This is a genomic window from Plantactinospora endophytica (genome assembly GCF_016862915.1).
Lineage (GTDB): Bacteria > Actinomycetota > Actinomycetes > Mycobacteriales > Micromonosporaceae > Plantactinospora > Plantactinospora endophytica.
In genome coordinates this window covers 344,723-401,244 of the sequence record NZ_BONW01000001.1, presented here as the reverse complement: position 1 = coordinate 401,244, position 56,522 = coordinate 344,723, and the positions used below count along the sequence as shown (strand labels likewise).

The 56,522-nt window shown below is 72.3% G+C and carries 52 protein-coding genes, 1 pseudogene and 2 riboswitches (2 of these 55 running past the window's edge); of the genes and pseudogenes, 27 read left to right on the top strand and 26 right to left on the bottom strand.

The genetic code is table 11. The features are described from left to right. Both Pen02_RS01745 and Pen02_RS01740 read left to right on the top strand, forming a co-directional pair. Nucleotides 1–64: the 3' end of a hypothetical protein gene (locus Pen02_RS01745; protein ID WP_203864084.1), read on the top strand. 857 nt of this gene lie to the left of the window's left edge; only the last 64 of its 921 coding nucleotides appear in the window; its start codon lies beyond the left edge, outside the window; its stop codon occupies nt 62–64. Between the two features lie 163 nt (nt 65–227). Next, nucleotides 228–614 carry a RidA family protein gene (locus tag Pen02_RS01740; RefSeq protein WP_203864083.1) on the top strand — a complete coding sequence of 129 codons (387 nt, stop codon included), beginning with the start codon at nt 228–230 and terminating at the stop codon, nt 612–614. 68 nt (nt 615–682) lie between these two features. On the opposite strand, the gene Pen02_RS01735 is transcribed toward Pen02_RS01740, so the two are convergent. After that, nucleotides 683–922: a winged helix-turn-helix domain-containing protein gene (locus Pen02_RS01735; protein ID WP_203864082.1), complete on the bottom strand. Its 240-nt coding sequence runs from the start codon at nt 920–922 to the stop codon at nt 683–685. Nucleotides 923–1,152: 230 nt separating this feature from the next. Between Pen02_RS01735 and Pen02_RS01730 the strand changes: the two genes are divergently transcribed. Both Pen02_RS01730 and Pen02_RS01725 read left to right on the top strand, forming a co-directional pair. Beyond that, complete coding sequence (locus Pen02_RS01730; protein ID WP_203864081.1) at nt 1,153–1,470, top strand: DivIVA domain-containing protein; 318 nt, start codon at nt 1,153–1,155, stop codon at nt 1,468–1,470. Further along, the gene (locus Pen02_RS01725; RefSeq protein WP_203864080.1) at nt 1,467–1,778 is read left to right on the top strand and encodes a hypothetical protein; all 312 of its coding nucleotides are present in this window, start codon (nt 1,467–1,469) and stop codon (nt 1,776–1,778) included. The genes Pen02_RS01730 and Pen02_RS01725 overlap by 4 nt, the downstream gene beginning before the upstream one ends. A gap of 28 nt (nt 1,779–1,806) precedes the next feature. Here Pen02_RS01725 and Pen02_RS01720 read toward each other — a convergent pair whose 3' ends face one another. Continuing rightward, nucleotides 1,807–2,628: an SDR family NAD(P)-dependent oxidoreductase gene (locus tag Pen02_RS01720; protein WP_203864079.1), complete on the bottom strand. Its 822-nt coding sequence runs from the start codon at nt 2,626–2,628 to the stop codon at nt 1,807–1,809. A gap of 115 nt (nt 2,629–2,743) precedes the next feature. Between Pen02_RS01720 and Pen02_RS01715 the strand changes: the two genes are divergently transcribed. Then, the gene (locus Pen02_RS01715; RefSeq protein WP_203864078.1) at nt 2,744–3,349 is read left to right on the top strand and encodes a TetR/AcrR family transcriptional regulator; all 606 of its coding nucleotides are present in this window, start codon (nt 2,744–2,746) and stop codon (nt 3,347–3,349) included. Here the strand turns inward: Pen02_RS01715 and Pen02_RS01710 are convergent. Beyond that, nucleotides 3,346–5,082, bottom strand: coding sequence for an alpha-keto acid decarboxylase family protein (locus Pen02_RS01710; RefSeq protein ID WP_275413543.1), 1,737 nt, complete (start codon nt 5,080–5,082; stop codon nt 3,346–3,348). The genes Pen02_RS01715 and Pen02_RS01710 overlap by 4 nt on opposite strands. A gap of 301 nt (nt 5,083–5,383) precedes the next feature. Here Pen02_RS01710 and Pen02_RS01705 point away from each other — a divergent pair, with 301 nt between their 5' ends. Next, the gene (locus tag Pen02_RS01705; protein WP_203864077.1) at nt 5,384–6,319 is read left to right on the top strand and encodes an SDR family NAD(P)-dependent oxidoreductase; all 936 of its coding nucleotides are present in this window, start codon (nt 5,384–5,386) and stop codon (nt 6,317–6,319) included. 84 nt (nt 6,320–6,403) lie between these two features. Here the strand turns inward: Pen02_RS01705 and Pen02_RS01700 are convergent, their stop codons facing one another. The 6 genes from Pen02_RS01700 to Pen02_RS01680 form a co-directional block, all read right to left on the bottom strand. Next, nucleotides 6,404–7,522, bottom strand: coding sequence for a right-handed parallel beta-helix repeat-containing protein (locus Pen02_RS01700; RefSeq protein WP_203864076.1), 1,119 nt, complete (start codon nt 7,520–7,522; stop codon nt 6,404–6,406). Nucleotides 7,523–7,863: 341 nt separating this feature from the next. Next, on the bottom strand, nt 7,864–8,184 hold the full coding sequence (locus Pen02_RS01695; RefSeq protein ID WP_372445540.1) for a DUF1416 domain-containing protein: 321 nt from the start codon (nt 8,182–8,184) through the stop codon (nt 7,864–7,866). Nucleotides 8,185–8,189: 5 nt separating this feature from the next. Then, nucleotides 8,190–9,038: a sulfurtransferase gene (locus tag Pen02_RS01690; RefSeq protein WP_203864074.1), complete on the bottom strand. Its 849-nt coding sequence runs from the start codon at nt 9,036–9,038 to the stop codon at nt 8,190–8,192. A 171-nt stretch (nt 9,039–9,209) separates the two neighbouring features. Next, the gene (locus Pen02_RS42920; RefSeq protein ID WP_311202345.1) at nt 9,210–9,287 is read right to left on the bottom strand and encodes an Ms5788A family Cys-rich leader peptide; all 78 of its coding nucleotides are present in this window, start codon (nt 9,285–9,287) and stop codon (nt 9,210–9,212) included. Nucleotides 9,288–9,373: 86 nt separating this feature from the next. After that, nucleotides 9,374–10,186 (bottom strand): LmeA family phospholipid-binding protein, encoded by an 813-nt coding sequence (locus Pen02_RS01685; RefSeq protein ID WP_203864073.1) that lies wholly within the window; start codon nt 10,184–10,186, stop codon nt 9,374–9,376. Nucleotides 10,187–10,352: 166 nt separating this feature from the next. Continuing rightward, a complete protein-coding gene (locus Pen02_RS01680; RefSeq protein WP_203864072.1) occupies nt 10,353–11,525 on the bottom strand; it encodes an ICP22 family protein in 1,173 nt (390 codons plus the stop codon). A gap of 269 nt (nt 11,526–11,794) precedes the next feature. Between Pen02_RS01680 and Pen02_RS01675 the strand changes: the two genes are divergently transcribed. From Pen02_RS01675 to pstB, 7 genes and pseudogenes are all read left to right on the top strand, one after another. Next, nucleotides 11,795–12,508, top strand: coding sequence for a winged helix-turn-helix transcriptional regulator (locus Pen02_RS01675; RefSeq protein ID WP_203864071.1), 714 nt, complete (start codon nt 11,795–11,797; stop codon nt 12,506–12,508). Between the two features lie 233 nt (nt 12,509–12,741). Further along, nucleotides 12,742–13,716: pseudogene (locus Pen02_RS01670) on the top strand (polysaccharide deacetylase family protein); the annotation flags it as partial. A 310-nt stretch (nt 13,717–14,026) separates the two neighbouring features. Continuing rightward, the gene (gene mshD / locus Pen02_RS01665) at nt 14,027–15,019 is read left to right on the top strand and encodes a mycothiol synthase (RefSeq protein ID WP_203864069.1); all 993 of its coding nucleotides are present in this window, start codon (nt 14,027–14,029) and stop codon (nt 15,017–15,019) included. 448 nt (nt 15,020–15,467) lie between these two features. After that, nucleotides 15,468–16,571: a phosphate ABC transporter substrate-binding protein PstS gene (gene pstS / locus Pen02_RS01660; protein ID WP_203864317.1), complete on the top strand. Its 1,104-nt coding sequence runs from the start codon at nt 15,468–15,470 to the stop codon at nt 16,569–16,571. 50 nt (nt 16,572–16,621) lie between these two features. After that, a complete protein-coding gene (gene pstC / locus Pen02_RS01655; protein ID WP_203864068.1) occupies nt 16,622–17,752 on the top strand; it encodes a phosphate ABC transporter permease subunit PstC in 1,131 nt (376 codons plus the stop codon). Further along, nucleotides 17,749–18,840, top strand: a complete 1,092-nt coding sequence (gene pstA, locus Pen02_RS01650) for a phosphate ABC transporter permease PstA (protein ID WP_203864067.1) — start codon at nt 17,749–17,751, stop codon at nt 18,838–18,840. Before pstC ends, pstA begins: the two co-directional genes overlap by 4 nt. A 15-nt stretch (nt 18,841–18,855) precedes the next feature. Then, nucleotides 18,856–19,632: a phosphate ABC transporter ATP-binding protein PstB gene (gene pstB / locus Pen02_RS01645; protein ID WP_203864066.1), complete on the top strand. Its 777-nt coding sequence runs from the start codon at nt 18,856–18,858 to the stop codon at nt 19,630–19,632. A gap of 86 nt (nt 19,633–19,718) precedes the next feature. On the opposite strand, the gene Pen02_RS01640 is transcribed toward pstB, so the two are convergent. Beyond that, a complete protein-coding gene (locus Pen02_RS01640; protein WP_203864065.1) occupies nt 19,719–20,549 on the bottom strand; it encodes an NUDIX hydrolase in 831 nt (276 codons plus the stop codon). A 173-nt stretch (nt 20,550–20,722) separates the two neighbouring features. Between Pen02_RS01640 and Pen02_RS01635 the strand changes: the two genes are divergently transcribed. Further along, on the top strand, nt 20,723–21,691 hold the full coding sequence (locus tag Pen02_RS01635) for a Gfo/Idh/MocA family protein (RefSeq protein WP_203864064.1): 969 nt from the start codon (nt 20,723–20,725) through the stop codon (nt 21,689–21,691). A 46-nt stretch (nt 21,692–21,737) separates the two neighbouring features. Here Pen02_RS01635 and Pen02_RS01630 read toward each other — a convergent pair whose 3' ends face one another. Together Pen02_RS01630 and Pen02_RS01625 are read right to left on the bottom strand one after the other, a co-directional pair. Next, the gene (locus Pen02_RS01630; RefSeq protein WP_203864063.1) at nt 21,738–22,739 is read right to left on the bottom strand and encodes an inorganic phosphate transporter; all 1,002 of its coding nucleotides are present in this window, start codon (nt 22,737–22,739) and stop codon (nt 21,738–21,740) included. Nucleotides 22,740–22,745: 6 nt separating this feature from the next. Further along, nucleotides 22,746–23,372, bottom strand: coding sequence for a DUF47 domain-containing protein (locus tag Pen02_RS01625; protein WP_107257547.1), 627 nt, complete (start codon nt 23,370–23,372; stop codon nt 22,746–22,748). A gap of 290 nt (nt 23,373–23,662) precedes the next feature. Here Pen02_RS01625 and sigJ point away from each other — a divergent pair, with 290 nt between their 5' ends. Beyond that, complete coding sequence (sigJ, locus tag Pen02_RS01620) at nt 23,663–24,622, top strand: RNA polymerase sigma factor SigJ (RefSeq protein ID WP_203864062.1); 960 nt, start codon at nt 23,663–23,665, stop codon at nt 24,620–24,622. Nucleotides 24,623–24,728: 106 nt separating this feature from the next. On the opposite strand, the gene Pen02_RS01615 is transcribed toward sigJ, so the two are convergent. Beyond that, entirely contained in the window at nt 24,729–25,232 is a 504-nt protein-coding gene (locus Pen02_RS01615; protein ID WP_203864061.1) for a DUF402 domain-containing protein, read from the bottom strand. A 302-nt stretch (nt 25,233–25,534) separates the two neighbouring features. On the opposite strand from Pen02_RS01615, the gene Pen02_RS01610 reads away from it, so the two are divergent. Continuing rightward, nucleotides 25,535–27,661 carry an ATP-dependent DNA helicase gene (locus Pen02_RS01610; RefSeq protein WP_203864316.1) on the top strand — a complete coding sequence of 709 codons (2,127 nt, stop codon included), beginning with the start codon at nt 25,535–25,537 and terminating at the stop codon, nt 27,659–27,661. A gap of 104 nt (nt 27,662–27,765) precedes the next feature. On the opposite strand, the gene Pen02_RS01605 is transcribed toward Pen02_RS01610, so the two are convergent. Then, on the bottom strand, nt 27,766–29,067 hold the full coding sequence (locus Pen02_RS01605; protein WP_307837695.1) for an AI-2E family transporter: 1,302 nt from the start codon (nt 29,065–29,067) through the stop codon (nt 27,766–27,768). A gap of 102 nt (nt 29,068–29,169) precedes the next feature. Here Pen02_RS01605 and Pen02_RS01600 point away from each other — a divergent pair, with 102 nt between their 5' ends. Further along, the gene (locus Pen02_RS01600; RefSeq protein WP_203864059.1) at nt 29,170–29,508 is read left to right on the top strand and encodes a GroES family chaperonin; all 339 of its coding nucleotides are present in this window, start codon (nt 29,170–29,172) and stop codon (nt 29,506–29,508) included. Between the two features lie 97 nt (nt 29,509–29,605). Here Pen02_RS01600 and Pen02_RS01595 read toward each other — a convergent pair whose 3' ends face one another. Then, complete coding sequence (locus Pen02_RS01595; protein ID WP_203864058.1) at nt 29,606–31,222, bottom strand: PrsW family intramembrane metalloprotease; 1,617 nt, start codon at nt 31,220–31,222, stop codon at nt 29,606–29,608. Between the two features lie 24 nt (nt 31,223–31,246). Continuing rightward, nucleotides 31,247–31,368, top strand: a riboswitch (SAM riboswitch). A 44-nt stretch (nt 31,369–31,412) separates the two neighbouring features. On the opposite strand from Pen02_RS01595, the gene Pen02_RS01590 reads away from it, so the two are divergent. Beyond that, the gene (locus tag Pen02_RS01590) at nt 31,413–32,828 is read left to right on the top strand and encodes an aminotransferase class V-fold PLP-dependent enzyme (RefSeq protein WP_239139876.1); all 1,416 of its coding nucleotides are present in this window, start codon (nt 31,413–31,415) and stop codon (nt 32,826–32,828) included. Between the two features lie 147 nt (nt 32,829–32,975). Here Pen02_RS01590 and Pen02_RS01585 read toward each other — a convergent pair whose 3' ends face one another. After that, nucleotides 32,976–34,208: an FUSC family protein gene (locus Pen02_RS01585; RefSeq protein WP_239139875.1), complete on the bottom strand. Its 1,233-nt coding sequence runs from the start codon at nt 34,206–34,208 to the stop codon at nt 32,976–32,978. A gap of 265 nt (nt 34,209–34,473) precedes the next feature. Here Pen02_RS01585 and Pen02_RS01580 point away from each other — a divergent pair, with 265 nt between their 5' ends. Continuing rightward, complete coding sequence (locus Pen02_RS01580) at nt 34,474–35,868, top strand: FAD-binding oxidoreductase (RefSeq protein WP_203864056.1); 1,395 nt, start codon at nt 34,474–34,476, stop codon at nt 35,866–35,868. Nucleotides 35,869–35,997: 129 nt separating this feature from the next. On the opposite strand, the gene Pen02_RS01575 is transcribed toward Pen02_RS01580, so the two are convergent. Then, nucleotides 35,998–37,827, bottom strand: a complete 1,830-nt coding sequence (locus Pen02_RS01575; protein WP_203864055.1) for a glycerol-3-phosphate dehydrogenase/oxidase — start codon at nt 37,825–37,827, stop codon at nt 35,998–36,000. 234 nt (nt 37,828–38,061) lie between these two features. On the opposite strand from Pen02_RS01575, the gene Pen02_RS01570 reads away from it, so the two are divergent. From Pen02_RS01570 to Pen02_RS01550, 5 genes are all read left to right on the top strand, one after another. Continuing rightward, nucleotides 38,062–38,811 carry a hypothetical protein gene (locus Pen02_RS01570; protein WP_203864054.1) on the top strand — a complete coding sequence of 250 codons (750 nt, stop codon included), beginning with the start codon at nt 38,062–38,064 and terminating at the stop codon, nt 38,809–38,811. Further along, nucleotides 38,804–39,151, top strand: a complete 348-nt coding sequence (locus Pen02_RS01565) for a winged helix-turn-helix domain-containing protein (RefSeq protein ID WP_203864053.1) — start codon at nt 38,804–38,806, stop codon at nt 39,149–39,151. Before Pen02_RS01570 ends, Pen02_RS01565 begins: the two co-directional genes overlap by 8 nt. Nucleotides 39,152–39,505: 354 nt before the next feature. After that, nucleotides 39,506–42,346, top strand: a complete 2,841-nt coding sequence (locus tag Pen02_RS01560) for a S8 family serine peptidase (protein ID WP_203864314.1) — start codon at nt 39,506–39,508, stop codon at nt 42,344–42,346. 49 nt (nt 42,347–42,395) lie between these two features. Continuing rightward, nucleotides 42,396–43,376, top strand: a complete 981-nt coding sequence (locus tag Pen02_RS01555) for a GNAT family N-acetyltransferase (protein ID WP_203864052.1) — start codon at nt 42,396–42,398, stop codon at nt 43,374–43,376. 92 nt (nt 43,377–43,468) lie between these two features. Next, entirely contained in the window at nt 43,469–43,714 is a 246-nt protein-coding gene (locus Pen02_RS01550; protein ID WP_239139872.1) for a hypothetical protein, read from the top strand. Nucleotides 43,715–43,766: 52 nt separating this feature from the next. On the opposite strand, the gene groL is transcribed toward Pen02_RS01550, so the two are convergent. Continuing rightward, nucleotides 43,767–45,389 (bottom strand): chaperonin GroEL, encoded by a 1,623-nt coding sequence (groL, locus tag Pen02_RS01545; protein WP_203864051.1) that lies wholly within the window; start codon nt 45,387–45,389, stop codon nt 43,767–43,769. Between the two features lie 1,009 nt (nt 45,390–46,398). After that, nucleotides 46,399–46,602 carry a cold-shock protein gene (locus tag Pen02_RS01540; RefSeq protein ID WP_203864050.1) on the bottom strand — a complete coding sequence of 68 codons (204 nt, stop codon included), beginning with the start codon at nt 46,600–46,602 and terminating at the stop codon, nt 46,399–46,401. A gap of 455 nt (nt 46,603–47,057) precedes the next feature. Here Pen02_RS01540 and Pen02_RS01535 point away from each other — a divergent pair, with 455 nt between their 5' ends. After that, nucleotides 47,058–47,555: a GNAT family N-acetyltransferase gene (locus tag Pen02_RS01535; protein ID WP_239139945.1), complete on the top strand. Its 498-nt coding sequence runs from the start codon at nt 47,058–47,060 to the stop codon at nt 47,553–47,555. Nucleotides 47,556–47,693: 138 nt separating this feature from the next. Here the strand turns inward: Pen02_RS01535 and paaN are convergent, their stop codons facing one another. From paaN to thrC, 3 genes are all read right to left on the bottom strand, one after another. Further along, entirely contained in the window at nt 47,694–49,367 is a 1,674-nt protein-coding gene (gene paaN / locus Pen02_RS01530) for a phenylacetic acid degradation protein PaaN (RefSeq protein WP_203864048.1), read from the bottom strand. A gap of 63 nt (nt 49,368–49,430) precedes the next feature. Next, entirely contained in the window at nt 49,431–50,447 is a 1,017-nt protein-coding gene (locus tag Pen02_RS01525) for a GNAT family N-acetyltransferase (RefSeq protein ID WP_203864047.1), read from the bottom strand. 410 nt (nt 50,448–50,857) lie between these two features. Then, nucleotides 50,858–52,153, bottom strand: a complete 1,296-nt coding sequence (thrC, locus tag Pen02_RS01520) for a threonine synthase (protein ID WP_203864046.1) — start codon at nt 52,151–52,153, stop codon at nt 50,858–50,860. A gap of 12 nt (nt 52,154–52,165) precedes the next feature. Further along, a riboswitch (SAM riboswitch) is annotated at nt 52,166–52,282 on the bottom strand. A gap of 198 nt (nt 52,283–52,480) precedes the next feature. Between thrC and Pen02_RS01515 the strand changes: the two genes are divergently transcribed. Together Pen02_RS01515 and Pen02_RS01510 are read left to right on the top strand one after the other, a co-directional pair. After that, nucleotides 52,481–53,224: a dienelactone hydrolase family protein gene (locus Pen02_RS01515; protein ID WP_203864045.1), complete on the top strand. Its 744-nt coding sequence runs from the start codon at nt 52,481–52,483 to the stop codon at nt 53,222–53,224. Between the two features lie 47 nt (nt 53,225–53,271). Further along, on the top strand, nt 53,272–53,550 hold the full coding sequence (locus Pen02_RS01510) for a DUF6295 family protein (protein WP_203864044.1): 279 nt from the start codon (nt 53,272–53,274) through the stop codon (nt 53,548–53,550). 121 nt (nt 53,551–53,671) lie between these two features. On the opposite strand, the gene Pen02_RS01505 is transcribed toward Pen02_RS01510, so the two are convergent. The 4 genes in view from Pen02_RS01505 to Pen02_RS01490 are tightly spaced (each overlapping or abutting the next) and all read right to left on the bottom strand, a layout consistent with a single transcriptional unit that may run on beyond the window. After that, a complete protein-coding gene (locus Pen02_RS01505) occupies nt 53,672–54,481 on the bottom strand; it encodes an ABC transporter permease (protein ID WP_239139943.1) in 810 nt (269 codons plus the stop codon). Beyond that, nucleotides 54,481–55,419: an ABC transporter ATP-binding protein gene (locus tag Pen02_RS01500; protein WP_203864042.1), complete on the bottom strand. Its 939-nt coding sequence runs from the start codon at nt 55,417–55,419 to the stop codon at nt 54,481–54,483. The genes Pen02_RS01505 and Pen02_RS01500 overlap by 1 nt, the downstream gene beginning before the upstream one ends. Continuing rightward, nucleotides 55,416–56,324, bottom strand: coding sequence for a S24/S26 family peptidase (locus Pen02_RS01495; protein ID WP_203864041.1), 909 nt, complete (start codon nt 56,322–56,324; stop codon nt 55,416–55,418). Before Pen02_RS01495 ends, Pen02_RS01500 begins: the two co-directional genes overlap by 4 nt. Then, on the bottom strand, nt 56,321–56,522 hold the 3' end of the coding sequence (locus Pen02_RS01490) for a PqqD family peptide modification chaperone (RefSeq protein WP_203864040.1). 1,457 nt of this gene lie beyond the right edge of the window; 202 of the gene's 1,659 nt are visible here — the last part of the coding sequence; its start codon lies off the right edge, out of view; it ends in the stop codon at nt 56,321–56,323. Before Pen02_RS01490 ends, Pen02_RS01495 begins: the two co-directional genes overlap by 4 nt.

The window sequence follows — 56,522 nt, the reverse complement described above, 5'->3', positions numbered from 1 at the left end:
CACGTACTTCGGCGTTCCGGTCACGGTGGCGAGCCAGCCGTACACGATCGTGGCACGCGACTGACGCGACCACCCGGCGTCTGGGTCGTCGGGTGGCGGCCAGTCGGGCGGGGGGTGTCTGTTCGCCAGACTGTCGAGCTGGGTGCACAAACGGGGCAGCCATCGCGGCCGTGGCGTCGGACGAATACCGGCACGACGTGACCGGTTCCGGAGAATAGGGTGGCCGGATGCAGCTTGTGCCGCACAGCCCGGTCGACGGCGTGTACCCGGCCTCCGACGACTACGTCCACGCGATGGAGGTCCGGGGCGCCGAACGGCTGCTGTTCGTGGCCGGGACGATGGGGCTCGACCACAGTGGACAGCCGGGTGCCGACCTCGCCGAGCAGCTCGACCTGATCTGGGCGAACATCCGCACCATCCTCGCCTCGGCCGGAATGACGGTCGACAACATCGTCCGGCTGACCAGCTACCTGCGCGACGCCTCGTATGCCGAGGCCAACGCGGCGGCCCGGGTGGCGGCGCTCGGCGGCCGGGTCGTCCCGACCACCGCGATCGTCGCCGAGACCCTGGTCAGCGACTGGCTGGTCGAAATCGAGGTCATCGCGGCCGGCTGACCGTCTCTGCAGTCGTGGTGTGCGCACCGGGGCGCACAGGCGGGGCAGCTCGACACCCTGCGGATGAGCTAGGGCTTCCGCAGCCAGGTCTTCGGATCGGTCACGAAGACACCCCTGCCCTGATATCGGTCGATGACCTCCAACGCTTCGAGACGCACGAACACGAGACGGATAGTCGACGGACTGACCTTGTACTGATCGCACAGCGCGGCGATCGACGGCAGCTTGTCTCCGGCTTTCATTTTGCCGGCTCTTACGTCGGCCATGATCGCGTTTGAGATTCGGAAGTAGTCCGGCAGGGCAGGCATAGCACTCCTCGCGTGGCACCTCCGATTTGATCACGGGCTACCGCATGGAACAAGCCTTCGACGTTTTTCGTGCGAACGTTGACGTCCGCGTCTTCCGCACATAAGTTGTCAGCGAGCACTCCTCGTGTGGCAGCTAGGAGCGCTCCTCCCCAGGTCGGGGCGGGTAGCGACAGGAAGGGGATCGCCCGTCCCGGCCCGCCCCACCTCCACCCGTCGGAAAGGTGCTCCGCATGCGCAGACTGTTCCGATTCCTCTTCCGGACCCCACCGCCGGCCGTCCCGACCGCCCCGAACCGCCCACCGAACGCCGGCAACCATTACCCACCCGTCGCGTACCCGCCGCTGACCCCCGGCCAGATCCGCTTCCAACGGTTTTCCGGAGTGCGACGCGGACTCGATCCGGAGGAGGTGCGGACCTTCCTGTACCGGGTCGCGGACGAGTTCACCGAGGTCCGGACCGAGCTGGCTCGAACCCGTACCGAGAACAACCGGATCAGGAACGCGCTGCGGGACTCCCAGTCCCGCCACGGGCGGGCGGGCCGGGTATGAGCCAGGAGACCGCCGTCGCCGAAGACGGGTCGACGACCGGCAGACCCCGCCAGCGGTACGTCGTGCATCTCACCATCACCAGCACGGACCTGCCGGCAGCCGAACTGCTGGCCCGTACCCTGGCCCGGTCGCTGCGCTTCCTGCCCGACCTCGTGCCCGGCGAGACCACCGTCGCCCTGGCAGGCGATCCGTCGACCCGGCGTCCGGTCTTCTGCGACCGGCCGCTCGACGGCGGCGACGGCGACCGGTGCCCGCTGCGCGCGGGCCACATCAACAACTGCCAGCGGATCGACCCGGAGGACGGCTGACCTACGAATCGCGTGGCGCGGACCTTGGTCAGCCCGGGGCGATGCGGCTTAGGTGCTCCCAGGACCGGTACAGATCCACTTGGGCCTGGCCCATCTCCAGGACGTGATCGAAGGACTGGCTGCCGATGATCAGCCGTCGAGGCGGCTCCGGCAGTGCGACCAGCTCCATGATGACCGGAGCGGCGGCGCTCGGCTCCGGGCCGACGGCGTCGCCCCACATCGCCTCCATCTCGGTACGCAGGGACTGGTACTCCGCCATGGGTTCGGTGGTCGTGGTGCCGGTGGTGAACAGGCCGGTGTTGTAGCCGCCCATCTGCACGATGGTGACCTTGATGCCGAACGCCTCGACCTCCATCGCGAGTGCCTCGCTGACCGAGTCCAGCGCGGCCTTGCCCGCGCCGTAGAAGCCGACGGTGGCCATGCCGCCGCCGGTGCCCATCGAGGTGACCTGGAGGAGCCGTCCGCCACCTTGGGCGCGCAGGTGCGGAAGGACCGCCTGAGCCACCCACACGGCGCCGAAGAAGTTCACCTCCAGATGCGCCCAGATCTGCTCTTCGGTGGCTTCCTCCACCATCCCGTAGAGCATCGTGCCGGCGTTGTTGACGACCACGTCCAGCCTGCCGAACGCCGCCGCCGCACGCTCCACTCCGTCGAACACGCCCTGACGGTCGGTGACATCCATCGGAAGCGGAAGAAGGTGCTCGGGGTACTTCTCGTGCAGTTCCGCGAGGGGCTCGACGTTGCGGGCGGCAGCCACCACGCGGTCACCGGCTGCCAGGGCGGCCTCGGCGAACGCCCTGCCCAGGCCGCGGGATGCACCGGTGATGAGCCAGACTCGTGCATTCGCCACGGCGTTCTCACTCTCAGTAAACAAAACGGTTCGTCTCGGTTCGTTTCGAGGTTAGAGCCTCCCTCCCCGCCCGTCAATACGGACCGTCTCGTTTCACTTCGGGTAGGCTGAACGCGTGTCCCACGAGAAGGGGCCGGACCACTCCCGGCGCAAGGAGCGGTCCCGGCAGGCGATCCTCGCGGCGACCCGCGCCCTGGTCACCGAGGAGGCGTACGAGAAGGTCACGCTCGAAGCCATCGCTGCCCGGGCCGGCGTCGGCAAGCAGACGATCTATCGGCGGTGGCCGTCGAAGAGCGCGGTCGTCTTCGCCGCCCTGCTGGCGCTGAGCGAGGATGCGGACGGGCAGTCGGTCGCGCTGCCGGACACGGGAGACCTTGAGGCAGACCTCAAGCTGGTCATGCGGGCCACGGCGGAGGAGTTCACCGACCCCTCCTTCGACCGGCTGATCCGGGCCCTCAACACCGAGATCGCCAACGATGCCGCGCTGGCGATCGAATACCGCGAGAAGCTGGCCCAGCCGCTGGAAGAGGCGAAGAAGGTACGTCTGCGCAGCGCCCAGAAAGTCGGCCAACTCGACGCCGACGCCGACCTCGACCTGGTCCTAGAAGTGCTCTACGCCCCCCTCTTCCAGCGGTGGCTGCACCGCAGCGGTCCGCTGACCGCCACGTACGCCGACTCACTGGTCGACGTGACCCTGAGAGCTTTCGGGAAGACGGCCTAGTCGGGCAGGCCGCGCCAGGTGAGCCGGGGCGCCAGCCCCAGCGTCGACTGGTAGTCGACCGCCGTCGTCTCCCGACCCCACTGCGGCATCCCGGCCGGCAGGTCCTGCCGGTCCAACAGCACCTCGACCACCGTAGGCCGGTCCGGCACGCCACGACCCAACCCGGCCAGCACCCGGGCCAACTCCCCCTCCGTGCCGACCAGGTACGAGTCGACCGCCACCTGCCGGTTGAACACACCCGGCAGTTCCGTGTACCGCCAGTTGTCGATGTCGTTGTACGGCTGGTGCCGTCCGTCAACGGCCCGCTCCACTGTGTACCCGCCGTTGTTCAGCACGAAGATGACCGGTCGCTGGCCGGTGGCGATCATCCGACTGATCTCCTGCGCGGTCAGTTGCAGCGACCCGTCCCCGGTGAGCAGTACGACCCGGCGTTCCGGTGCCGCCGTCGCCGCGCCGAACGCGGCCGGTACGGCGTACCCGATCGCTCCCCACAGCGGCGCCTGTACGCACACCGCGCCCCTCGGCAACCTGATCGACGCGACCCCGAACGACGCCGTGCCGGTCTCCGGTACCACGATGTCGCCCTCGGTGAGCAGCTCCGACACCGCCGGCCAGAGCCGGGCCTGGCTGATCGGTGCGTTACTCGCCGGGTCGAGCCGTGCCGACGGTGGCCGGCCCGGATCGGGCGCGGTCGCCCAGTCGACGGCCCGGACCGGCCCGAGGCTGTGCAGCCGGGCCAGTGCGGCGGCCGGGGCGACCGGTTCGAAGAGCCGCCCGCCAACCGAACTCGCCCCCCGGCCGATCGAGATGATCCGGGCCGGGTCCAGGTCGGCGGTGAACAGCCCGTCCCAGTCGAAGAACTTGACGCCGACGCAGACCAGCACGTCTGCCTCCTCGACGATCCGCCGGACCGGCTCGACGCTGTCCCCGCCGTCGTAGACGCCGACGTAGTTCGGGCCGGTCTCGTCGAGCAGCCCCCGGCCGAGGCCCTGGGTGGCGGCCGGCCAGTGCCGGTCGGCGAGCAGCGCGGCGATCTCGGCACCGAGGCCGTACCGGAGGGCGAGGTTGCCGACCAGCATGGCCGGGCAGGTAGCGCCGTTCAGCAGCCGCTGGGCGGCGGTGTCGAACGCGTCGAGCTGGTCCGGGTCGCCGGCCGGCGCGGGCCGGACGAACCGCCGGGACGGCTTCGGCACCGGCTGCCGGGCAACGTCACCGGGCAGCCGGAGGTAGACCGGGCGTTGGCGGGTCCAGCACTCCCCGAGTACCCGGTCGATCTCGACGGTCGCGTTGCCGGCGGTGAGGGTGGCCTGGGCGACCGTCACCTCACGGGCGACCCGGACCCACCGGTCGAAGTCGCCGTCGCCGAGCGAGTGGTGCATGGCGGCCCGCCGGTCCATGATCTCCGTCGTCGGGCCGCCGACGATGGAGACGATCGGCACCGACTCGGCCATCGCGCCGGCCAGGCCGTTGACCACCGACAGCTCGCCGGGACCGAAGGTCGTCACGATCGCGGCGAGGCCGGCCAGCCGGGCGTACCCGTCGGCGGCGTAGGCGGCGTTGACCTCGTTGCAGTTACCGACCCACTCGATGTCCGGGAACGCCTCGACCTGGTCGAGGAACTCCATGTTGTAGTCGCCCGGCAGGCCGAAGATGTGCCGTACGCCGAGGTCGTGCAGCCGGCAGAGCAGGTACTCGCCGACGCTGGTGGTCGCTGCGGAATCGTCCGGTCCCACGGCCCTCGTCCCGACTGTCGTCCGGTGTCCGGTGTCCAGTGTCCGATGTCCGGAAGCCTCCGGAGGTCACCGGGCGATTCCCCGCCTGCCGCTCCGCACACCCGCCAGGGCGGACGATTGGCAATCGGAGCCTCCTCCGGATAACGTGGGAAACTAGCGGAGGGCTACCTCCGCTTCGATCGCAGGCCCGCCCACCGCGAAATCGGGCCCGCCACCGCGAAGTCGGGCCTGCTCCACCGGGAAATCGGGCCCGCCACCGGGAAGTTCGATAGACGGCCCGTCATCGGGAAAGAGGCAGGACATGAGCGACAGCCGCATCACCACCCCGTTCGGCGCACAGTCGACCGCCGCCGAGGTCATCGCCGGGGTCGACCTGCTCGACCAGCGGGCGATCGTCACCGGCGCCGCCTCCGGCATCGGAGTCGAGACCGCCCGCGCGCTCGCCCGCGCGGGCGCCGACGTCACCCTCGGCGTGCGCGACATCATGGCCGGCGAGCGGGTCGCCCGGGAAGTCGCCGCCAGCACCGGCAACGACCGGGTACGCGCCGCCGTGCTCGACCTCGCCGACCTGGGATCGGTCCGGGCATTCGTCGCCGACTGGACCGGTCCGCTGCACATCCTGGTCAACAACGCGGGTGTGATGGCCCCGCCGCTGACCCGGACCGCACCGGGCTGGGAACTCCAGTTCGCCACCAACCACCTCGGACACTTCGCGCTGACCACCGGCCTGCACGACGCACTCGCCGCCGCCGGGCGGTCCCGGGTCGCCTCGGTCAGCTCACGAGGACACCTTCGCGGCCAGGTCGACTTCGACGACCCCAACTTCGAGCGGCGCGAGTACGACCCGTGGGTCGGGTACGGGCAGTCCAAGACGGCAAACATCCTGTTCGCGGTCGAGGCCGACAAGCGCTGGGCGGCCGACGGGATCACCGTCAACTCGCTGCACCCCGGCGCGATCCTCGAATCCAACCTGAAGCGGCACATGAGCCAGCAGGAGATCGACGCGGCGGTCGCCTCCGGCCAGACGTTCAAGACGCCCGAGCAGGGCGCGGCAACCACCGTACTGGTCGCCACCTGGCCGGGCCTGGACGGAGTCGGCGGCCGGTACTTCGAGGACTGCAACGAGGCGCGTCCGCACGCCGCCGGGGTGACCGGCGTGGCGGAGTACGCGCTCGACCCGGAGGCCGCGGCCCGGCTGTGGCAACTCTCGACGGAGCTGATCGCCAAGGCGGGCTGACCGGTCGCCAGAGCGGGCTGACCGGACGAGGAATCCGCGTGCCGTCTCCGGGACTCCGACGTCGCCCTCGGTGAGCGGACCCGACTACTCCATGTTGGTGGCGAGCAGGTTGTTGGCGCCGACCAGCAGCTTGCCGCCCCGCAGGTGGTCGCCGGCCAGCATCACGTTGTCGCTGATCAGCCAGCGGTCGCTGGTGCCGCTGGTGATGATCGGTCGACCCTGTCGCTTCGGGGTGCCGAGATCGTAGAACTGGTTCCCGATCACCTGGCAGTACGAGGAGTCGTGGCCGCGTACGCCAGCGTCGCCGTTCTCGTAGACGTCCAGGCCGGTCACCCGGCTCCGGGGGCAGGCGTCGAAGCTGGCGCCGTTGGTGGCGTTGCGCCACAGCCGCCCGCCGACGATCTGGGTACCGGTGACCTGCCAGGCGTTCAACCCGCTCCCCGTGCCACCGGTCCCGTTGGTCTCCAGGTAGACGTTCTGGAAAATGGTGCCGTCGGCGCTGCGCCGCAACTCGACGCCGTTGCCCCGGCAGCCCCAGACATGCAGGTTCTCCAGCAGGCAGGAGCCGCTGGAGATACGCATCCCCACCTGGCACTCGCCGATCCAGGTGTTGAGGAACTCGTTGTCGTAGCCGTACGGGCCGATCACGATGCCGGTACCGACACAGTCGTCGATGTTGATGTCGGTGAGCTTGTTGGCGTGCGCCGAGGTGTTCGGCGCCGTACCGACGAACTCGATCGCGTGCGCTCCGGAGTTGCTCAGGTGCAACTGGCTGAACATCGACCGGGCCCGGCGGATCGTCAACAGGACACCCGAGGTACCCGCACCGTGGAACTGGAGGTGGGAGATCCGGTTCCAGCCCCCGGTGCTGACCAGGCGGCCGGTGTAGCCCGCCGCCGGGCGGATGACCGACGCGCCGAGGCTCGCGCCGGTCAGCGAGACGTTGGCCGGCAGAGTCACCTCCGTACCCAGGCCGAGGGTGCCGGGTGGCAGGTAGACCTCGCCACCGCCGGGCAGCAACGCGAACGCCGCGTTCAGTTTCGCCGCCTCGTCGCTGCCGTCCAACAGGCAGCCGACCCGGGGATCCCGGAGACTCAACGGCCCCTCGACCACCGCCACCGCGTCAACCTTGGTGCCCGCGTTGAACGTCTTGTCGACCGCCTCGGCGGCGGCGACGGCCGGGCCGGGCAGTGTCGCCGCCATCGCGGCTCCCGCCCCACCGGCGAAGAGCGCCCGCCGGCCGAACCCCGGCGACGACGACCGGCCGACTCCGGCCGAGCCGACGGCCCCGGTTCGCTGTTCTGTCCCGCCTGGACCCACAGTGCCTCCCCCGATCCGCGCGCCGGCCGGCAACCGTCCCTTCACGACGGTGCGGGCCACACGGTTCACGGATCCTAGGGAGGTGTCTCCTCTCCCGCCACCCCTCCGATCCCCGCCGCCGGCAGAAAGCAGCGGACAGTGCGGGCAGGAGAACGACCGGGGCCCCGCCGGCATCGCGGAAGCGACGCGGGCGGGGCCCGGTGAGGTTGCGAGGGTACGACAGGTCAGGCGACCGTGACGCCCACCTCGTTGACGCCCCGGCCAGCGGTGACCGAGGTGTCGCCGTTGCCGTGCCGGGACAGTGCCCGCAGCGTCCAGGTGCCCGGTGCGGCGAAGAACCGGAACTGCCCGGCCGGCGAGGTGACCACCTCGGCGGTGAACTCACCGGTGGAGTCGAGCAGCCGGACGTACGCCCCGGGGACGACCTCGCCGTTCTCGGCGCTGACGATCCCGGTGATGACGGTTTCCTTCTCCAGGTCCAGGCCCGCCGGCAGCGGAGCCGCCTGGTCGGGTGCCGCACAGCCGGCGGCGATCGGAGCTGTCATGGTGGTCACGCCTCCCCCGGCTCGTCGCCGAGCGCCACCGGCACGCCGACCAGCGAGCCGTACTCGGTCCAGGATCCGTCGTAGTTCTTCACGTTCTGGTGCCCGAGCAGCTCCTTGAGCACGAACCAGGTGTGCGAGGAGCGCTCGCCGATCCGGCAGTACGCGATGGTGTCCTTGCTGCCGTCCAGCCCCGCCTCGCCGTAGATCTTGCGCAGCTCGTCGTCGGACTTGAAGGTGCCGTCCTCGTTGGCCGCCTTCGACCACGGCACGCTGAGCGCGGTCGGGATGTGGCCACCCCGCTGCGCCTGCTCCTGCGGCAGGTGCGCCGGGGCGAGCAGCCGGCCGGCGTACTCGTCGGGGGAGCGCACGTCGACCAGGTTCTTGACGCCGATCGCGGCGACCGTCTCGTCGCGGAACGCCCGGATCGACAGGTCCGGCTCCTGCGCGGTGTATTGCGTGGCCGGACGGGAGACCGGGTCGGTGACCAGCGGGCGGGCGTCCAGCTCCCACTTCTTGCGGCCACCGTCGAGCAGCTTGACGTCGCCGTGCCCGTAGAGCTTGAAGTACCAGTAGGCGTAGGCGGCGAACCAGTTGTTGTTGCCGCCGTAGAGGACGACGACGTCGTCGTTGGAGATGCCGCGCTCGGAGAGCAGCGCCTCGAACTGCGCCTTGTTGACGAAGTCCCGGCGTACCGGGTCCTGGAGGTCGTTCTTCCAGTCGAGCTTGATCGCACCGGCGATGTGCCCACCGTCGTACGCGGTGGTGTCCTCGTCGACCTCGACGAAGACCACGCCGGGAGCGTCGAGGTTCTTCTCGGCCCAGTCGGCCGAGACGAGTGCGGTGTCGCGACTCATCAGATCACTCCTTGGTGAGGATTGTGTGAGCCTGCGCGTGTGGATCGACCGATGTTGTTGTCGCATGTCACGCGCGGGACCCATGGTTAGGACGGGATCACGGGTACGTGCGACGGCGCCGCTGCCGGGCGTGAGGGAAGGAGCTAGAGGGTACGCAGAACAGCCCCGCCGTCAGATGACGGGGCGACACAGGCAGGTGGCCACGCGGCACAGGTCGACCGCGCGCCGTTTGGTGAGGAGCGTCCCCATGAACCGGGAGCTTACCAGTGCGACGGAGAGGTCACCCAGATCAACCACGATCCGGGATCGAGCGACCCCGAAATCCGGGGCTCTGATCAGCTAACCTCGCTCAGCGCCACGTCACGGGCGCTGGCCGTGACCGCGAGTCCGGACGGCAGTGCCCGCACCTCGTGCAGTTGCAGCGCGAACGGCAGCGGCGGCAACGGCACCCGGACAGAGAGCTGCCGGGCGAAGTTGTTGACGAACGTCTGCACCAGCGGGTTGTCCGGCAGGTCGGCCGAGGTCAGCCGGTCGAACCCGATCACGATGTGGCTGCCGTCGACCGTCACGTCCGCGGTGCCCTGGACGGTCAACTCCTGCTCCAGCACCGGTACCCGGACCGGCGCGGTGACGCCGAGCTTGCCGTCCTGCTCCCGCAGTTGCACCCCGGGCCGGTCGATCAGCGCCACCACACTGTCGTACGTCACCGTGCCGGTGCCCTGGACGGTCTTCGCGGTGACCTCGCCCTGACCCGAGCGGAGCGTGTCGAGCGAAGCGGTCACGTCCCGCGCGTCGACCGTCAGCTCCGGCACCTTCACGGTGGCGTCGCTCCCCTGCACCGGCCCCTGTACGTCGCGGAGCAGCACCTTGATCGAGTCGTACCGGCCGTTCAGCACCTGGGTGAGGAACGGGAAACCGCCGACCGTCACCTCGGGGGCGGACGCCTGCACGTTCTGCCGGGAGATCTCCTGGTTGATCTGGTCCGCGACGACCCGCTCGGCGACCCCGGCGGCGACCCGGTCGGCCACCACCAGCAGCCCGGCCAGCACCAGAAGCAGGATGACCAGGATGACGAGTGCTCGACGCCCCCTGCGGCGACGGGGCCGTTCGCCGTACGTCCCGTCGTCTGCCGGATAGCTGTCTGCCACGCCGCCGCCTCCCTGATCGCGGATGCCGGTGCACCCGCGTGCCGCCCCGTCGTCGGGACAACTATCTACCCGACGCGGCACAACTCCAACCGTCGGGGTACGCCGCTGGCGTGACGGGTGCGGAGGGCCGCTTTCCGGCCTGGAGCACGGCGATCCGGGCCGCTCGTCACAGGAAGAAGACGCTCATCGCGTACGCCGCCGGTGCGGCCAGCGCGAAGCCGCCGAGCGGCCCCTGCATGTGCCGGGCGACCCACATCGTCGGCGGCTCGCCGGCCATCTGCCGACCCGCCTCGGCGTAGCCCACCGCGAGGTCGGCCAGGGCTGCGGCGGCAGCGGCGACCAGCCCGACGATCGCTCCGCTGGTCGGGGTGAACACGACCAGGTAGCTGCCGAGGATGCCGGCGGCGAGGGTGCCGAGCATCGCCCCGATCACCACACCGGCGGCACCGCGCGGCACCTGCGGGGCCAGTCGCGGCCAGGGCAGCAGCGCGTCGGTCAACCGGGCGACGGTCAGTGCCACCGCCGCCGCGGTCAGACAGACGAAGATCGCCTGGGTACCCTTCGGGATCCGGCTCAGCACGATCAGGGTGCCGAACGAGACCACGCCGACCACGATGAACAGGGTGGCGCCGAGCGACTCGGTGACCCGGGCCCGGTCGGCCCGACGGACGAGCTGGCCGAGCACGCCGACGAGGAACCCGCCGGCCGCCACGTACCCGAGGGGGCCGAGCGCCGCGATCTGGGGCAGTACGGCCGCCGCGTCGGCGGCGACCGCGACCACCACCGCGACCCCGCCGACCAGCAGCAGGGCCGGCGGGCGCATCGCCATGGTCCAGGCGAGGACGAACAGCAACTGCACCCCGAGGACGACCACGGCGAACGGCAGCCGGGCACCCGGCCCGGCGGTCTGCGCCCCGAAGATCAGGCCGACGCCGAGCAGTCCGGCGAACCCGGCGATCGCCACCGACAACAGCCGGCGAATCGGTACCGGCGGCAGTTCCTCCTCGCCGTCCAGGTCCTCCGGGTCCGCCTCGCCGTCCGGCCGGGCGCCGTCCGTCGTCCGGCCGCCGTCACGGCCACCGTCACCGGGGCGTGGACCGTCCGAGCCCCGGTGGCCGTCGCCAGCCCGGTGGCCGTCGCCAGCCCGGTGGCCGTCGCCGGCCCGGGGGGCGTCCGGGGTACGCGGGCCGTCGGCCGGGCGCGGGCCGTCGAAGGGGCTGCGGGATTCCGGACCGGCGGGGCGACCGCGCGGGTCCGGGGCGCGGTGCGGGCCGGCCGGACCGGAGCGGTTCTCCGGCCAGGGGTCGCGGCCTGTCTCCGATGGCGTCGAGGGGTACACGCCCCGATCGTGCCAGACCGACCGTCCGAACGCGCCGGGCCGGGCGTCCCCGGGCTCCGAACACATCCGGAAACCTGCCTGTAATGACCGATCACACAAGCTGTGAACCGAACGTGTGAGAACGCTCGCCCGAAGTTCCGATAGGGTTAAGCCTTACCTGCCCGTCAGTGACGCCGGGAAAACCCCAGTCTCCAGCGGTCCCGGAGTCCCCCGCCCGCACCGCTGGCCACCGCGCGGCGCTTCAGGTGCCGCCGGGACGGAGGTGATGTGTGGAGATCCTGCTGCTGGTGACCGCGCGCGCAGGCGAACCTTCCGTAGTGCTGCCGGCACTCGACCTGCTGCCCCACTCGGTGCGTACCGCTCCGCGCGATGTCCGCACCCTCGTGTCCGGGCCGAGCCCGGACGCCGTACTCGTCGATGCCCGCTCGGAGCTGAGCGAGGCGCGGGCGACCTGCCGGATGCTGCACGCCACCGGGCTCGGCGTGCCGCTGATCGCGGTGGTGACCGAGGCCGGTCTGATCGCCCTGAACGCGGACTGGGGCGTCGACGACGTCATCCTGGCCAGCGCCGGACCGGCCGAGGTGGAGGCCCGGCTGCGACTGGCGGTGGGCCGGCTCAGCAACGCGACGGCGGCGGCCGGCGGGCTGATCCGGGCCGGCGAGCTGACCATCGACCCGGACACCTACGCCGCCAAGCTGAAGGGCCGGCCGCTCGACCTGACCTACAAGGAGTTCGAGCTGCTCAAGTTCCTCGCCCAGCACCCGGGGCGGGTCTTCACCCGGGACCAGTTGCTCCGCGAGGTCTGGGGCTACGACTACTTCGGCGGCACCCGCACCGTCGACGTGCACGTACGTCGACTGCGGGCGAAACTCGGCTCGGAGTACGAGTCGATGATCGGCACCGTACGGCAGGTCGGCTACAAGTTCGTCACTCCGCCGTCCCGGCCGCTGCCGGAGACGGAGAACGTGCCGCTGCCCGTCTGAGCCGATCCGGCGGCGATCCCGACTCGACCAAGAAGGCCACCCGGCGCGACCGGGCGGCCTTCTTGTTGTCCCGGCACGAACGTGAAGCAAAGTACGAACGTGAAGCGAAGTAACCACAAAAGCGAGAAACACTGAGAATTCAGGCAACCCGTACGTAGCCTTGACCGGAAGCATCCGGAGGAGGCAGACGTGGCATCAGCGGTTTCCACGGCGGTTTACGGGGCGGGCCGCTGATGTCGGCCATGTCGAGAACCCAGATGCTCGCCGTCGCCACGGTGGTCACCGCCACCGTGCTCGGCGGCGCCTACGCGCTCGGCCACACCCTCGGCCGACCCGGCGGGCCACTGGCGGTGCCCGAGAGCCGGGCCCAGCACGAGGCCGACCTGCGGTCCGGGGAGCAGCCGGACGGAGGGTCCGGAAACCGGTCCGGCGGGGCCACCGAGAAACGGGCCGATCCGGGACAGCCGGGCGGACCGGCCGGGGGCCGGACCGGACCGGTGCTCCCGGCACCGCCAACCCCGACACCTGGCGGTACCCCGAAACCCAGGTCCACGGATCCGGACCGGACGCAGCCGTACGCGCCGCCGCAGCTTCCGGCCGAGCCCGGTGGGCCGTACGGCGCCCGGGTCAGCACCGGCGCCCGCTACGTCGCGCTGACCTTCGACGACGGCCCCGATCCCCGGTACACCCCGCAGATCCTGGACATCCTGCGGGAATACCACGTCAGGGCCACCTTCTGCCTGGTCGGGCAGAACGCGCAGGCGTACCCGGAACTGGTCCGGGCGATCGTGGCCGACGGCCACACCCTGTGCAACCACTCCTGGACGCACGACGTCAAACTCGGCAGCCGGCCCAGCGCCACCATCCTCGCCGACCTGGTACGCACCAACGAGGCGATCCGGGCCGCCGTGCCCGACGCGCGGATCGCGTACTTCCGGCAGCCGGGCGGCGCCTGGACCGCGTCCGTGGTCGCGGCGGCCCAGCAGTTGGGCATGACCTCGCTGCACTGGGCGGTTGATCCCCAGGACTGGACCCGGCCCGGATCCGGGGCCATCGCGGCGCGGGTGACCGCCGGAATCGCCCCCGGGGCGATCGTGCTGCTGCACGACGCCGGCGGCAACCGGCAGGGCACGGTGATCGCGCTGTACTGGCTGCTCCCCGACCTCGGCCGGCAGTACGCGCTCGCCGCACTACCGACCGGCCCGCCGCAGACCACCCCACCGAGCACCAACCAGCCACCGCTCGCCCCGCCGGCCAGCGGGCCAGCACCGGGCGGCGGGCCAACGCAAGGCAGCGGCCCGGCATCCGGCGGCGGATCAGCACCAGGCGGCGGGCAGCCCGGCACCGGTACTCCGCCCGGCGGGCTGCCGGCGACCCGTACTCCGACGGGCGGGCAGTCGTCGACCGGTGACCCGGAAGTCGGTCAGCCGGCGACCGGTGACCCGGTGGGTGGGCGGCCGGTGCGGTTCTGAGCGTCCGGTCGGCGGGCAGGGCCGGAGCAGGGGCTACGGTGGGAAGATGATCAGGGGGCAGGCGGCGGAGCCACGGGTGACCAGGCTCGAAAGGCTCGCACCGGACGAGGTCGAGGGGATTCTCGCGTTGGCCGGCGCGGCGAGCGCCGCCGACGGTGCCGACCCCCTCTCCGAGCACGTCACGCTCCGCCTCCGGCACGCCGGAGAGGGGCCCGCGACCCACCTGGTGGTCCGGGACCCGGCCGGCACCGTGCTCGGGTACGCGCACCTGGAACCGCAGGACGGGGCGGCCGAGGTTTCCGCCGAACTCGTCGTACATCCGATGTGGCGCCGGCACGGGCTCGGCCGCGCCCTGGTCTCGGCGGCGCTGGAGGCCGTACCCGGAACCGGCGCGCTGCTGGTCTGGGCGCACAGCGACCATCCCTCCGCCGCCGCGCTCGCCCTCGACCTGGGACTGGACCGGTCCCGGGTGCTCTGGCAACTGCGCCGGTCGCTGCGTGAGCCGTTGCCCGGATTCGAGCTGCCGGCCGGGATCTCGCTGCGCGCGTTCCGGCCGGGCGCGGACGACGACGCCTGGCTGGCGGTCAACCGGCGGGCCTTCGCCAGCCATCCGGAGCAGGGCCGCTGGACCCCGGCCGACCTGGGACTGCGGCTCGCCGAGCCGTGGTTCGACCCGGCCGGCTTCCTGCTCGCCGTCGAGGAGTCGTCGGGGCGGCTGCTCGGCTTCCACTGGACGAAGGTGCACGGCCCCGCCGAGGTACGCGGCCGGACCGACGAGCACGGCCCGACGGGGTCCGCCCCGATCGGCGAGGTGTACGTGCTGGGCGTCGACCCCGACGCGCACCGGCTCGGTCTGGGCCGGGCGCTCACCCTGGCCGGTCTGCACCACTTGCGTGACCGTGGACTGACCCGGGTGATGCTCTACGTCGACGAGTCGAACACCGGCGCGATGGCGTTGTACACCCGGCTCGGCTTCGCGAACTGGCTGCGGCACGTGCAGTACCGCCGCCCGACGACCTCCCCGGACACCCCGGCCTGACCGCAGCCGGACCGTGGTCTGAACGGAGCAGCAGCCGAAGCCCGGCCCGACCAGAGCCGAAAACCGCCCCCTCCGGGGCTGCCGTCCGGCGTGGACGGTCGGAGGCCGGGCGGCCGATCGGCGGTGACCGCACGGCGGCCGGCACTGTCCGCCCGGTGGACCCACACGGTCCGTACGGCGCAGCGGCAACTGGCCGTCCGGTTGGCCCGGGCGGGTCACGAACCGTACTAATAGCACTAGATGTCGCACCGGTCCCACGGTTCACGGAACGGACATCTTGCCCTCAGGATCCGGCCATCCAGTCGGCCACCCCTGTTCACCCTGCGTTCACTCACGACGGGCGAGCCGGCTACCTGGTGCTCCTAACTTTCCCTACTAGCCGGTCACCAGCCGGCCCCCGGGGCGGCGCCCCGGGCTTGCCTCGTACAAGGTGAAGGGACCCTTTCAGGTGAAGCTCCAGCGGCACGGCACCATTGCCTGTCTCGCTCTGGCCACGGCACTGGCAGTCAGCGCGTGCGGCTCGGACAATAACGAGCCCACCGAGCCATCGGCCTCCGGGTCCTCCGCGGCGGCCGACTGCGCCACGGGGACCATCAACGCCCAGGGTTCGTCGGCGCAGAAGAACGCGGTCGACGAGTGGCGCAAGGCGTACCAGCAGAAGTGCGCTGGCTCGACCATCAACTACGAGCCGAGCGGCTCCGGCGCGGGCATCCAGGCCTTCATCGCCGGCACCGCGGACTTCGCCGGCTCGGACTCGGCGCTCAAGGACGAGGAGCAGCCGAAGGCCGACGCGAAGTGCTCGGGCGGCAAGGCCATCCACCTGCCGATGGTGATCGGCCCGGTCGCGATCGTCTACAACGTGGACGGCCTGGACAACCTCCAGCTCAAGCCGGCCACCCTCGCCAAGATCTTCGCTGGCAAGGTCACCAAGTGGGACGACGCCGCGATCAAGGCGGACAACCCCGGCGCGACCCTGCCGTCGAGCACCATCCAGACCGTGCACCGCTCGGACGAGTCGGGCACCACCGACAACTTCACCGACTTCCTGGCCAAGACCGCCGAGGCCGACTGGACCTTCGGCAAGGGCAAGGCGTGGAAGGCCCCGGGCGGCACCGGTGCGGCCAAGTCGGACGGTGTTGCCAGCGCGGTCAAGCAGGCCAAGGGCAGCATCAGCTACGTCGAGATGTCGTACGCCGAGAACGGCGGCCTGAAGATGGCCAAGATCGGCAACGGGGCGGGCGAGTTCGCCGAGCTGACCCCGGAGTCGGCCGGTAAGACCATCGCCGGCGCCGAGGTGGTCGGCCAGGGCGACGACCTCAAGATGAAGATCGACTTCAACACCAAGGAGGCCGGGGCGTACCCGATCGTCCTGGTGACCTACGAGATCGTCTGCTCCAAGGGCCTCGCCGCCGACAAGCTGGCGCTGGTCAAGGGCTTCCTGAGCTACGCCGCCAGCACCGACGGGCAGGCCGACCTGACCGAGCTGGGCTACGCCCCGCTGCCGGAGACGGTCCGCACCAAGGTCGAGGCGTCGGTCAAGGCTCTCGCCTGATCCACCGATAGATCATCCTCATAACTTCGTCAAACGGAGCGAGCGAGCAGATGGGCGACACCCCAGACCGCTCGGCCAACGCCGGCACCGGCGGACCTCGTGTGACCATCGGTCACGCCGGGTCCGCCGGTGCCGCGCTGTCGGTCGACGTACCCGTGACACCCGCGGACCGCGCTCCCGACGGAGCCGGCTGGCGCGGCGGCGGCGGTGGCGGAGGTGGTACCGGCCTGGGTGGCGGCGGTGCCCTGCCCCGGCGCAGCGCCTTCGGCGCCGAGCGCCTCTTCCAGGGCTTCACCATGGCGGCCGGCACGATGGTGCTGGTCATCATCGTGGCGATCGCGATCTTCCTGATCGCCAAGGCCGTACCGGCGCTGAACGCCAACACCGCCAACTTCTTCACCTTCGAGGGCTGGTTCCCCAACGAGGCACAGCCGAGGTTCGGCATCGGCGCGCTGGCCTTCGGCACCGTACTCACGTCGCTGCTGGCCCTGCTGCTGGCCGTACCGGTGGCACTGGGCATCGCGCTCTACCTGTCGCACTACGCGCCCCGCCGGGTCGGTACCGCGCTGGGCTTCCTGATCGACCTGCTGGCCGCCGTACCGAGCGTGGTCTTCGGGCTCTGGGGCCGGGACTTCTTCTACGGCCCGGTCCAGGAGTTCTCGGTCTGGCTGAACAAGTACTTCGGCTGGATCCCGATCTTCGGTGGTGAGGGGCCGTTCGGCCGGTCGATCCTGCTCGGCTCGCTGGTGCTGGCCATCATGGTGCTGCCGATCATCACCTCGCTCTCCCGCGAGGTGTTCCGGCAGACCCCGACCGCCAACGAGGAGGCCGCGCTCGCGCTCGGCGCCACCAAGTGGGAGATGATCCGCACGGCGGTGCTGCCGTACGGCCGCCCCGGCGTCATCGGCGCCACGATGCTCGGCCTGGGCCGGGCGCTCGGCGAGACCATCGCGCTGGCGATGACCCTCGGCATCGTCTCCAACATCTCGTTCAACCTGATCGAGAACGGCGGCAACACCGTCGCGGCCAACATCGCCAACGCGTTCGGCGAGGCCAACGACGTCGGCCGGGGCGCGCTGATCGCCTCCGGCCTGGTGCTCTTCTCGATCACCCTGATCGTCAACATCACCGCGCGGGCGATCATCTACCGGCGCCGGGAGTTCACGGAGTCCGCAGCATGACGACGACAATGACACCGGCACCTCCCTCGGCCGCGCCGGGGCAGAGCCCGCAACTGCGTACCCGCAAACTGCCGGTGGTGGCGAGCCTCGGCATCGCGGTCGCCGCCGTGGTACTCGCCGCCGCGCTGGTCTACGGCGCCGGCATCGGCGGCACCGCCCTGGTCGTCGCCCTCGCGGTGGTCTTCTACCTGGTCGGCCTCTTCGCCGCCAGCAACGCGGTGGAGGGGCGGCGGCAGGCGCGCAACCGCACCTGGAGCGCGCTGATCCACTCCGCCTTCGTACTCGCCCTGCTGCCGCTGGCCTCGGTCACCTGGACCCTGGTCAGCAAGGGGATCGAGCGGCTGGACGGCGACTTCTTCGGCAGCTCGATGAACAACATCGGCGCCCGCGACCCGAACGGCGGCGCGTACCACGCGATCGTCGGCACGTTGGAGCAGGTCGGCGTCGCCACCCTGATCACCGTGCCGCTCGGCATCGCCTGCGCCATCTACATCGTCGAGTACGGCCGGGGCCGGTTCGCCTTCACCATCCGGTTCTTCGTGGACGTGATGACCGGCATCCCGTCGATCGTCGCCGGCCTCTTCGTGCTGGCCTTCTGGATCCTGATCGTGTCGCCGTACTTCAACGACGGCCGGCCGGGCTACTCGGGATTCGCCGCCTCGCTGGCGTTGAGCGTGCTGATGCTGCCGACCATCGTCCGGTCCACCGAGGAGATGCTCCGGCTGGTGCCGGCGCCGCTGCGGGAGGGCTCGTACGCGCTCGGCATCCCGAAGTGGAAGACGATCCTGCGGATCGTGCTCCCCACCGCACTGCCCGGCATCGTCACCGGCGTGATGCTGGCCGTCGCCCGGGCGGCCGGCGAGACCGCGCCGGTGCTGCTGGTGGCCGGCGGCGGCGCGGCGATCAACTTCAACCCGTTCGAGAACAACCAGTCGTCGCTGGCGCTCTTCGTCTACCAGCAGGCCGGGGACGCCTCCCGGTACGCGCCGGCCCGGGCCTGGGCCGCGGCACTCACCCTCGTCGCCCTCGTGCTGGTCCTGACGATCGCGGCGAAACTGCTGGCCCGCCGCAACCGGTTCAGCCGCTAACCCGAAGGAATGATCATGGCCAAGCGTATCGACGCGACAAGCGTCACCGCGTACTACGGCGGGTTCAAGGCGATCGAGGACATCAACCTCACCGTCGAGCCGAAGACCGTCACCGCGCTCATCGGACCCTCGGGCTGCGGCAAGTCGACCTTCCTGCGCACCATCAACCGGATGCACGAGGTACTGCCCGCCGCCCGGGTCGAGGGCAAGCTCACCATCGACGACCAGAACATCTACGAGCGGGACGTCGACGTGACCGCCGTACGCCGGATGATCGGGATGGTCTTCCAGCGGCCGAACCCGTTCCCGACCATGTCGATCTTCGACAACGTGGTCGCCGGGCTGCGGCTCAACGGGGTACGCAAGAAGTCGGTCCTGGAGGACGCCGCCGAGCGGGCGCTGAAGTCGGCGAACCTCTGGGACGAGGTCAAGGACCGGCTCGGCAAGCCCGGCGCGGGCCTGAGCGGCGGGCAGCAGCAGCGGCTCTGCATCGCCCGGACCATCGCGGTCGAGCCGCAGGTCGTGCTGATGGACGAGCCCTGCTCGGCGCTGGACCCGATCTCCACGCTGGCGATCGAGGACCTGATGTTCAAGCTGAAGGACCGCTACACGATCATCATCGTGACGCACAACATGCAGCAGGCGGCCCGGGTCTCCGACCGTACGGCCTTCTTCTCGATCGAGCAGACCGGCGACCCGGGCCGACTCATCGAGTACGACGACACCCAGAAGATCTTCAGCAACCCGAGCGTCAAGAAGACCGAGGACTACATCACCGGCCGCTTCGGCTGACGGCCTGACACACAGTCCTTCGTGATCCCGGAGAGTTCGGCTCGCCCAGACCGGCCGAACTCTCCGGGATCACGTGGTTCTCCGCTTCAGTCGAGCACGAAGTGCGAGGTGCCGTCCTCGGCCTGGGCGAAGCGGGGCATGACCGGGATGGAGGCGTCCCGGCCGGCTGCAGCGGCGGGCAGCGCGGCCAGGTCCGGGCAGTTGCCGATCTCGGTCAGCGTGATGATCGTGGGTGGCAGCATGGTCATCTCGCCCGCCTCGTACCGGGCCAGCGCCTCCGTCGGGCGGATCCACATCGTCTGGTCGGCCTCCCCGGAGACGTCCCGGGGCACCTGCCCGGTCGGCAGCAGCGCCACGAAGAAGTACGTGTCGAAGCGGCGCGGCTCGAACTCCGGCGTGATCCACCGGCTCCACGGCAGCAGCAGGTCGGAGCGGAGGGTCAGCCGACAGTCCCGGAGCAGGTCGGCGAAGCCGGTACGCCGGTTCACCAACGCCTGCCGGGCCCGCTCCCACTCCTCGCCGCTGACGTCGCCGACCACCGTCTCGTGGTCCGGGCCGGCGAGGAGTACGCCCGCCTCCTCGAAGACCTCCCGGGCCGCCGCGCAGACCAGCGCCTGGGCCGGGCCGGGCGGCTGACCGAGCCGGTTCCCCCAGTCCGCCGGCCCGGGGCCGGACCAGTCCAGCCGGATCTCCGAGTCGCCCGGGTCGACGCTGCCGCCCGGGAAGGCGTACATGCCGCCGAAGGTCATCGTGGCGGCGCGGCGGATCATGTACACCTCGAAGCCGTCCCGGCCGGCGGCGTCGGGCCGGAGCAGCAGTACGGTCGCGGCCGTCCGGGGCGGCGCCGGTACCCCGCCCTCGGCGTAGAACCGGCGGGCGTGTGCGGCGATCGACTCCGGGGCGGCAAAGCTGGTCATGCAGCGAGATTAGTGCGGCGGCCCGGCCAGCCGCGATCTTGTGCACCACGGCCGTGCTGGTGCACCAGAGCCGTGCTGGTCTGCCACAACCGCGATCTTGTGCGGCGCAGCCGCGATCTTGGCTGCCGGGGCGGACGAAGGGGGCGGCGCCCGGCTCGGCTACCGTGCCGGGCATGACACGTTGGGGCATCCTGGCTACGGGCTACATCGCCGCCACCTTCGTCGAGGACCTCAAACTGCTGCCGGACGCCGAGATCGTGGCGGTCGGCTCGCGTACCGAGGAGAGCGCCCGCGCCTTCGCGGACCGGCACGGGGTGCCCCGGGCGTACGGGTCGTGGCAGGAGTTCGCCGCCGACGACGACATCGACGTCGTGTACGTCGCCACCCCGCACGCGGCGCACTTCGACGCCACGATGGCCTGCCTCGACGCCGGCCGGGCGGTACTCGTCGAGAAGCCGGTCACCCTGGAGCGGGCCACCGCGCAGCAACTCGTCGACATGGCCGGTGCCAAGAACCGCTTCCTGATGGAGGCGATGTGGATGCGCTGCAATCCGGTCGTACTCCGGATCCTGGAACTGATCGCCGACGGCGCGATCGGCGAGGTGACCGGCGTGCAGGCGGACTTCGGGGTCGGCGGGCCGTTCCCGCCCGAGCACCGGATGCGGGCCCGGGCGCTCGGCGGCGGCGCCCTGCTGGACCTCGGGGTGTACCCGATCAGCCTGGCGCACCTGCTGCTCGGCCTGCCGGACCACGTCCGGTCCTGGGCCAGGATCAGCCCGGAGGGGGTCGACGAGAACACCGGGATCGTCCTCGGCTACGACTCCGGCGCGGTCGCCACGCTGAGCTGCGGCATGATCGGCGCGACCCGGGTGGCGGCGGTGGTCACCGGGCGGACCGGCCGGATCGAGCTGGCGCCGCCGTTCTACCGGCCGGGCCAGGTCACCCTGCTGCGGGACGGTGCCGATCCGGAGCTGCTGCCGGTGGACCTCACCGGGTCGGGCTACCAGCACGAGGCGGCCGAGGTGCAGCGCTGCCTGGCGGCCGGGCTGCTGGAGAGCCCGCTGGTGCCGCACGCCGCCACCCTTGAGGTGATGGGCCTGCTCGACGAGATCCGCGAGCAGATCGGCGTGACCTACCCGTGAGGAGGCGCCCCTTCCCGTCGACGGGAAGGGGCGCCCGGCCGACACCTCAGAAGAGCGGGTTGACCAGTACGTACATCAGGGCGCCGATGGAGCCGGCGGCCGGGAAGGTGAGGATCCAGGCGCCGACGATGTTGCCGGCCACGCCCCACCGGACGGCGGAGAGCCGCTTGGTGGCCCCGACGCCCATGATCGCCGAGGTGATGGTGTGCGTGGTGGAGATCGGTGCGCCGAGCACCAGGGCGTTGAAGTAGAGCACGCCGCTGGCCACGGTCTCGGCGGCGAAGCCCTCCGGCGGCCGGAGGTCGATGATCTTCCGTCCGAGGGTACGGATGATCCGCCAGCCGCCCGCGTACGTGCCGAGGGCGAGCACCGTCGCCGAGGTCCAGAACGCCCACTCCGGGATGTGCTCGGCGCTGCTCTGGTAGCCGCCGACGAAGAGGGCGAGCACCACGATGCCGATGGTCTTGGCAGCGTCCTGCATGCCGTGCCCGACCGACATCGCCGCCGCCGAGGCGGTCTGGGCCCACCGGAAGCCCCGGTTGAGCTTGCCCGGCTGCCCGTTCCGGAAGATCCACTGAACGGCGATCATGACGAGGTAGCCGAGCAGGAAGCCGACCACCGGCGAGAGGATCATCGGCAGGACGACGCTCTCCCCGATGCCGTCCCAGAGCACCGTGCCGGAGGCGGCCAGCGTCGACCCGACCAGCCCGCCGATCAGCGCGTGCGAGGACGACGAGGGCAGCCCGAAGTACCAGGTGATCAGGTTCCACACGATCGCCCCGATCACCCCGGCGAAGACGATGCCGAGGCTGGAGACGCCGCGCGGCAGCTCGACCAGCCCGGAGCCGACCGTCTTGGCCACGTCGGCACCGAAGTGCGCGCCGATGAAGTTGCCGATCGCCGCCATGCCGAGCGCGACCCGGGGCGTCAGCGCCCGGGTGGAGATGCTGGTGGCGATGGCGTTCGCGGCGTCGTGGAAACCGTTGGTGTAGTCGAAGAGCAGCGCGACGGCGATCACCGCCAGTACGGCGATGAGTTCAGGGGTCACCGGAGATCAGCTTTCCTTGACCGCGATGGTCTCGACCGTGTTGGCCACGTGCTCGAACGCGTCGCAGGCCGCCTCCAACTCGTCGGCGACCTCCTTCATCTTCAGCACCGTCAGCGCGTCGTACTCGCCGGAGAAGAGCCGGACCAGCAGCATCCGGTACGCCTGGTCGCCGTCGTTCTCCAGCCGGTTGCACTCGATCCAGTAGTCCTCGAGGTCCTTCATCGCCCGCAGCCGGGGCATCGCCTCGGCGGTGAGCTTGGCCTGCTGGTCGAGGACGTTCACCAGCTCGTGCATCTCCCGGGGCAGCGACGGCAGCTTGGTCAGCCCGTAGAGGTAGAGCAGGTTGCCGACCGCCTCCAGGTGGTCCATCACGTCGTCGAGCAGCGAGCCGAGCCGGTAGATGTCCTCCCGGTCGAACGGCGTGACGAAGGTCGAGTTGATCTTCTTGTACAGCTCGTGGGTGATCTGGTCGCTGTCGTGCTCGACCTCGGTGAGCCGCTCGCTGACCGACTGCACGTCGACCCCGGGCAGCGCCAGCTCGTTCAGCAGCTCGGTGCCCCGCACAAGGTTCTGAGCGGCTCTGGTGAACAACTCGTAGAACGCACCCTCGGAGGGGCGGAGGGAAAACTTCACGGCTCGGGTACCTCGTTGCGTCGGCGGACGGGTGACGGGCCGCGGGAGGCTGCCCCTGGGGAATGCTAGGAAACCTCGGATCGGAGTTTTCGCCCGCCCACCCCTGGTCAGGGCCGGTTCACTTGCCATTCACCTGTTGTTCACCTTGCGGCCCGGCATGACGGTACGAAGGTGCCCGAACAGGTCCGCTCCGAACCCGGTGTGAGATTCGCCGCGTCGACCTGCGCGGATCCCGCCGCCGGGTGCGGAGCTAACCTCGCGGAAGGACGTACGGCGGCGGGGAGGCAGCGGTGCGGGATCTGGCGAGCGAGTTCGAGGCCGAACGGGACCACCTCACCACGGTCGCGTACCGGATGCTGGGCAGCCGGGCCGAGGCGGAGGACGCCGTACAGGAGACCTGGCTGCGGTACGCCGCCGCGCTCGGCACCGAGCAGGCCCGCGCCGAGGTACGCGACCTGCGCGCCTGGTTGACCACCGCCACCGCCCGGATCTGCCTGGACGTCCTCCGCTCCGCCCGGGTACGCCGGGAGTCGTACCACGGCCAGTGGCTCCCGGAGCCGGTGGTGAGTCGACTGCCCGCCGGCCCGGACGGCTTCGCCCCCGACCCGGCCGAGCGGGCCGCGCACACCGAGCAGGTCGGCATCGCCCTGTTGACCCTGCTGGAACGGCTCACCCCGGAGCAGCGGGTCGCGTTCGTCCTGCACGACGTCTTCGCCGTGCCGTTCGCGGAGATCGCAACGGTGCTGGCAACCAGCCCGACGGCGGCCCGGCAGCTCGCCTCCCGGGCCCGCCGGGCGCTCACCGAGGACGCCCCACGGCGGTCCGCCGACCCGGCCGAGCACCAACGGCTGGTCAGCGCGTTCCTGCGCGCCGTCGAGTCCGGCGAACCCGAGCGACTCCTCGAGGTACTCGCCCCGGACGTGGTCTTCGTCGGCGACGGCGGCGGTCTCTTCCCGACCTCCCGGCATCCGGTGGTCGGCGCGACCAAGGTCGCCCGGTTCGCCCTCGGGCTGACGCGCCGGGCCGCCTGGGAGACCAACCACCTGCGGATGTGCCCGGTCCTGGTGAACGGGGAACTGGGCGTGCAGGTCGAGGCGGAGTACCGGCCCGGGATGCCGCTGCGCGGCGTGATGTGGTTCACCGTCGCCGACGGCCGGATCACCGCCGCCTACCACCAGGTCAACCCGGAGAAGTTGACCCGGGTGCCAGGGATCGCCGAGGACGAGCACTCCTGGCAGCTCCCCCGCTAGACACCCGGTCGACTTCCCCGCTAGACACCCGGTCGACTTCCCCGCTAGACACCCGGTCGACGCGGCCGGTGACGCGGGCCAGCGGGCCGGGCAGGCGGGTGCCGGGTCAGACCACCAGCGCCAGCCACTTCCGGTACGCCGACGCGAACGGCTCGGTACCGTCGCCGAGCGCGCCGTACAGCCACTCCGCGGCGGCCCGGGCCTGCGCCACCGTCTCCTCCGGATAACCGAACCGGACCCGGTGCTCGGCGAACTCGTCCTCGTCGCGCAACTCCACCAGGCCGGTGCCCCGGCGGCGCACCACGTCCAGGTCGAGGTCGATCAGGTGGACGGTGTCCCCCTCCCAGCGGGCCGGGCTGGCGATGTCGCAGTAGACCTCGCTGGTCCGGGGTGGCGGGTTGAACATCGTGCTCCACCACGCGTCGTGCGGCACCAGCAGCACGAACGGGATCTGCTCCACCGACGGCTGGCCGTGGTAGATCGACTCCGTTCCGGCGGTCACGCCGAGCCACACGCCGAGGTCGTCCTCGGTCAGTCTGCGGGCGGGGTAGTCCCGGTGCGCGGTGCCGTCGTACTTGCGGTAGACGACTCGGACCACATCGCTCGACATGCCCGCACCCTAGCCGATGTCGCCCACGAGGAGTGGTGCGCGAAGCGTCCGGTAGACGTCGAAACCGCCAACGTCACCGCCGTACCGGACGACCTGGCACGGCGTACCGGACGCCCCGGCACGGCCGTCGGGCGAGGGAGCGCGGCGGTGTCGGGATCGGCGGGTACGGTCGCACAGTGACCGTGCCCGCCACCGATGCCAGCTTCCCCACCCTGATCGGCTCCGAGGCGGAGGACTCCGGCCGCCCTCCGGCACCCCGGTCCCGCCGACGCCGCCGTGCCGACCGGCCCACCGGCTCGGAACTGCTGGCCGCGGCGGTCGGCGCGGTACCCGGCGGCACGGCCCGGCCGGGGCAGCAGCAGATGGCCACCGCGATCGAGGAGAGCATCCTCTCCGGTGAGCACCTGCTGGTGCAGGCCGGCACCGGCACCGGCAAGTCGCTGGCGTACCTCGCCCCGGCGCTGACCGTCGACGGCCCGGTGGTGGTCTCCACCGCGACCCTCGCGCTCCAGTCCCAGCTCGTCGACCACGACCTGCCCCGGCTGGCCGACGCGGTCGCCCCGGTCCTCGGCGACCGGCCGACCTTCGCCGTGTTGAAGGGCCGGCACCACTATCTCTGCCTGGCCCGGCTGGAGAACTCCACAGAGGACGAACCGGAGGACACCCTCTTCGACGCGCCGGCCCGGGGCGGCGGTGGCGGTGGCGGTGGCGGGACGAAGTGGCTCGGCGAGGCGGGCCGGCTGGGCAAGCAGATCGAGCGGATCCGGGACTGGGCCATGGAGACCGACACCGGTGACCGCGACGAACTCGACCCCGGCGTCGACGACCAGGCGTGGCGGCTGGTCTCGATGCCGGCCCGGGAGTGCGTCGGCGCCAGCCGCTGCCCGTACGGCACCGAGTGCTTCGCCGAGGCGTCCCGGGCCCGGGCCCGCGAGGCGGACGTGGTGGTGACCAACCACAGTCTGCTCGCCGTCGACATGCTCGCCGGCCGGCACATCGTGCCGCCGCACAAGCTGCTGGTGATCGACGAGGCGCACGAGCTGGCCGACCGGGTCTCCTCGGCGGCCCAGGCCGAACTGATCCCGGAGCTGATCGACCGGGCCGCCCGGCGGAGCCGGCCACTGCTCACGCCGGAACTGGCCGACTCGCTGCTGGCGGCCGGCGACGCGCTGGCGGTCGGGCTGGCCGAGGCACCGGCCGGACGGATCACCGGCGAGCTGCCGGCACCGCTGCGCGAGGCGTGCACCCTGCTGGACGCGGCCACCCGCTCGGCGCTGGAGAAAATCGGCGACGTCAAGTCCGACGACCCCGACCCGGTACGCAAGCAGCAGGCCAAGGCGGTACTCGACGACCTGTCGAAGACCGCACAACGACTGCTGGAGGATGCCGATCACGACGTCGCCTGGGTGGAGAAGCCGGACGGCGGCGGCACGGGCCGGCGGGCCCTGGTCGTCGCGCCGCTCTCCGTGGCCGGCACCCTCGCCACCCATCTCTACGAGGACCGTACCGTCGTCGCCACCTCGGCCACGCTCGCGCTCGGCGGCCGGTTCGACACCGTCGCCCGGGCACTCGGGCTGGCCGCCCCGGCGGATCCGGCGGCCGACCCGACCCGGCCGCATCCCCGGGCGAACGCACTGCGTACCGTCCGGCCGGATCCGACGGCCCCGGACCGGACGTCGAAGCCGGACAGCACCTCGAAACTGGACAGCACCGCGAAGTCGGACAGCACGTCGAAGTCCAACCGTTCGGAGTCGGACGACGGCTGGCGCTCGCTCGACGTCGGATCCCCGTTCGACTATCCCCGCCAGGGCATCCTCTACGTCGCCGCGCACCTGCCCCGGCCGGCCGCCTCGGGCCTGCCGGCGGCGGCCGGCGAGGAACTGCTCGGGCTGGTCGGCGCGCTCGGCGGGCGTACCCTCGGGCTGTTCTCGTCCCGCCGGGCCGCGTTGCAGGCCGCCGAACTGCTCCGGGCGCGTACCGACCTGCCGATCCTGTTGCAGGGCGAGGAGGCGCTGCCGCTGCTGGTCCGCCGGTTCCGGCAGGAGCGGGCGAGTTGCCTGTTCGGCGTGATGTCGCTGTGGCAGGGCGTGGACGTGCCGGGCGACGCGTGCCAGCTCGTGGTGATCGACCGGCTGCCGTTCCCGCGCCCGGACGAGCCCCTCGCGGCGGCCCGGGCGGCGGCCGTGGACGCCTCGGGCGGCTCCGGGTTCGCGGCGGTCAGCGTGCCGATCGCCGCTGTACGGCTGGCCCAGGGGGTCGGTCGGCTGATCCGGTCCACCGGGGACAAGGGCGTGGTGGCGGTGCTGGACTCCCGGCTGGAGACGGCCCGGGGGTACGGCGCCTTCCTGCGGAAGTCGCTGCCACCGTTCTGGTACACCACCCGGCCGGAGGTGGCCCGGGGCGCCCTGGAGCGGCTCGGCAAGTCCTGAACCGCCGCACCGGATTCACGAGAATCTCCAGGGGCGTCAGGTACGGCGGGTCGGCAGCGGGCGGCTCGCGGCCGGTCCCGGGCGCCGCCTGCGGGCGCGGGTGGTCACGGCGCCTTGGCCGCGATCACCACGGCGTCCGGCGGCACCTCCGGCGGGCGGCGGTGCGCCAGCCGGCGGACCGCCGTGTTCAGCACCGCGATCAGCGGTACCGAGACCAGGGCGCCGACGATGCCGGCCAGCACCACACCGGCGGCGATGCCGACGATCACCGCGAGCGGATGGATCGCCACCGCCCGTCCCATGATCAACGGTTGCAGGATGTGCCCCTCGACCTGCTGCACCCCGATCACCACGCCGAGGATGATCAGCGCGGTCACCCAGCCGCTGTCGACCAGGGCGACCAGCACCGCCACCGCGCCGGAGAGGGTCGCGCCGACGATCGGGATGAACGCGCCGAGGAAGACCAGCGCGGCGAGCGGGAACGCGAACGGGATGTCGAAGACGACCAGGAAGATGCCGATCCCGACCGCGTCGATGAACGCGACGAGTACGGTCGCCCGGACGTACGCGACAAGCGTCGCCCAGGACGCCCGGCCCGCGTCGTCGACCCGCCACCGGGCGGCCACCGGCAGCAGCCGGACCAGGAAGCGCCAGATCTTCTCACCGTCCCGCAGGAAGAAGAAGGTGGCGAAGAGCACCAGCAGGGCACCGGTGAGCAGTTCCGCGACGGTCGCGGCGGTGGAGACCGCCCCGCTGGTCAGCGCCTGGGTGTTCTCGTTGATCCACTGCTCGCCCTGCTCGATGTACGAGTTGAGCTGGTTGTCCGACATGTGCAGCGGCCCGGTCTTCAGCCACTCCTGGATCTGCCGGATACCGCTGGTGGCGTTCCGGCTCAGGTCCGGTACGCCCTGGATGAACTCGTTGACCACCAGGGTGAGCGTGCCGACCACGGCGGCCAGCCCGGCGACCAGCACCACGGCGGTGGCCAGGGAGCGGGGGAACCGGGCCCGGAGCAGCAGGCCGACCAGCGGGGCCAGCAGTGCGGAGAGCAGCAGGGCGATGGCCAGCGGGATGATCACGATCCGGACCGTGCCGACCACCCGGAGCAGCGCCCAGGCAACCAGGCCGATCACGATCAGTCGCCAGGACCACGCGGCGGCGATCCGCAGCGCGTGCGGTACGTCCGCGTCGTCCCGACTGGCCGTCGACGGGTGCAGTTCCGTGCTGGGCTCGGCCTCGACCGGGGGTGCCGGGGCGGGTGTCGGTGGGGGCGTGGCCGCCGGACGGGCCTCCGCCGGCTCGGCGTACCCGCCGGAGGAGTCGGTCGACCGCCCGAACGCGTACGCGCGACGGATCCTTGCTCGTAGCTGCTCGAAACGGCGCAAGCGCACCTCCCACGGCGGAATAGGCTCTCCTACGGTAGCCGCACCGGCACAGGTCGGCTCGGTACGGCCTGCGGGCCGACGCCACCAGCCTGCCTGGTGGCGGCGCACGGTACCGTCTCGGTCGTGACCGGCGAGGAGAACACCGACAACGGCCTGCCCATCCGTCTGCTGCACGACCGGGTGCTGGTGCGGGCGGACGGCGGCGAGGGCGAACGGCGCTCGACCGCCGGCATCGTGATCCCGGCGACCGCCTCGATGGGCCGACGGCTGGCCTGGGCGACCGCGGTGGGCGTCGGACCGAACGTGCGCTCGATCGTCTCCGGCGACCGGGTGCTCTTCGACCCCGACGACCGGTCCGAGGTCGAACTGCACGGCCGGGAGTACGTGCTGCTCCGCGAACGGGACGTGCACGCCGTGGCGGCCCGGCGGGTGGAGACCGACTCCACCGGGCTCTACCTCTGACGTCGACCCAGCGCGGGTAGAGCCCACTGACGCCGATTCAGCGCGGGTACAGCCCTCTGCCGCCGACTCAGCGCGGGCACGGCCCGCTGGCGTCGACTCAGCGCGGGTACGGCCAGGCACCGCCCGGTCCGGCACCGGGCGCGGGCGGTCCGCCGTACGGGCCGGGAGTGCCGGGGTACTGGCCGGGGGTGCCGGGGTACGGGCCGGGCGGCCCACCGTAGGGGCCGGGCGTGCCGGGGTAGGGGCCGGGGTAGGCGGGACCGACGGGGGCCGGTGGGCGCGGCGGCGCCACCAGTACCACCGGGATCGGCACCACCGGCTCGGCCGGCGCCGGCAGGGTACGGCGGGAGCCGTCCGGGAACGCCAGGTGGTAACGGGTGCCGTCCCAGATGCCGGCCGGTGTCTGCGGATCGCGCCCCACGAAGACCCGGCGGCTGGCCTGGAGCGCGTCGAGCAGTCGGCGTTCCTCGCCCTGCCTGCGGGCCAGTTGCCCCGGCCGGGACTCCAGCCCGCGCACCAGTCCGTCGCGGAGCAGGGCCAGTCGGGTCGCCGCGACCTGGAACGCCCGCATCGCCTTGAGACCCTCGTCACCGGCGACCCGTCGGGCCCAGCGTCGGGCGGCGTGCCGTCGGCCGAGGGTGCCGAGCGCGGCCAACTCGGGCGGGGTGAGCCAGCCCGTCGACACGTAGTCGGGCAGCCGGCGCTGGGTGAGCCGCCCCTCCCAGCTCCGTACCCAGACGGCCAGGCCGACCACGCCCAGGAAGATCGGCACCATCAGGCCGAGGTAGCTGTAGAGCAGGATCAGCGGTTCCCCGACGACCTGGGTGAGGGTGGCGGCCCCGTTCCAGGTGCCGTGCAGGATCATCGCCAACAGCAGGCCGGCCAGCGGGGCGAGGATCCGGATCGGCCGGCTGGCCGACCGCACCGCGATGCCGAGCCCGATGCCGGTCATCGCGGTGAACAGCGGGTGGGCGAAGCCGCTGATCAGGACCCGCAGGATGAAGATCCCGAAGACGTTCTGCGCACCGGTCGCCGGCCCGTACTGGTCGACGCCTTCGGCGTAGCCGTGCAGGCCGAAGTAGAGGATGTTCTCGACCATGGCGAAGCCGACCGCAGACAGGCCACAGTAGACGATGCCGTCGGTGATCCCGGACCACTTCCGGCGCTGGTAGAGCAGGAGCAGCAGCGGCCCGAGCGCCTTGGTCAACTCCTCGATGAACGGCGCGACCAGCACCCCGACCACCGGTAGCGGCAGTTCGAGGGTCTCCGACGCGAAGGTGTTGGTGCGGAGCGCGCAGAAGGTCGACACCGCCGCGCCCCAGGCGAGACAGAAGGCGAGATACCTGATCGGCTCCGGGTCGTACCGGTCGAGCCAGAGGAAGCAGGCGACCAGCACCGGTACCGGCAGCGCCGCCGCGCCCAGCCCGATCAGCGGCGGCGTCACCCCGGCCGGCGACACCAGCTCCCAGGCCATCAGCACCGCGCAGACCACGATCAGCGTGATCGCCCCGATCGCGATCAGCCGACGGACCAGGCTCCGCTCGTCGGGCGTCGCCTCGACCTGCGGCGGCGTCGACATCGGCGACGGAAGGTGCTGCGCCGGGGCGGGCGGCCACGGTGGGGTCGACGACGGCGGCTGGGGCGCCGCCGCGCCGGGCGGAGTGTCGGCCATGCGATCAGCGTAGTTCGTCCCGACAGCCTGGTCGGACCACATCCGGCCCGGTTATGATTCCTGCCAGGTCACGAGTGCCAGCGTCCAAGCCCCGGCTTGCTGGCCGGCAACCCTCGTCGAGGTTCGCGGTGGGGTGCCCCGGGTGATGACCGGGCTCGGTGCACTCCCGCACCGGGCAAGCGCGGACCCCGCTCCCACCCGCCCCGGGGTCCCTGGCACCGGAGGCATCTCGATGAGTACCAGTCTCGTTTCCGCGCCCACCCGACCCGCCGGCCCGGCCCGGCCGACCGACCCGTCGGGGGTGGAACGACTGTCCCGGACCGCCCCGGCCGGTCCGGCCGGGCCCGCTGCGGCACCATCGGCCGCGCGGACCCGGACGTCACCGGTCGAGCCGGTCGAGGTCACGATCGGCACCGGTGTCGAGGCGACCGGGCCGCTCCAGGTGCTCGGGGTACCCGGGCAGGTCAACCTGGACTATGCCGCCACCGCGCCGTGCGCGCGGGCCGCCGCCGACGCGGTGGCCGAGCTGTTGCCGTGGTACGGCAGCGTGCACCGGGGCGCCGGGGCGCTGTCCCGACGCAGCACGCTGGCGTACGAGCGGGCCCGGCAGGACGTCGGCGACTTTCTCGGGGTACGCCCCGACGACTCCGTCGTCTTCACCCGGAACACCACGGACGCACTCAACCTGCTGGCCCGGGCCCTGCCGCCCGGCACCCGGGTGGTGACCTTCGCCGCCGAGCACCACGCCAACCTGCTGCCCTGGCCCACCGGGGCGGTGCGGTTGCCGGTGCCCGACTCGGCCGGTGCCGCCGTCCGGGCGGTAGACGCGGCGCTGCGGGAACTGCGCCGGGGCAGTGGCGGCGAGGCGCCGATCCTGGTCGCGGTGACCGGGGCCAGCAACGTCACCGGCGAGTGCTGGCCGATCGCCGACCTGGCCCGGATCGCCCACCGGCACGACGCGCGGATCGCGCTGGACGCGGCCCAACTCGCCCCGCACGCCGAACTGGACGTCACCGCCCTGGCGGTCGACTACGTGGCCGTCTCCGGACACAAGCTGTACGCCCCGTTCGGCATCGGCGTACTCGCCGGACGGGCCGACTGGCTGGACGCCGCGCCGCCGTACCTGGCCGGTGGCGGGGCGACCCTCGGGGTCGGGCCGGCGACACACGACGTCCGCTGGGTCGACGGGCCCGGCCGGCACGAGGCCGGCACCCCCAACCTGCTCGGCGCGGTGGCGCTGGCCGCGGTCTGCAACGCGTTGGCCGAGGCGGACCGCGCCGCGCTGTACGCGGACGAGCAGGCCCTGCTCGCCCGCCTGCGGTCCGGGCTGGCCGGGCTGCCGGACGTGGTCGAGCTGCGTACCTTCGCCGTGGACGCGCCCCGGGTCGGCATCGTCTCGTTCGTGGTCGCCGGTCGGGACTCGGCCGAGGTCGCGGCCGACCTCGCCCAGCACTGGCAGATCGGGCTGCGGGACGGACTGTTCTGCGCGCACCCGCTGGCCCGCCGGCTGCTCACCGAGGCGGCCGACCGGAGCGGCCGACGCGACCTGCCGCCGACCGCGCTGCGCGCCAGCATCGGGCTCGGCAGCACCGCCGCACACGTCGACCGCCTGCTGGCCGCCCTGGCCAGCCTGGCCACACCACGCTGACGGGCGGGGCGGCGACCGGGCTAAGGCCGCGCGAAGGCACGAGCGGCACCGGGCAGGGTGCCACGCGAAGACACCGGCGGCACCGGGCTGGGGCCGTGCGAGGGCACGAGCGATCACCGGACGGGGGCCGCGCGAAGGCACGGGCGATCACCGGGCGGAGCCGGCCTCCGACGATGGTGTGTCCGAGGGGCGGTCCGAATTTGTGGCACGGGGCTTGCCGGCCGCCGCCTCGGCGGCCTCGCCGGCATGCCCGCCCGCCGCCCGGCGCACCAACTGGTTCGCTTCGAGCCGTTCGATGCCGGTGGCCCGGAGCAGGTCGCTGCCGGTGGTACGGACCTGCGCGATCACCACGCTGCCGGAGAACCCGACCCCCTCGGCGTACGCCCTGCCGGCCTGGCCGATCGCCTGCAACGCCTGCTCCCGGGTGGCCTCCGGGCGTACCCCGAGGCCGAGGTCCTTACGCAGCAGTCGTACCGCCTCGGCGAGCAGCGCCACCGCGTTGGACATCTCCTCCGGGACCGGCTCCCCGTCCTCCAGCACGGTCACCGCCCGCCGGATCAGCGTCCCGCTGTTGTGTACGGCGTGCTCGATGTACTCGGAACTCTCCACGTACTGGGTGAGCGCTCCTCGACGGTGCCAGCGCACCGGCGCCAGGATGGAGGTCTCCCGGCCACCCTCCAACGCCTCCTCGAAGCCCTGGAGATGGTTCTCCACCTCGCGCAACCGGTCCAGCGCCGCCTGTGCCCGGGGCGCGTCCCGGGTCTTCAGCGCCTCGGCGGTCTCGGAGAGTTCCTCGGCGAGCCGGCCGAGCGGCGGCCGGGCCGCCCGGTCCACCACCCGCAACGGGTTCAACGGCAGCACCAGTGCGATCACCACGAGCCCGGCGAAACCGCCGATCAGGGCGTCGATCACCCGGGGCGACTCGATGTTGGCCTGCTGCGGCATGTCGACGGTCACGATCAGCACGGCGGTGGCCGCCGCCTGGGTCACCACCGCCGGGCCGCCGCCCAGGAAGATCGTGACCATGATCGACAGGGCGACGATCAGACCGAGCTGCCAGGGCCCGGTGCCGGCGGCAAAGACCAGCGCGTCGCCGAGGCCGATGCCGACCGCCACCCCGATGATCAGTTCGACCGTACGCCGCAGTCGCTGGCCGACCGAGGAGGCGAGGGTACCGATCGCGGAGATCGGCGCGAAGACCGGCGACGGGTTGTCGAGGAACTCGTGCGAGCCGACCCAGGCCAGCGCGGCGGCCACCCCCGCCTGGAGGGCCAGCACCAGGTTGAACCGTACGGCGTGCCAGCGGTCCTTGACGGTGGCCCGGGACCGCTTCCGGAACTCCTTCGCCAGGTTGGTGATGCGCTCCCGATCGAGGTCCACCGGCGTTTTGGCCACGGTGTGCCGGAGGGAGCGCATGGCGGGGACTACCCACTCCCGAACCCGCCGAACCCGCCGAACCCGGACGTCAGGATCATCCGCCGAACCCGGTCGTCGGAATCCATCGAACCCGGACGGCCGGCTCCGTGGGGCGGCTGGTCAGGACCTGCGGGACCCGGTGGTATCGGCGCCTCTCGTCCCGGTTGTCCGTCGCCGTACCGGAAACCGCCGTGGTCGGTGTATCCGTCGGGCGGTTAGCCTGCCAGGCATGCCGGATCTTCTCGACGACCTGCGGGCGGCGCTCGGCGAGTCCGCCGTACTGACCGATCCCGATCTGCTCCGTGGCCACCAGCGCGACGAGGCCGACCTCTGCGCGGCCGGGATGCCGGCCGTGGTGGTCCGGCCACGGACCACCGCCGAGGTGGTCGCCGTGGTCCGGGCGGCGGCGGCGCACGGTGCTCCGCTGGTACCCCAGGGGGCCCGGACCGGACTGGCGGGCGCGGCCAACGCGGTCGACGGTGCGGTCGTGCTCTCCACGGTGCTGATGGACGAGATCCGGGAGGTCGACCCGGTGAACCGGATCGCGGTGGTCCAGCCGGGAGTGGTCAACGCCACCCTGGCCGCCGCCGTGGCAAAGCACGGCCTGCGCTATCCGCCCGACCCCGGCTCCTGGGAGTCGTCCACGATCGGCGGCAACGTGTCGACCAACGCGGGCGGAATGTGCTGCGTCAAGTACGGCGTCACCACCGAGTACGTCCTCGGCCTGGAGGTGGTACTGGCCGACGGGGAGATCCTGCGCACCGGACGGCGTACCGCCAAGGGGGTCGCCGGGTACGACCTGACCCGGCTCTTCGTCGGCTCGGAGGGCACCCTCGGGGTGATCACCGAGGTGACCGTCTCGCTGCGGCCGGCCGCCGAGGAGTCACTGACCCTGGTCGCGGTCTTCCCGTCCACCACCGCCGCCGGCCGGGCGGTCGCGGAGATCTCCGCCCAGGGGCTCACCCCGAGCCTGCTGGAACTGCTGGACCGGACGCACCTGGGCGCGATCGAGGCGTACCGGCCGATGGGGTTGCGTACCGACGCCGAGGCGCTGCTGCTGGCCGCCGCCGACACCGGTCCCCGGGCCGCCGCCGACCTCGCGCGGCTGGCCGAGGTCTGCACGGCGAGCGGTGCCGACGAGGTCTTCGCGGCCACCGACGCGGCGGAGGCCGCCGCGCTGCTCCAGGCCCGCCGGTTGGCGCACCCGGCGATGGAACGGTTCGCCGCGCAGACCTATCCGGACGGCAACGGCGGCCTGGTCATCGACGACGTGGCGGTACCCCGGGACGCGCTGGCGGCGCTCCTCGACGGGGTGGCCCGGATCTCCGCCGAGCACGACGTGCCGATCGGCGTGGTCGGGCACGCCGGTGACGGCAACATGCATCCGAACATCGTGGTCGACCGGGCCGACCCGGAGAACGTGCAGCGGGGCCGGCGTGCCTTCGACGCGATCATGGAACTCGGGCTCTCCCTCGGCGGCACCTGCACCGGGGAGCACGGGGTCGGCCTGCTCAAGCGGGACTGGCTGGCCCGGGAGATCGGGCCGGTCGGTGTCCGGGTGCACCAGGCCATCAAGGACGCACTCGACCCGACCGGACTGCTCAACCCCGGCAAGGTGCTGTAACCCGCTGACGGGCTTTCCTGCTGACCCGCTGACTCGCTGACCCGCTGACTCGCTTCTCCGCGACGTGCTTTCCGCCGGCGTGCCTCTCCGCGACGGGCTGACCGGGCTGGTTTGCCGGGCCGGCGGCGGTCAGCCGGGAAGTTCGATCTCGTCCAGGCCGGCGCTCGCGCCCCGGTCGGCCGCGAAGCCGCGTACGTCCGGCGCGCCCACCCGGGCCGCGTCGGCCGTGGCGTCGTCCGGCATCCGCTGGGACTGCCGTTCCGCCTGCACCCGGGCCAGGTAGTGCTCGACCTCGCGGGCCCGCACCGTGGCGTCCCAGCCGAGCACCCGACCCATGATCTCGGCCGCCTGCTCGGCCGACTCGGCACCCCGGTGCGGCGTCTCGAACGAGATCCGGGTACGCCGGGTCAGCACGTCGTCCAGGTGCAGCGCCCCTTCGGCCCGGGCCGCGTACGCCACCTCGGCGGCGAGGTATTCCGGTGCCCCGGCCAGCGGTGAACCGAGCAGTGGATCGGCGTCGACCATGTCGAGCAGGTGCGTGGTGAGGTTGCCGTACCGCTCCAGCAGGTGTTCGACCACCCCGGCCTGCACCCCGTGCCGGCGGGCCAGGTCGGCCCGGTCCCGCCACAGTGCCGCGTACCCGTCGGCGCCGACCAGCGGCAGCTCGGCGGTGCGCGACGGGCGTACGCCACCGAGCCGGCGGGCGGCCCGGTCGACCACGTCGGCGGCCATCACCCGGTACGTCGTGTACTTCCCACCGGCCACCAGCAGCAGTCCGAGCATCGGCTCGTAGACCGCGTGCTCGCGGGAGAGCTTCGACGTCGAGTCCGCCTCGCCCGAGAGCAGCGGGCGCAGTCCGGCGTAGACGCCCTCGATGTCGGCGGTGGTCAGCGGCCGGTCCAGCACCGTGTTGACCTGGTCGAGCAGATAGTCGATGTCCCGGGCCGAGGCCGCCGGGTGGGCCCGGTCGAGCCGCCAGTCGGTGTCGGTGGTGCCGATGATCCAGTGCCCGCCCCACGGGATGACGAAGAGCACCGAGGTGGGCGTACGCAGGATCAGCCCGGCCTCGCCGGTGATCGCCGAACGGGGCACCACCAGGTGTACGCCCTTGGATGCGCGGACCCGCAGCCCGCGGCGTACCCCGACGTCACCGAGCAGTTCGGACATGTCGTCGCTCCACACTCCGGTGGCGGCGATGACGGTGCGGGCGCGTACCTCGAACTCGGCGTCCGGGGAGCCGGGCGGCGCCTCCATGTCCCGGACCCGTACCCCGGTCACCTCGCGGGCCTGCCGGACCAGGCCGACGACGCGCGCGCTGGTCGCCATCGCCGCGCCGAGGCTGGCCGCCGTGCGGGCCAGGGTGACCACCAAGCGGGCGTCGTCGACCTGGCCGTCGTAGTAGCGGATGGCCCCGGCGATGGCGTCGGCGCGCAGGCTGGGAAAGGTCCGGCGGGCGCCCTCGCGGGTGAGGTGCCGGTGCAGCGGCATCCCCCGCCCGCCGGCGAAGACCCCGGCGAAGGCGTCGTAGGTGGCGACTCCGGTGCCGTAGTAGGAGCGTCGCCAGGCCCGGCCGGCCAGCGCGGCCCGGCCGTGGCCGGGCGGCAGCGGGATCAGGATCGGCACCGGGCGCACCAGGTGCGGGGCGAGCCGGGTGGCGAGCAGGCCGCGCTCGGTCAGCGCCTCGTGGACCAGGTGGAACTCCAGTTGCTCCAGGTAGCGCAGGCCGCCGTGGATGAGTTTGCTGGACCGGCTGGAGGTGCCGGAGGCGAAGTCGCGCGCCTCGACCAGGGCCACCTTGAGCCCACGGGAGGCCGCGTCGAGCGCGGCGCCCGCGCCGGTCACCCCACCGCCGATCACGAGTACGTCGAACCGCTCGCTCCGGAGCCGACGGAGGTCGGCGGCGCGGCGGGACGGGGAGAGCCGGCTGGCCGTGTTCCGGGAAAGGCTGGGGTCACGCACCCGTCCACGGTAGCCGCAGCGGTGCCGGGGGCGGGGCCCCCGGGTAGCACCGTCCGGCGGAGTCGCCGACCGGACATGTTGACAGCGCCCGTAGACTTTGCATTGCAGAGTACAGTGCTGATGCAAAGCTAAATGCCGACGCAAAGCTGAACGCCGACACGAAGTGGAACGCCGGCACAGAGTTCGACGCCGACACAGAGCTGGAAACGCTGACGCAGAGTTGAGGGGGCGACGATGAGTTCCACCGACGGGAAGCGGTCCGTGGAGATCCTGGCCGAGCTGGACCGGTTACGCGACCGCACCCGCACCCGGACACACAACGGCGCCTGGCTGCCGGCGCTCGCCGTCGCCGTACTGTTACTGGCCAGCACCGCCCTCTACCGCACCCCGTTCGCGCAGTCGAGGACCACCGTCGTGCACCACCCCTACTGGGCCGGGCTCCCCGACGAGCAGCGGCACCCCGTCCTGTCGTACGTCTTCTGGTTCGTCGGCGTGCCACTGCTGGTCGCCGCCACCGGCACCTGGTACGGCTGGCGGGCCCGTCGGCTCGGACTGCGGGTCTCCTGGCCACTCTTCGCCGGCACCGGCCTCGGCGTGCTCCTGCTGCTCGCGGTCGTCGCGGCGGTACCGAGGACGGAAATCCAGCCCGGCACGCTCGTCGACCAGCAGCCAGGGTGGTGGCACGGGATGCTGACCCCGCTGCTGTCGATCGCCGTGGCCGTACTGGCGCTCGCCTGGGCCGAACGCAGTCCGGCCCTGGCCGCCGCCGGAGCCTGGATCGCACTGCTCACCGCCTGGCTCTGCGGCTCGCCCCGGCTGGGCGAGCTGGCCCCGTGGGCCACCGACATCCTCGGTTGGCAGAGCGGTTCGCTCGGCGGTCAACTCGCGCTCCGCCCCGGCCACTACCTTGTGCTGATGGCCCTGCCGCTGGTGGTCTTCGCCGCCGTACGCGCCGCCCGCAGCCGACGGCGTCCCGATGCCTGACCGGCCGGTGCCGCCGCACCCGGCGCTGGCCCTGGATGACACCGTGCACCAGCGGGTACGCCTCGGCATCCTCACCGTGCTGAGCGAGACCCGGGAGTGCAAGTTCGCCACCCTCCGGGACGAGCTGGGGCTGACCGACGGCAACCTCAACCGCCACCTGCGCATCCTCGAACAGGCCGAGCTGCTCCGGGTGGTCAAGGGGTACGAGGGGCGCCGCCCGTGCACCTGGCTGCGACTCACCCGACAGGGCCGGGCAGCCCTACGCGCCGAGGTCGCCGCGCTGGAGCAGTTGGTGAGTCGGCTGCGCGACGCCACCGCCGAACCGGAGCCCGAGAGCTGACCGTGGCCGTACGCGGGCCGGCGGGTGGCGGCGGCGGGCCGGGCGGCACCGTACTGTTCGGTCATGCAGGATGGTCCGCCGCCACCACCGCCCGAGGAACCGTCCCCACCAGCCTCGCCGGCCACCCCGCCCCCGCTGGCCGAACCGTCGACGCCCGACGAGCCACCGTCCCCGCGCGGCGACGGGCAGCCGTCGCCGGACGGACCACCGTCGACGCGGGACGTTGGGCAGCCGCCGGTCGTGTCACCGCCGACGCGGGGCGGCGGGCAGCCGTCGCCGGGCGTGGCCGGCCAACCGTGGCCGAGCGCACCGAACCAACCGTGGCCGAGCACGCCCGGCCGGCCGCTGCCGGTCATGCCGAACCAGCCCTGGCCGCCGGGCGGGACGCGGCAGCCGTGGCCGGTGGGACCGGGCCGGCCGGCGCCGCCCGCCGGAGGTGGCGTGTGGCCGGTGGTCGCCGCCGCGCTGGTCGGAGTCTGGGCGGTCGGGACGACCGTCGGCAGCCAGAGCATCGCCTGGCTGGTCGAACAGGTCCTGCTCGTTGCCGGACTGGACCAGCAGAATTGGCTGTGGCCGACGATCGCCGTCGCCAATGCACTGCTGGTCGGGGTACCGGCCGGACTGCTCGCCGCGCTGCCCCGGTCGCCGGCTGTCCGGGCCGCCGGTCGGGCCTGGCTGCTCGGCGCGATCGCCCTCGGCGCGCTGGGGCTGCTCCGGGCGATACCGCCCACCCTGCCGGAGGTCTACCTCGCCGGGGTCGCCGTTGTGGCCGGCCTCGCCGCCCTGCTGATCCGGCACCTCGGCGGCCGGCCGAGCCAGGCCCGGCAACCGGAGTCGGCCCGACAGCCCGAGCAGCACCCGCAACTTGAGCACCACCCGCGACCAGCGCAGCACCCACAACTGGCGCAGGCCCGACAGCCGGAACCGAACCGGCAACCGGAACCGGAACAGCAGCCGGCACAGACCCGGCAACCGGAACCGGAGCAGCCGGCAAAGACTCGGCAACCGGAGTCGGAGTCGGCAACGATTCGGCGGACGGAGTGGGTCCGGGCCGAGCCGGCGGCGATCGGGCTGAGCGTGGCCGCCGGGCTCGCGCTGCTGCTGCCGTGGGTCTGGCTCGGCGCGCTGGGCGGGGTACTGGAGACGGCGTGCGGGCTGCTCGCCTCGGCTGCGGTGGGCTGGCTGGCCGCCACTGTCCTCGATGGACGATTCTGGGCCGGCTACGAGCGGACCACGGCGCGCCGGGGCGGCGCACCCGCACCGACCCGACCGGTGGGCGGCGCCCGGCTGGTGCTGGTCGGCGGCTTGGTGGCCGGGGTGGCACTGGCACTGGTCGCCGGCGGGATCGGCCAGTCCGGCGCGCAACTCGCCGCGCTGTTCGTACTTCCGCCGGCCGGCTTCGCGATCGCCGCCCTCCGGGTCGCGTCCCGGGCCACCCGCCCGACGGCTGTCACCGACCAGGCCCGGCCGACGGCGGCGCCCGGCCAGGCCCAGCCGACAGCTGTCGTCGACCCGGCTCAGTCGACAGCGGCGCCCGGCCAGGCCCGGTCGACGGCGGCGGTCGGCCCGGCACAGGTGGAACTCCGGCCGGTCGGCGCCGCCCCGGTCGGCTGGCTGGTCGGCATCGCCGCCGTCGGGCCGCTGGCCCTGGTCGATCCGGAGGAGATCACGCTGCTCCTCTCCGGTGCCCGGGACGTGCCGTACTGGACCGCCGTCGCCGCCGCCGGCTCGCTCGCCGTCGCGGTGCTGCTCGGCATCGGGTACGGCTTCGGCTTCGGCCGTGCCGGTGCCTCCGTACCGCGCCGTGCGGTCGCCGCGACCGTGGCCGGCGTACTGCTGGTCGCCACCGGTGCGGTGTACGTCGGGCTCGGCGCCCCCGGCTGGCACGGCGAGCGGCTCTTCGTGGTGTTGAAGGAGCAGGTGGACCTGACCGGGGTGGCGACCGGCCAGACCGGCCCGGCCGGCCGGGAGGCCCGGGGTCGGGAGGTGTACCGCCGACTCGTCGAGACAGCCGACCGGTCGCAGGCGGACCTGCGCCGGGACCTGGACCGGCTGCGCCTGGACCACACGCCGTACTACCTGGTCAACGCCGTGGAGGTGGAGGGCGGCTCGGCGGTACGGGCCTGGCTGTCCCGCCGCGCCGACGTCGACCGGGTACTGGTCAGCCAGCGGTTGCGACCGCTGCCGGCTGGCGGGTCTCCGACCCGGGGCGACCAGCCGGCGCCGACCGCGCCGATCTGGAGCCTGCGCACCATCGGCGCCGACCGGGTGTGGTCGCAACTCGGCGTCGACGGCTCGGGCGTCGTGGTCGGCGGGTCGGACTCCGGCGTGGACGGCCGCCATCCGGCGCTCTCCGCCGGTTTCCGGGGCGGCGACGACTCCTGGTACGACCCGTGGAACGGCTCCCGCTCCCCTACCGACCTGGGCGGCCACGGTACGCACACCCTGGCCACCGCAGTCGGCGACCAGCAGGTCGGTGTGGCACCGGGTGCGCAGTGGGTCGGCTGCGTGAACCTCGACCGGAACCTGGGCAACCCGGCGCGCTACCTGGACTGCCTCCAGTTCATGCTCGCGCCGTTCCCGCCCGGTGCCGACCCGTTCACGGCCGGACGCCCGGAGCGGGCGCCACAGGTGCTGACCAACTCGTGGAGTTGCCCGGCGATCGAGGGCTGTGCCCGGGACACCCTCCAGCCGGCCACCTCGGCGTTCGCGGCGGCCGGGGTCTTCTTCGTCGCCGCCGCCGGCAACACCGGCTCGTTCTGCGGCTCGGTCGACGACCCGCCCGCGCCGTATCCGGACGTCCTCACCGTCGGAGCGGTGGACCGGCAGCGCCGGGTCACCCCCTTCTCCAGCCGTGGCCCGACGCCCGGCGGACTGACCAAACCGGACCTGGTCGCCCCCGGCGAGGAGGTGCTCTCGGCACTGCCCGGCGGCGGGTACGGCACGCTGAGTGGTACGTCGATGGCGACGCCGCACCTGGCCGGGGTGGTCGCGTTGATGTGGTCGGCCAATCCGGCGCTGGTCGGCGATCTGGAGACCACCCGGCGGATCCTGCTCGACACCGCCACACCGGCCGAGCCGACCTTCCGGTCACGGCAGAGCGCCGACACCTGCGGCTCGGAAGGCAACATCACCGGCGCCGGACTGGTCGACGCGTACGCGGCCGTCCAGGCGGCCCGGCAACTCGGCCGGTGAACCGCCTCGATCCGGGCGGCCCGACCGGGCTCGGTTATGGTCGGCGACCATGAGCGCGGAGTTCTCCCTCACCGAGCTGACCGAGGACCAGCTACCTGCCGTCGTACGGCTCTGCCGGGCGGCGCTGGACCTGCCCGACGACTCGGCCGAGGCGGCGGAGATCGTGGCCCGGCTCCGGGACGACTCGCCGCTGCCCGGTGCCACCGGGCGACGCCGTGTCACCGGGGTGGTCGGGTGGCAGGACGGCGCGCTCGTCGGGGTCGCGCTCGGCTCGATGGCGGACCGGGGTGCGGATCCGGCGGCCGGCCACCTCGACCTGGTCGCGGTACACCCGGACCGGCGCCGCCGGGGGCTCGGCCGCGCCCTGGTGTCGCGGCTGGAAGCGGCGCTCGCCGGGCTCGGTGCGACCCGGGTACGCATCGCCGGGAATCCGCCGCACTACGTCTGGCCCGGCATCGACGTCCGGTACACCCCGGCAGTCTGCACCGCCCTGGCGCTCGGCTACACCCCGGACGGCACCGCCTGGAACATGACGGCCGATCTCTCCACCGAGTCCTCCCCGGCGCTGCGGTCCACAGAGGCCGCCGAGCGACGGCTGGCGGACCAGGGCATCACGGTACGCCGGGCGGAGCCGGCCGACCTGCCGATGCTGACCGGGTTCGCCCGGTCCGCCTTCGGCGGCAGTTGGGACGTCGAAGTGCTGCACTCGGTCGGTCGGGAGGGCGCCGGCTGCCACGTCGCCGTCCGTACGCCTGCCGGCAGCGGCGGGGAGCCGGAGTTGCTGGGCTTCGCCGCGTACGGCTCGTCCCGGCCGAGCTGGTTCGGGCCGATGGGTACCGCACCCGCCGCACAGGGCCTCGGGATCGGCGGCGTACTGCTCCGTCGCTGCCTGCGCGACCAGCGGGCGGCCGGACACCTGCGGGCGGAGATCGGCTGGGTCGGTCCGGTGCCGTTCTACGCGGGCAGCGCGGGCGCGCGGATCGAGCGGGTGTTCTTCCTCTACCAGAAAGAGTTGCGCAACGACGGGTGACCGGCCGATCCGGAGCGGCTCAGATCGATACCACGCCATTTTCCCGTGTTGCCGGCCGACCTCTCCTACCGTTTGCGGTGGAGGAGGAAGTCATGGCAAAAGACGACGAACCGGTTGACGAGCTCCATTCGGTCGCCTGGCCGCCGATAGCGGATGTCTCCACCCGGACGCCGGTTTCCCGGCTCGACTACGGGGACGCCGACCAGCGGGCTGAAATGGACGAGGTCGACGACTTATCCGCCGAGGAGCCGGTCGCGCTGGTGGATGCGCCGATATCGATCCGGGAACCGTTCAGCCAGGCGGAGAAACGGCGCAATCAGCGACGGATGCCGACATGAGGAAGGGGCGGACCGCTGACGCGGCCCGCCCCCTCGACGTTGGAGCCTGGACTCAGAAGTCCATGTCCCCGCCGCCCGGCGCAGCCGGGGCAGCCGGGTTCTTCTCCGGCTTGTCCGCCACCACAGCCTCGGTGGTCAGGAACAGGGCCGCGATCGACGACGCGTTCTGCAGTGCCGAACGGGTCACCTTGGCCGGGTCGATGATGCCGGCCTTGAGCAGGTCGACGTACTCACCGTTGGCCGCGTTGAGGCCGTGCCCGGCCTCCAGGTTGCGGACCTTCTCGACCACGACGCCGCCTTCGAGGCCGGCGTTGACGGCGATCTGCCGCAGCGGGGCGTCCAGCGCGATCTTGACGATCTGCGCGCCGGTCGCCTCGTCGCCGGCCAGGTCCAGCTTGTCGAAGGCGGTCTTGCCGGCCTGGACCAGCGCGACACCACCACCGGGGACGATGCCCTCCTCGACGGCGGCCTTCGCGTTGCGCACCGCGTCCTCGATGCGGTGCTTGCGCTCCTTCAGCTCGACCTCGGTGGCCGCGCCGACCTTGATCACCGCAACACCGCCGGCCAGCTTGGCCAGGCGCTCCTGCAGCTTCTCGCGGTCGTAGTCGGAGTCGCTCTTCTCGATCTCGGCGCGGATCTGGTTGACCCGACCGTTGATCTGGTCGGCGTCGCCGGAACCGTCGACGATGGTGGTCTCGTCCTTGGTCACCACGACCTTGCGGGCCCGGCCCAGCATGTCGAGGCCGACGGCGTCCAGCTTGAGGCCGACCTCCTCGCTGATCGGCTGTCCGCCGGTCAGGATGGCGATGTCGCCCAGCATGGCCTTGCGGCGGTCACCGAAGCCCGGCGCCTTGACGGCGACCGACTTGAAGGTGCCCCGGACCTTGTTGACCACCAGGGTCGCCAGGGCCTCGCCCTCGACGTCCTCGGCGATGATGGCCAGCGGCTTGCCCGACTGCATGACCTTCTCGAGGATCGGCAGCAGGTCCTTGACCGTCGAGATCTTGCTGTTGACGATCAGGATGTACGGGTCGTCGAGCACGGCCTCCATCCGGTCGGGGTCGGTCATGAAGTACCCCGAGATGTAGCCCTTGTCGAAGCGCATACCCTCGGTCAGCTCAAGCTCGAGCCCGAAGGTGTTGCTCTCCTCGACGGTGATGACGCCTTCCTTGCCGACCTTGTCCATCGCCTCGGCGATGATCTCGCCGACGGTGTTGTCACCGGCGGAGATGGAGGCGGTGGAGGCGATCTGCTCCTTGGTCTCGACGTCCTTGGCGAGCTTGCTCAGCTCCTCCGAGACGTTCGCGACGGCGGCCTCGATGCCCCGCTTCAGGGCCATCGGGTTGGCACCGGCCGCGACGTTGCGCAGGCCCTCGCGGACCAGCGCCTGGGCGAGGACGGTCGCCGTCGTCGTGCCGTCACCGGCAACGTCGTCGGTCTTCTTGGCGACCTCCTTGACCAGCTCCGCACCGATCTTCTCGTACGGGTCCTCGAGCTCGATCTCCTTGGCGATGCTCACACCATCGTTGGTGATGGTCGGAGCGCCCCACTTCTTCTCGAGCACGACGTTGCGGCCCTTCGGGCCCAGCGTCACCTTTACGGCGTCGGCGAGGGTGTTCATGCCCCGCTCGAGGCCGCGGCGCGCCTCCTCGTCGAACGCGATCATCTTGGCCATACGGCGTTGTCCTCCTGGACACTCACGGCCGCCGGAGCCTTTCCGACCCCGACCTGCCGCCTGATTACGCACCTTCGGACGTCACTACGGCACTGGCGGACGGGGCCCGCCGGCACCCGCAGGTGCCCGCTCGACTCCGTCGCGCTGTGCGACAGTGACGTCCGCCGGCCGGGCCGGACAGCCCGCGACGACCGGCCATGTGCCGCGCACCCGCTCCCGGACCCGCGACCGTGGCCCTACCGCCCCGACCATTGGCACTCACGGTGTGCGAGTGCCAATGACTTGTTTAGCACTCTCCCCAGGCGAGTGCAAGCGAGTGGGCCGGTCCGGCCGACTCCGGGAACCGGTCACGGGCCGGCCGGGCGCGCTGGGCGACCGGCATGCGTACGACAGGGGAACGGCAACCGAACCGCCGGTGCAGGAACTCGTCCGGCCGGCGTACGGCCGGCACCCCGGCGCGGTCCCGCCGTCGGGCCAGCCCTGGGCCTCCGGCCGCGCCAGGCGTGCGACCCGCCCACCCCAGTTGGCCGGCAGGTCGGATCCGCCACGAAGGCGTCACGGGGCCCGGCGTTCAGTTCGCGGCCCACCGCCCGGCGAAATGCGCGGTTATCCGCGTCCTGGGAAGTTCGGCGGCGGCGCCGGACGTGGAAGTGGTCGGTCCAGGCGCAGCCCGCCCGCGCCGAACACCCCCGCCGACGCCACTCGGCCGGGGGCGACGAGTAGTGCCGCGCCGGGAACACGCCGGATCACCCGGCGGCACCTTGCGCGCCGCTCGGGCGCCCCACCGGGGCGGGGGATCGCGGGCTTGTCGCGTCGGTCGGCGGGCACGCTCACCGGCGCCACGCGACAGAACGGCAGGCAGGCACCGGAGACGGACCTGCGCCGTACGTGTCCACGGGGCGGGGATGATCCGGACTCGGCCGGCAACGGAACCCGGGCAGCGGCGTACCGGCGACCGGGTGGTGCGGAGCGAGGACGGTCCGGAGCGGTGGGCGGATCGCCCGACGACTCAGGCGATGAGCCGGACCTGTTCCGCCTGCGGGCCCTTCTGGCCCTGGGCGATCTCGAACTCGACGCGCTGACCGTCGTCAAGCGCCTTGTAGCCGTCCATCTGGATCGCGGAGAAGTGGACGAAGACGTCCTGCCCGCCATCGACCGCGATGAAGCCGTAGCCCTTTTCGCTGTTGAACCACTTCACGGTGCCCTGCGCCACGGTGCACTTCCTTACTTCGGTCGCGTCGGAGCTGCCCGAGCTCCGGCGACGCCGTATGCCTGCCGGGGCCGCCGAGTCGCTTTCCCCAAATGGATCATGTAATTGAACGGATCCAACGAATCGAGCGGCCGAACCCGCACCGTACACCAAGGTCGGTCGGCAGCGCACTAGGCCAAATCGGTCACCGGGCCGGGAACCGGGCGATCGTTTTCCGGCCTCTCACCTATTGGCGGCGGTCTCTGCGCAGCTCATCCGGCGGGTACGGAAAGCGGCGGCGGCTCCGTTACCCGCCGAAACTGGTCGCCGTACGCCGTGCGACCATGGCGGACGTGCCGGCTTCCATCCCGCAGACCGCCATCGAGCCGGAGTTCGGCCCCGCCGCCGAGCGCCCCGGCTCAGCCGCTGCGGACCGGGCCGCCGGACCGGCCGATTCCGGTCCCCGGCCGGACCTCGCCCTGCCACCGGTCCGCCGGGTACGTCCGACCGACGCCGCCCGGGTCCGGGCGATCCGCCTGGAGATGCTCGCGGACTCGCCGCTGGCCTTCCTGGAGACGCTCGCCGACGCGGCGGCCCGGCCGCACGCCGAGTTCGCGGCCCGGGTCGCCGGGATGTCGACCGGCACCCGGACGGCCGCGTTCGTCGCCGAGGTCGACGGGCGGGTCGTCGGGCACGCCGGTGGACAGGCGGCGCACGGCCAGCCGGGGGTGAGCGTGGTCTTCGCCGTCTACCTCAGCCCGGACTGGCGGGGCAGTGGCCTGCTGGCCGCCCTGGTCGACGCGGTGGCCGCCTGGTCGAGGGCGGCCGGCCGGCCGGAACTGATGCTGGAGGTGGTGGTCGGCAACGACCGGGCGGTACGGGCGTACGAGCGGCTCGGCTTCGTCGACACCGGGGTACGGGTGACGCACCCGACCGTACCCATCCTCCGCGAACTCCAGATGGCCCGGCGGGCCTGACCCGACGGGCCGGAGCGCCTGCGCCCGAGCCGGTGAAGCGTTCGAACCCGGCTCCGGAACGGGTCCCGCCGACCGAGCGGAACCCGTCCGTGACGTTCAAACGGGTCCCGCTGAGCGGGCGGAACCCGTCCGTGACGGTCAGTTGTGCCGGCGGGCCTGCACCACCCGGAACCGGTTGGCGACGTAGGCGCCGTCGGTGAGGGCGGCGTTCGCCGCCGGGTTGGCGCCGCTGCCGTGGAAGTCCGAGAACGCCGCCGACTGGTTGACGAAGACGCCGCCGGTCAGGTTGCAGGACAGGTGTACGCCGCTCTCGATCGCCGCGGTCTCGGCGGCGTCCAGCACGGCCTCGTCGGTGGAGTAGACGGCGGCGGTCAGCGCACCCCGCTCGGCTACGGTCTGCCGCAGGATCGCCAGGCTGTGCGGGGTGGAGTCGGTCGAGATCACGAACGAGATCGGCCCGAACCACTCCCGCCCGTACGTGCCGAGGTCGTCGGCGCCGAGCTTGGCGATGACCGGGGTACGCACCACCGCGCCGGGGTAGTTGGGGTGCTCGACGGAGCGGGACGGCAGCACCGGTTCGCCGACCCCGGCGACCTCGTCGAGCCGGGCGAGTACCCCGTCGTTGACGATCGCGCCGATCAGCTCGACCGCCCGGGCCGGGTCGCCGGTGAGCTTGCCGACCGCGCCGGCGATGCCGGCGGCGACCTCGTCGACGCTCTTGTGCCCCTGGTCGGTCTCGATGCCGGCGGCCGGCACCAGGATGTTCTGCGGGGTGGTGCACATCTGTCCGCTGTAGAGGGTCAGCGAGAAGCCGATGTTGCGGCACATCCCGGCGAAGTCGTCGGTCGAGTCGACCACGATGGTGTTGACGCCGGCCTTCTCGGTGTAGACGGCCGCCTGCCGGGCGTTCGCCTCCAGCCAGTCGCCGTACTCCGTCGAGCCGGTGAAGTCGACGATCTTCACCTCGGGGCGGAGCGCCAGGGTGGAGGCGAGCCGCTCGCCGGGGGCCTCGGGGGCCAGCAGCATCAGGTTCGGGTCGAAGCCGGCCTCGGCCAGCACCTCGCGGGCGTAGCGGACGGTGACGGCGAGCGGCAGCACGGCCCTCGGGTGCGGCTTGACCACCACCGGGTTGCCGGTGACCAGCGAGGCGAACAGCCCCGGGTAGGTGTTCCAGGTCGGGAAGGTGTTGCAGCCGATCGCCAGCGCCACGCCGCGCGGTACGACATGGAAGTTCTTGGTCATCCGCAGCGGCTCGCCCTTGCCGGCCGGCTTCTCCCAGGCCGCCGTCGCCGGGTGCCGGGTCATCTCCCGGTACGCGTAGGCGAGCGCCTCCAGCGCCCGGTCCAGCGCGTGCGCGCCGCCGGCCTGGAACGCCATCACGAACGCCTGGCCGCTGGTCGCGTGCACGGCGTTGGCCAGCTCGAACACGTTGGCGTGCAGCCGGGCGAGGATCTCCAGGCACACCCCGACCCGGGTCTGCGGCCCGGCGTCCCGCCAGGCCGGCAGCGCGGTCGCGGCGGCGGCCAGCAGCACCTCCGCCTCGGCGTGCGGATAGCTCACCCCGAGGTCGATGCCGAACGGGCTCGACTCGGTGGCCACCCAGTCGCCGGTGCCGGGCTGGTCGAGCGGGAACTTGCCGCCCAGGTACGCCCGGAAGGCCGCCTCGCCCTCGGCGGCGGCGGTCTCGCCGTAGACCCGGGGGCTGGGCGACTCGGGGTAGGCGGACCAGTAGGCCCGTTCGGTGATCGCGGTCAGCGCCCGGTCCAGCGTGTCGGCGTGCCGGGCGAAGAAGGGGTGCGGGGTCTCCGTCATGCCGCCATCATGCCGCACCGGGCCGACCGGTCCCAGCCTCCCGCACCCGGCGGACGGCGCTGGTCAGAGCGTCGTCTGCCAGGTGTTGAGCCCGGCGACCGGGCGGAACCCCATCGCCTCGTTGATCGAGATCATGTACTCGTTCGACGCGGCGTTGTAGGTGTCGATGGTCCGCAGCGCCGACTCGTGCGCCAGGATGTGCCGCAGGTTGTCGACCTTGATCACGGTGCCGAGGCGGTGCCCCCGGTGCGCCGGCTCGACCAGGGTGATCTGTTGGAACGCGTGCCAGTCGCAGCTCACGTTCATGCCGATCCCGGTCCAGGCCACCAGCCGGCCGGTCGCGTCGTGCCGGGCGCCGCTGTTGTACCAGTACTGGCCGCGCTCGTGGTGCGCCTGCTCCATCTCGCGCAGCCGGGTCACCTCCGGTTTTGCCGCCTCCCAGGTGACGTCGCCGAGCGGCGCGTCACTGATCAGCCGGCTGTCCAGGTAGGCGACGTCCTCGGCGTACTCGTCGGGGGTCGCGCCCTGCCAGCGGACGATCGAGTAGCCCTCGGCCCGGGTCAGCGCCTCGGCCAGCAGCCGGTCGAGTTCCGCCTCGTCGAGCCGGGTCAGGTCGAGCCGGCGGCGTACGTCGGCCAGCGCCGCCTTGGCACCCATCGCGGCGGCGAAGGCGTCGCCGGGCGTCGTCGGGGCGGCGTCCGGGTTCATGTTGGCGACCTCGCCGATGATCCGCTTGCGCCCGGCGCCCTGGACGATCCGCGTCGCGTACTCGTAGAGGGCCCGGCCGACGCCCCGGCGGCGGTGCTCCGGATGGACGGCGAGCACCAGCCCGGCGTTCTCCAGGTTCTCCCGCTGCGGCAGGGAGACCGACAGGTAGCCGACGGCCACCCCGTCGAGATAGCCGAGTGCGTGCCGGTCGTCGTCGCCCGGCCAGGGTCGCCGGAGCCCGGCGAAGAAGCGCTGTCGGGACAGCACCGGCACGTCGGGCTGGTCGTTCGCCCGGGCGGCGGCCTCGATCTCGTACGCCCGCTCGGTGGCGGCGGTGTCGGCGACGTCCAGCGGGGTGACGACGATGTCCATGCCGTCGAGCGTGCCGCTTACACGAACGGGGCGCGACCGAATATCCGTGCACGGTCACCGGGATCGATGGATCGGCGGCAAAGCAAACGGCCGGACGAGGGGAGTCGTCCGGCCGTTGCGAGATTTTGGTCGGGAGGACGCCCGCACAACGCCTCCGGCGTCGGGTCGTTAGAGCTTTGAAAGTCTACGGCGGTGCGTCCTCCCGCACGGAGCATCTTGCGTCCTGCAGATGCAGGCGTCAAGCCCTCTACCGCGTGTTTTCGTTACGGGCGGCAAAACTACAGCTACGGAGCGCATCCGTACCACCGGGCGAGGCGCTCGCCCGGATCGATGAACGGATCTCACCTGCAAGTTGCACGTGCATCTTCCCGGTCGCCCGTCCAGAGGCTGAGGAAAATTTTTTCGAGATTTCAGCCGAGCAGGCCGGCGTCCCGGGCCGCCCGCAGCGACGGCTTCACCCGGTAGGTCGGACCGACCTGCGCCGCCACCGCGTCCAGGGTCTTCAGACCCTCGCCGGTGTTGTAGACCACGGTCTCGGCGTCCGGGTCCAGCCGGCCGCTCGCCACCAGCTTGCCCAGCACGGCCACCGTCACCCCGCCGGCCGTCTCGGCGAAGACCCCGGTCGTACGCGCCAACTGCCGGATGGCGGCCCGGATCTCGTCGTCGTCGGCGTAGTCCATCCAGCCACCGGTGCGGCGGACCGCCTCCAGGGCGTAGAGCCCGGCGGCCGGGTCGCCGATGTTGAGCGACTTGGCGATCCCGGTCGGTCGGACCGGGGTGATCACGTCGGTGTCGCCGTGCAGCGCGACGGCGATCGGGTTGCAGCCGGCCGACTGGGCGCCGAAGACCTTCCAGCCGTTGGCCGGGGCCTCGACGAGTCCGATCTCGACCAGCTCGCTGAACGCCTTGTCGATTTTGGTGAGCAGCTCGCCGCTGGCCATCGGGATCACCACCTGCTCGGGGATCCGCCAGCCCAACTGCTCGGCGACCTCGTAGCCGAGCGTCTTGGAGCCCTCGGCGTAGTACGGCCGGACGTTCACGTTGACGAACGCGGTGTCCTCGAACTCGTCGGTCTCGACCAGCTCGCCGCAGAGCCGGTTGACGTCGTCGTACGAGCCGTCGATGGCGACCACGTCGCCGCCGTAGACGGCGGTGGTCACCACCTTGCCCTGCTCCAGGTCGCCGGGGATGAAGACGATCGACGGCACCCCGGCCCGGGCCGCGTGCGCGGCGACCGAGTTCGCCAGGTTGCCGGTCGAGGCGCAGGCGAACCGGGTGAAGCCGAGGCCACGGGCGGCGGTCAGCGCCACCGACACCACCCGGTCCTTGAACGAGTGGGTGGGGTTGGCGCTGTCGTCCTTGACCCAGAGCGGCGCCCGGATGCCCAGTTCGGCGGCGAGGCCGGCGGCCGGCACCAGCGGGGTGAGCCCGGGGTTCAGGGTGACCCGGGTGGTCGGGTCCTGGCCGGCCGGCAGCAGGGCGGCGTACCGCCAGAGGTTCTGCGGGCCGGCCTCGATGTCGGCCCGGGTGACCCGGGCCAGCGTGGCGGCGTCGTAGCCGACCTCCAGCGGGCCGAAACACTCGTAACAGGCGTGCTGGGCGATCAGCGGGTATTCGGTGCCGCAGCCGCGACAGACGAGCACCCGGGCGGGATTGGGCGCCACCGGGCTGGTCTGGCTGGGGGTCGCGTCGATGATCGACGTCATGGCGAGGCCGTCCTCTCATCTTTCCCTGGCGCCGCACCGCGCGGCGGGGACGGATTTGGCACCTGCTCCGCCGTGGAGTGGTTGCCGGGGCGTCATCGGGCCGTATCCCTCAGCCCCTCTGGATGAGGTATGAAGTTGTGCCGCCAGTCTACGGGCACCGCGAGCCGCTGTCCCGGCTGCCTTGCCGGTGTGAGCAAGATCCCCGGACCGGCGGCCGGACGGCCACGGCACCACCCGCTCAGATAGTTACCTTAGGCTAACGAAAACTGACGAAGATTCGGCACGGCCGGCGCGGACAGGCCGGCCGGGCAGGACGGGAGCGCGACGTTGCAGGACGCGATGCAGGCCGGAACGGTCCGGATCACCGGGGCGGGCGGCGACGAGATCGAGGCGTACCTGGCCCACCCGCTCGGGACGGCACCGCGCGGCGGGGTGGTGGTGATCCACCACATGCCCGGGTACGACGAGGCGACCAAGGAGATCACCCGTCGGTTGGCCGGCTACGGGTACGCGGCGATCTGCCCCAACCTCTACTCCCGGGAGGCACCGGGGGCGAGCCCCGACGACGCGGCGGCCACCGCGCGGGCCGCCGGAGGCGTACCGGACGACCGGCTGGTCGGCGACGTCGACGGCGCGGCCGAACACCTGCGCGGGCTGCCGGGCTCGAACGGCAGGGTCGGGGTGATCGGGTACTGCTCCGGCGGCCGGCAGGCGTTCCTGGCCGCCACCCGGCTGCCGCTGGACGCCGCCGTCGACTGCTACGGCGCGTTCGTGGTCGGCCACCCGCCGGAGACCTTCCCGCTGGCCGTCACGCCCCTGCTCGACCAGGCCGACCGGCTCTCCTGCCCGCTGCTCGGGCTCTTCGGCGCCGACGACCAGTACCCGTCGCCGGCCCAGACGGACGAACTGTCCGCGGAACTGACCCGGCTCGGCAAGCCGCACGAGTTCCACACCTTCGACGGCGCCGGGCACGGCTTCTTCGCCGTCGACCGGCCCGGTTACCGGCCGCTGGCCGCGACCGAGGGCTGGCAGAAGGTACGCGACTTCTTCCACCGCCACCTCGACGCCTGACCGCGCCGATCCCACATCGTTTCCGTACCGAGCCCGAGGAGGCCGGCATGTGCACGTACGTCACGGTGAAACGCGAGGTCGACGGCAGTGGCAAGGGTGCCGACGGCTGGTTCCCGGTCACCGACACCTGCGTCTACGTCGACCATCCGACGCACGCCCCGTACGCACACACCCTCAACATCGACTTCCTGAACCCGGCCGCCGGTCCGGCCGCCCGGGTCGCGGTGGAGTTGACCGAGGAGTCCGCACTCGCCCTGGTCGAGGCGATCCACGCGGCCCTGGCCGCCGCACCGGCCGGGCTGGCCAGCCGCGACCAGAGGGTCTGACCCGGTGGACAAGGTCTGAGCGCGTGACAAGGTGACCCGGTGACCCGGGGCCGGCGGTGCCGGGCCGGCCCCGGGTACCGGTGCTCGGATGCCGGGCCGACGTGCCGCCCGGCGGTGCCGGTCAGAGCGTCCGGGACTGCCGGACCAGGGCCCGGCCCACCCCCGCCAGCGCGACCACGCCGACCAGGCCGAGCAGCAGGAAGTACGGCCAGGCGCCCGGGAAACCGCGCAGCAGCGCCTCCCGGAGCGCCGTCACCCCGTAGCTGACCGGGTTGACGGCGGCGACGATCTGCTGCACCGGCCCCAGGTTGTCGAACGGGTAGAACGACGGGCCGGCGAAGAGCAGTACCGGGGGCAGCACATTCACCAGCACGGTGAACCGCTGCACGTCCTCGACCAGGGTGGCGAGCAGCAGGTAGAGCGCGTTGAAGGCCAGCGCGGCGAGCACCGCACCGCAGAGCAGCGCCGCCCACCGCTCCGCCGGCCAGTGGGCCCGGAACAGTGCCGCCGACACCGCCAGCGCGGCGACCGTCTGTGCCAGGACCAGGCCGGAGCCGGCGAGCAGCTTGCCGGCGATGTACTGCCGGCGGGTCAACGGGTACGACCACAGCTCCAGCGCCATCCCGTTCGCCCGCTCCTGGAACAGCGCCGTACCGGAGATGGCGGCGGCAGCCAGCAGCGCGGAGAACATCAACGCCGGGATCACGAAGTCCGGATAGCCGACCGGCCGGCCCCGGTAGCTCACCTCGGGAACCAGGTCGGCGATCGAGGTGCTGAGGAGTGCGAGGTAGACGACGGTCGGCACCACCCCGATCAGCAGGTTGGCCCGGTTGCGGGTGAGCAGCAGCCACTCCCGCCGCAGGGTGGCGGTGAGACCGGAGCCGTGCCAGGGCGGCGCGGCGGTCTCCTCGTCGGCGAGTACGGGCGGCATCACCGGCTGGTCACCTCCGATCGGGTCAGGGCCGCGAACGCCTCCTCCAGCGAGGCCGTCGCCAGTTCGACGCTGTCCACCGGTACCCGCTGCTCGGCCAGTTCGGCCAGCAGCCGGGGCAGCCGCTGCCGGAGTTCCGGCCCGGTCAGCACGATCTCGTCACCGCTGCGGGCGGCGGCCAGGCCCAGCCGCAGCGCCCCGGTGGCGATCGCCGGCCAGCCGTCCACCGAGCCGCTGCGCAGTACCGCCCGCGCCTCGCCGCCCTCGTTGCGCAGGTCGGCCGGAGTGCCGTCCCGGATCAGCCGGCCGTGGCTGACCACCAGCACCCGCTCGGTGTTGCGCTCCACCTCGTCGAGGTAGTGGCTGGTCAGGATGATGGTCAACTCGTGCTGCCGGCGTAGCTGGTTGAGGCTGACCCAGACCCGCCGCCGGCCCTCCATGTCCAGGCCGGCCGACGGCTCGTCCAACAGCAGGATCCTCGGCACCCGGAGCAGCGCCCGCACCACCTGGAGCCGGCGCCGCTGCCCGGCCGAGAGGGTGTGCACGGGCCGGTCCTCGCTGCCGGCCAACTCGAAGGCGCCGAGCAGTTCCTCGGCCCGGGTACGGGCCCGGCGCCAGGGCAGGCCCCGGAACGCGGCGGCGGTCCGCAGGTTGTCCCGGACCGTCAACATCAGGTCGAACGGTCCGGACTGGTGCACCACCGCCACGTCCCGCCGGGCGGCGGCGTCGGGGCTGCGGCCGTGCACCAGGATCCGGCCGGAGCTGACCGGGCTGGCTCCGCAGACCAGTTTGAGCAGGGTGGTCTTGCCGGCGCCGTTCGGGCCGAGCAGTCCGACCGCCTGGCCCGGCGGGACGCTGAAGGTCAGCCCGTCGACCGCCGGGGCGGTGGCACCGGGGTACACCTTGACGACGTCGGTCGCGACGACGGCCGCAGTCATGACGCACCGCCCAGCACCGGCTCCGGAAACCCCGGCAACGGCGGTACGCCCAGCGCGGCGAGGATGATTCGGATCGCGCTCGCCGGCCCGGTCTCCGACAGCGGCGGGCCGGTCCGCAGATGGTGGTCGACCTCGTCCGGGGCGATGACCGGGGTGACCTCGTCCGGGGCGGCTGGGCCCGGCTCCCCGGCGGGACCGGCGGGACCGGCGTCGGCGACGGCCGCCGGGTCCCCGAACCGGCAGCCGAGCACGATGTCGAGCCGGTGCGCCGGCCGGGCCGGGCGGCTCCGGCTGCCCAGGCCGGTACGCAGGTCGTCCACCGGGCGTACCGCTGCCGGGGAGATGCCGACGGTCACCCCGCCCAGCGCGTCGAGGGCGTCCAGGGCTCGGCGTACCCGTTCCGGGAGGGCGGAGCCGGCGGCGAGGTGACGTACCCGGATCCCGGCCCCCCGACGCCGGACCCCCGGCACCGGAAGCTGGTGGTCGGTCTCCGGTACGGCCCGGGCCGCCGCGCCGGCCAGCCAGAGCGTGACGCCGTCCGGCAGCGGGACCGGTGGCCCGCCGACGGCCGGCGCCCGCAGGCCACCGGGAGCCCGGACGGCGACCTGCGGCACCCGGCCGAGCACCGCGGTCCGGGGTACCGGCGGGTCGTAGAGCGGCAGGTTGTCGCCGGCCGTCAGCAGGTGGTCCGGCCGACGGGCGACCACCCGGTGCACCACGATCCGCTCGCCGCGCTGGTACGCCACCACCTCGCCGGAGCAGATCTGGTCGAACTCGACCGGTTCGACCACGACGGTGCCGTCGGCGAGCGCCGGCAGCATCCCGGAGCCGGTGACCGGCAGCCGGGCGAGCCGTCCGGCGGCCAGTGCCGCCCGTACCAGTTCGGCGGAGCCGCTCCCCCTCACCGGTCGGCCTCCCCGTCGGCCGGCTCGGCGGCCCGGAGCAGGTCGCGGGCCCGCAGCAGCGCCACGAACTCGCGGACGTCCCGGGCGACCACCTCGCGTTCCGCCTCGTCGTCGCCGCCGAACTCGTCGGCCAGCTCCCGGGCGACGGTCTCCACGTCGCTGCCGGCGGCGATCCGGCGCCAGATCTCGGCCGCGCTC

What these genes read in the sequence shown, in the direction of transcription:
- Pen02_RS01740 (WP_203864083.1), top strand. Translation starts at nt 228, where the DNA reads ATGCAGCTTGTGCCGCACAGCCCGGTCGACGGCGTGTACCCGGCCTCC.
- Pen02_RS01735 (WP_203864082.1), bottom strand. Translation starts at nt 922, where the DNA reads ATGCCTGCCCTGCCGGACTACTTCCGAATCTCAAACGCGATCATGGCC.
- Pen02_RS01730 (WP_203864081.1), top strand. Translation starts at nt 1,153, where the DNA reads ATGCGCAGACTGTTCCGATTCCTCTTCCGGACCCCACCGCCGGCCGTC.
- Pen02_RS01725 (WP_203864080.1), top strand. Translation starts at nt 1,467, where the DNA reads ATGAGCCAGGAGACCGCCGTCGCCGAAGACGGGTCGACGACCGGCAGA.
- Pen02_RS01705 (WP_203864077.1), top strand. Translation starts at nt 5,384, where the DNA reads ATGAGCGACAGCCGCATCACCACCCCGTTCGGCGCACAGTCGACCGCC.
- Pen02_RS01700 (WP_203864076.1), bottom strand. Translation starts at nt 7,522, where the DNA reads ATGGCGGCGACACTGCCCGGCCCGGCCGTCGCCGCCGCCGAGGCGGTC.
- Pen02_RS01695 (WP_372445540.1), bottom strand. Translation starts at nt 8,184, where the DNA reads ATGACAGCTCCGATCGCCGCCGGCTGTGCGGCACCCGACCAGGCGGCT.
- Pen02_RS01690 (WP_203864074.1), bottom strand. Translation starts at nt 9,038, where the DNA reads ATGAGTCGCGACACCGCACTCGTCTCGGCCGACTGGGCCGAGAAGAAC.
- Pen02_RS42920 (WP_311202345.1), bottom strand. Translation starts at nt 9,287, where the DNA reads ATGGGGACGCTCCTCACCAAACGGCGCGCGGTCGACCTGTGCCGCGTG.
- mshD (WP_203864069.1), top strand. Translation starts at nt 14,027, where the DNA reads ATGATCAGGGGGCAGGCGGCGGAGCCACGGGTGACCAGGCTCGAAAGG.
- pstC (WP_203864068.1), top strand. Translation starts at nt 16,622, where the DNA reads ATGGGCGACACCCCAGACCGCTCGGCCAACGCCGGCACCGGCGGACCT.
- pstA (WP_203864067.1), top strand. Translation starts at nt 17,749, where the DNA reads ATGACGACGACAATGACACCGGCACCTCCCTCGGCCGCGCCGGGGCAG.
- pstB (WP_203864066.1), top strand. Translation starts at nt 18,856, where the DNA reads ATGGCCAAGCGTATCGACGCGACAAGCGTCACCGCGTACTACGGCGGG.
- Pen02_RS01640 (WP_203864065.1), bottom strand. Translation starts at nt 20,549, where the DNA reads ATGACCAGCTTTGCCGCCCCGGAGTCGATCGCCGCACACGCCCGCCGG.
- Pen02_RS01635 (WP_203864064.1), top strand. Translation starts at nt 20,723, where the DNA reads ATGACACGTTGGGGCATCCTGGCTACGGGCTACATCGCCGCCACCTTC.
- Pen02_RS01615 (WP_203864061.1), bottom strand. Translation starts at nt 25,232, where the DNA reads ATGTCGAGCGATGTGGTCCGAGTCGTCTACCGCAAGTACGACGGCACC.
- Pen02_RS01595 (WP_203864058.1), bottom strand. Translation starts at nt 31,222, where the DNA reads ATGTGGTCCGACCAGGCTGTCGGGACGAACTACGCTGATCGCATGGCC.
- Pen02_RS01590 (WP_239139876.1), top strand. Translation starts at nt 31,413, where the DNA reads ATGAGTACCAGTCTCGTTTCCGCGCCCACCCGACCCGCCGGCCCGGCC.
- Pen02_RS01580 (WP_203864056.1), top strand. Translation starts at nt 34,474, where the DNA reads ATGCCGGATCTTCTCGACGACCTGCGGGCGGCGCTCGGCGAGTCCGCC.
- Pen02_RS01570 (WP_203864054.1), top strand. Translation starts at nt 38,062, where the DNA reads ATGAGTTCCACCGACGGGAAGCGGTCCGTGGAGATCCTGGCCGAGCTG.
- Pen02_RS01565 (WP_203864053.1), top strand. Translation starts at nt 38,804, where the DNA reads ATGCCTGACCGGCCGGTGCCGCCGCACCCGGCGCTGGCCCTGGATGAC.
- Pen02_RS01560 (WP_203864314.1), top strand. Translation starts at nt 39,506, where the DNA reads ATGCCGAACCAGCCCTGGCCGCCGGGCGGGACGCGGCAGCCGTGGCCG.
- Pen02_RS01555 (WP_203864052.1), top strand. Translation starts at nt 42,396, where the DNA reads ATGAGCGCGGAGTTCTCCCTCACCGAGCTGACCGAGGACCAGCTACCT.
- Pen02_RS01550 (WP_239139872.1), top strand. Translation starts at nt 43,469, where the DNA reads ATGGCAAAAGACGACGAACCGGTTGACGAGCTCCATTCGGTCGCCTGG.
- groL (WP_203864051.1), bottom strand. Translation starts at nt 45,389, where the DNA reads ATGGCCAAGATGATCGCGTTCGACGAGGAGGCGCGCCGCGGCCTCGAG.
- paaN (WP_203864048.1), bottom strand. Translation starts at nt 49,367, where the DNA reads ATGACGGAGACCCCGCACCCCTTCTTCGCCCGGCACGCCGACACGCTG.
- Pen02_RS01525 (WP_203864047.1), bottom strand. Translation starts at nt 50,447, where the DNA reads ATGGACATCGTCGTCACCCCGCTGGACGTCGCCGACACCGCCGCCACC.
- thrC (WP_203864046.1), bottom strand. Translation starts at nt 52,153, where the DNA reads ATGACGTCGATCATCGACGCGACCCCCAGCCAGACCAGCCCGGTGGCG.
- Pen02_RS01510 (WP_203864044.1), top strand. Translation starts at nt 53,272, where the DNA reads ATGTGCACGTACGTCACGGTGAAACGCGAGGTCGACGGCAGTGGCAAG.
- Pen02_RS01505 (WP_239139943.1), bottom strand. Translation starts at nt 54,481, where the DNA reads ATGCCGCCCGTACTCGCCGACGAGGAGACCGCCGCGCCGCCCTGGCAC.
- Pen02_RS01500 (WP_203864042.1), bottom strand. Translation starts at nt 55,419, where the DNA reads ATGACTGCGGCCGTCGTCGCGACCGACGTCGTCAAGGTGTACCCCGGT.